The following is a 57,671-nucleotide window of genomic DNA, read 5'->3' on the forward strand; positions in this document are numbered from 1 at the left end:
TAATTAAACCTGTCAAAACATCCACAGAAGGTCTTTGAGTAGCAAGAATCATATGAATACCTGCAGCTCGAGCTTTTTGAGCAATACGTGCAATTAACTGCTCTACTTTCTTACCCACAACCATCATCATGTCAGCAAGCTCATCAATCACGACAACAATATAAGGCAAAGACTCCAACAGTGGAGCAGATTCATCCATCGAGTCAACTGGCTTCCATAAAGGATTAACGAAAGGTTGGCCATTGGCGATTCCTTCAGCGACTTTAGTGTTGAATCCAGCCAAATTCCTTACACCCATAGCCGCCATCAATTTATAACGTCGCTCCATCTCCTCAACGCACCAACGTAAGGCGCTAGCAGCTTCTTTCATATCAGTAACAACAGGAGTTAGGAGATGAGGAATGCCATCGTAAACTGATAACTCGAGCATCTTGGGATCAACCATAATCAACCGTACCTGATCTGGAGTCGCCTTAAACAAGATACTTAGAATCATTGCATTGATACCAACTGATTTCCCGGATCCTGTTGTTCCAGCTACCAATAAATGAGGCATTTTTGCTAAATCAACTACTACAGGATGACCGGCAATATCTACACCTAAAGATAAAGAAATCGGTGAATGGGCGTGTTGGTATACATCCGCCAATAAAACATCTGATAATCGAACGGTTTCTCGTGAATGATTGGGTAATTCCAATCCAACCACAGTTTTACCTGGAATTACTTCGACAACACGAACTGAGATGACAGATAGAGAGCGAGCCAGATCTTTAGCCAAAGCAGTCAACTTACTTACTTTAACACCTGCGGCCAGTTGCAACTCAAAACGTGTTACTACAGGTCCCGGGTGTACCGCAACCACTCCAGCCTGAATACCAAAATCTAATAAATGTTGCTCTACTTCTCGTGATAAATTCTCTAACTCTTGATGTGTATACCCACCCATGGGTTTACCAGGTTCTCCTTTATCCAATAAACTTAAAGAGGGCAGTTCACCTGAAGTACTAACTTTGGGTATACGAATTTCTTTCACTTCTTTAGCAGGTTTAACAATTTCCGGTTTAATAATTTCAGTTTTATTAGTTTCTGGTTTAACAATTTCAGCTTTTATTTCATTGCCAACTAAAGCAGGAGGAGTAACCATCTCTTTTTCTTTCTCTACTCTTGGTTTAAATAATTTAGGAGCAGGTTTTTCACGAGGTATTTTGGTAATTTCTTTTGACTGGGATCGCACAACTTTAGTATTAAAAAACTGCACTACTTTTTGTATTGTCTTAGAAAAGTAATTTGTAGTGGATAAGGTATAAAATCCAATGAGCTCGACGGCCTTAATCCAGGATAAGCCGGTTAACCACGTAGTCCCCACCAAAAGCATGGCCAACAGAACCAGGCTTGCTCCATGTAAATTCAGCATTTGATACCAACCACCACCCACAGCTTGTCCTATAAATCCTCCGGGACCATGAATGAAGTATAATTGCCCCATTTCCGCTTCAAGGCTTAATAAACCACACCCACCAGCAAACATAAGCATCAGACCAATAGAACGAAGCAATAAGACTCGTTTATCAAGAATTTTTAAGGTATGAACATCATGCAATAAAGCCCATGAAAGATAAGCAAAAGCGATGGGTACCAAATAGGCAAAATACCCGAATGCAAAATAAAGAGCATCAGCGATATAAGCCCCTACTTTTCCACCTGAATTGGCAACAACAGTCCCGGCACGTGAAGCATGTGAAAACCCTGGGTCACTGTTCTTATAAGACAGCAAAGACAAGAGCACAAAGAATGCACTTGTTAAAATCAATATAAAACTACCTTCGCTAAGTCGCTTTACAACATAGTTAGGTAAGTGTTTTTTAGAAAGACCAGATTTTTTTCCCGAATGTTGTTTTTCCATAGGTATTTTCATATCTTTGTTTTTGTCATAATATTCGCCATCTTAACACAAAATATCAAAATATTAAGGAAGGCAGAGAGAATGAGCTCAAGCAATCATCACCGCTTAATCATATTAGGTTCAGGACCAGCAGGTTACACTGCTGCAGTCTATGCTGCAAGAGCCAATCTTCATCCCGTTTTAATCACTGGCATGCAGCCAGGAGGTCAATTAACGACCACAACAGATGTAGATAACTGGCCTGGCGATATTGAGGGATTACAAGGCCCCGCCCTGATGGAGCGCATGCAAAAACATGCTGAACGCTTTGAAACACAAATTATTTTTGATCATATTGTTAAAGCAAATTTGACACAAGCACCTTTTATACTTCATGGTGATAGTGACACTTATACTTGCGATGCTCTTATCATTGCTACAGGAGCTTCTGCACGTTATTTGGGATTGGAATCTGAAACAGCTTATCAAGGTCGCGGAGTTTCCGCCTGTGCTACTTGCGATGGTTTTTTTTACCGCAACAAAACAGTTTGTGTTATTGGTGGAGGAAATACTGCGGTTGAAGAAGCGCTGTATTTATCTAACCTGGCCTCTTCAGTAACGTTAATACATCGACGCGACAGTCTACGTGCCGAAAAAATTCTTCAGGATAAACTCTTCGAAAAAACGCGTACTGGCAATATTAAAGTAATATGGAACTCTACCCTTGATGAAGTTGTTGGTGATGGTAAAAAAGTAACTGGTGCCTTAATTCGCAATGTACAGAATGACTCAAAGGAATTATTAAATGTAGACGGAGTATTTATTGCTATAGGTCATACACCTAATACTGATTTATTTAAAGATCAGCTTCTTATGAATAATGGTTATATTGTCATTAAATCAGGGCTGGAAGGCATGGCCACCAGTACATCCATTCCCGGGGTATTTGCCTGCGGTGATGTAGCGGACCATGTGTACCGACAAGCCATTACTTCTGCTGGTTTTGGTTGTATGGCTGCTCTTGACGTAGAACAATATCTAGATTTGAATTTTAAAAATTAGGTCTGATTAAAATCAGGTACAGTGAAGTTGGTTGATAAAATAGAACCTGCTTCACTGCCACTAAATTGAAACCTGACTTATAATACCTTTGATGCTTTATTTTGATTCAGCATTTTCAATATAATATCTTTCCCCATAGCTTCTACCATTTTCATAAATAGTGGAGGTTTATTTTCTTGTAAGCGACGCAAATCGGAATAACTCCAGGATAAGTAATCTACAGGCTCTCGTGCGTAGATCGTAGTACTGGCCTTTCCATCTCTAAAATAACTCATCTCACCAATAAAATGATATGGGCCCACCTCAATAATCGCTTCATCTACCTCAATATAAACCTGTCCTTTAGTAATCAACATTAAATTTTCTACTGGTGCCCCCTTGATTAATATTTTTTTGTTTCTAGAAGTACCTCGTTCACTTAATTTAATCAGACGAATAAAGTCACTGGTTTGCATACTTACAAAAAATAAATCTTTTATTTGTTGTAAATCATAAGGCAAAACTTTAGGCATCAAATCTCTTAACAAAATACCTATCTGTACAAAATTAATAATTAACGAAGCAATAGCCCAATATGCAACTGGGGGCACATCAGCTAATGCTCCATAAAGTAAAAATGATAAATCAGATAATATGAAGATGGTGCGGATGAAGAGCACTTTTCTGAAACAGAGGCTGAGAAGCATTAAAATATTGCCCAAACTATACAGAAAGTCCAATTGCTTCCTCCAATTCTCGCTTATAATAATTGTAGAATAAAAAAGATTTATAAGAGAAATGTTCCAGATAAATTGAGGAGTTTGAGTTGAATTATAATGAAATCCACTTCTTTCCAAATCCGGAAACTAGTGATGACCAAGGATTGTTATTTATTGGAGGTGACTTATCGCCCCAACGCATTCTCCAAGCTTATAGACAAGGAATTTTTCCGTGGTATGAGCCAGGAACACCTATTCTCTGGTGGTCTCCAAATCCAAGACTCATATTGATTCCTACAGAATTTAAATTGTCTCGAAGCTTGCAAAAATCATTAAAAAAACCCTTCAGATTTACGATGGACACCGCATTTAAACAGGTAATTACGGCATGTGCTACGTGTATTAATCGAATCAATAATACCTGGATAACTAAAGAGATGATCGCAGCCTATAGTCAGTTACACACTATGGGCTATGCTCATTCCTTTGAAATATGGTACGAAAACGAACTTGTCGGAGGCTTATATGGCCTAAGTTTAGGTCATGCCTTTTTTGGGGAATCTATGTTCCATAAAATGACAGATGCGTCGAAAATTGCATTTTACTACTTATGCAGAACAATGAATGAATGGAATTATGATTTTATTGATTGCCAAATTCCGACAACTCATTTACAAAGTTTAGGTGCCAAAATTATTGATCGAAGAGAGTTTCTTCATATGCTCTATCAGTCTTTAGAGCATCCTACAAAAAAAGGTTCATGGAACGTCACTTAAGATTTCAAATAGTAACAACAGTGTACTATTATTATCCATATAGATAGACTATTACCATTTCATCTCAATATGGCTTCAATAATTGGTAATTTATTTTATTAAAGAACTCGGAGTATTGCCCTATGGAGTCAAAACAAAATAATGAACCAGAGTCTAAAGTGCCTGTTATTTTTCGATCACTTAGTTGCAATCAATTACATGATATTTTGGAACACAATGGTGCGACAAAAAAGGAAACGAAATCTGTTTTTTTAATAAGGGATAATTCGGGAGGGTTTATAACTGTCTCATATTACTCTCAAGAACATGAAATGGTGAAGAATCTTCGATTTGGGTTAACTAATGATGGCTGGAAAACAGTACCTAAACCCCCTAAAGAACCTGCATTTACCGAGACACTCGAGGTAAAAGCAAAATATATACATGCTAAAGCACAATTTGATGAAGAAATGCAAAGCTTTATTAATACCGCAAAAACATTATTCGAACAAAATGGTACGCCTGAGCTGATTAAAGGACTCAGTTATGAATTACAAAAAAACGAGTTTAATATGCAAGGACTTATTAGGCCCAGTCGTGAACAAGCCAGCAAAGAAAGACACTATGTTGATTACGTCAGTAATGCATTCTTGATTGAGAATACCCTTAACTTAGCAATAAAATAGGCTGGAATAACTTATGTTGAGGTTAGTTGACCTCAGAGTTGGACAAAAAAGTCAATAATAGAGCGATAAATAGTTAAATTTTGCTGGCCTTTGATTGCCATTTTCTTTATTTTAGTGCAGTATACACGCTGTAAGTATATAATCACACATAATAAACTTTATAAATTTGGTACATCACTGAGAGACCTATGGCAAAAGAAGATCATATAGAAATGGCTGGTACGGTTATTGATACCTTACCCAACACCATGTTTCGTGTTGAATTAGAAAATGGACATGTTATCACTGCTCACATTTCTGGTCGTATGCGTAAGAATTACATTAGAATTTTGACTGGCGATAAAGTTAAGGTCGAATTAACTCCCTATGACTTAACTAAAGGCCGCATTATATTCCGCGATAAAAACTAAGCAACATCTTATTTAAAAATCCTTTCTGAAACACTAGCCTGAGTTACGGCAAAACGTAACTCGGGTTTTGCTTGTGTGGTGATTCGTAAAATGAACAGACTATAGTCTGGGCAAAGGCGCAAGCCATCACCCAGGATAAAGAAATTAGAAACTATAAAGCTTCAAATATTGCAGCAGCCCCCATGCCTGTACCAATGCACATGGTTACCATACCATATCGTCCTTTTGTTCTTCTTAATCCATGCAATAAAGTAGCTGTTCTTATTGCACCTGTAGCACCTAAGGGATGGCCTAAAGCAATAGCTCCTCCTAAAGGATTCACCTTGGTTCGAGGAAGATCAAGCTCTTTGATTACCGCCAAAGCTTGAGCGGCAAATGCCTCATTAAGTTCTATCCAATCCAGCTGATCTAAAGTAAGACCTGCTCGCTTTAAAGCAATAGGAATTGCCTCGATAGGACCAATTCCCATAATTTCAGGAGGAACACCGGCTACAGCATAACTTAGTAAACGCCCAATTGGTTTTAAATCATATTGATGCAACGCTTGTTCACTGGCTAAAAGTGCGATGCCTGCACCATCACTGGTCTGTGAGCTATTTCCTGCCGTAACTGTTCCTTTTACAGAAAAAACGGGCTTTAATTTAGAAATAACATCATATGAAGTATCAGCTCTTGGTCCTTCATCATCACTCACCCATTTCTTTTTAATTAGTGCTGTATCAGTTTCTAAATCAGCCTGTCGTATGGTAATTTCTACCGGACTGATTTCAGCTTTAAAGTCACCACGTTGCTGGGCTTCTACCGCTTTTTTATGACTCTCAGCAGCAAATTCATCTTGCTGCTCTCGCGAAACCTGCCAGCGCTTTGCTACATTCTCAGCTGTAATGCCCATCCCATAAGCAATGGCAACATCTTCATTATTGAAGATAACAGGATTTGCTGTGTATTTGTTTCCGCCTAGAGGCACCATAGACATACTTTCAACACCGCCCGCAAGAGCCAAATGCATATCACCACTACGTATAGCACCTGCAGCGGTAGCAATGCTTTGTACTCCAGAGGAACAAAAGCGATTGATAGTCATTGCAGGAACAGATTGAGGTAGATCAGCCAGTAATGATGCAATACGTGCCACATTCATACCTTGCTCAGCCTCTGGCATTGCACATCCGATTACAATATCCCCTATTTGTTGATGATCCACTGATGGATTGCGTTTCATTAAATCTCTGATCACATGAGCCAATAAATCATCTGGCAATGTATTTTTAAATACCCCACGTGGTGCTTTACCTACTGGAGTACGTAATGCGTCAACAATATATACATTAGTCATTTCAAATCTCCCTTAGTTACGTAATGGCTTTCCAGTCTCTAGTAAATGACTAATCCGTGCTTGGGTTAATGGTGTTGCGGCAAGAGTAATAAAGGCTTCACGCTCTAACTTAAGCATCCAATTCTCGTCTACAAACGTATTTTGATTGAGGTTACCACCGCAAAGTACAGTTGCTAACTCAGTGGCGATGAAATAATCATGCTGAGAAATAAATCCACCCTCAAGCCAATTCACCAAACCGGCTTGCAATCGCGCTTTACCTTCAATACCAGCAACTTGAAACTGTTTCTTTAAAGGGGGTTGGTAATTTTCTGCATGCATGAAATTAACTTTTGCCAATGCTACATAGAGTACTTCATCAGCATTCATGACATAGCTGTCCATATTGCGTAAATACCCCATTTGTATTGCATCAACCGCCGAACCGGCAACTTGTGCTGTAGCAATTTGTTGGTAGTAATTTTGGATTATTGTCATTAAATCGCCTTTAGGTGCCAGATGTGCCGCCCGCATTGCCATTTCCTTACATCCACCACCTGCAGGTATTACTCCAACACCAAATTCAACCAGACCTGGGTAAGCTTCAAAAGCAGCAGCCACAGCATCACAATGCATCATTAACTCACAACCGCCGCCAAGAGCACGCCCTCTTACTGCTGCAACTGTTGGAATAGAACTGTATTTCAAGCGTAAAGCGACACGTTGAAACTGGGCGATCATAGCGTCCAAAGCCTGCATTTTGTTTTCCTTAATTAAATTAAGGACACCGCGCAAATCAGCGCCCGAACAGAAATTAGTCGCATCTTTTTGATAAATAATTAACCCTCGACATTGTTTCTCTGCAATTTCTATAGCAGCTTCCAGACCATCAAGAACTGATTGTCCCACAGTATTCGCTTTGCTTTTGAAATTCACTACAGCAACATCATCTTGTAAATGCCATAAACTGACACCATCATTTTCATAAATTACGGGTGTAGGATGCGCTGATTCTTTAATGACTCGATCAGTGAAAAATTGACGCTGATAAACTGGCAATTGGCTTCGAGGTTGGTAATCATTGATTTGAGGAGAATAAGCGCCCTTTTCAGTATAAAAGGCATTGATCTCAAAAAGCCATCCAGGCAGTTGAGCCGAACTAAGAGAGGATTTTTCGTTTATAGACTGATTAATGTACTGAGTCATTATTGCCAAATCAGCTAATTGCCACGTTTCAAATGGCCCTTGTACCCAACCAAACCCCCAACGAATTGCCAAGTCAACGTCTCTGACATTATCTGCAATTGTCTCAAGATGATAGGCACAGTAGTGAAATAAATCCCTGAAGCAGGCTGCCAAGAACTGTGCTTGCTTGTTCTTGGAAGTCATTAGATTTTGCATCCGTACAGCAGGATCTGGATTACCCATAATCCCTTTTAACTCATCACTCACGACCGGTTGAGCTGGACGATATTGTGCTGATTTAATATCATATACTTCAATAATTTTGCCATTCTTTCTATAAATACCTTGACCTGTTTTCTGCCCTAAATGGCCATCCTTAATTAGATTAGTGAGCCATTCAGGTAAATTAAAACTGTGATGCCATGGATCATCTTGTAACTGTTGCTGCATTGTATGGATTACATGTTGCATAGTGTCTAGGCCAACAACATCCATGGTACGAAAAGTGGCCGATTTGGGTCTTCCTAACAAGGGACCAGTTAATGCATCCACTTCATCCAATCCCATATTCATAGCAAATGCATGGTGCAATGTAGTTAAAAGAGAAAATACACCAATGCGATTACCAATAAAATTAGGCGTATCTTTGGCGCGCACAACTCCTTTACCTAAATAACGAGTCAGCCAAGTCTCAAGCTTATCTACTAATTCCTTATTAGTTGTTTTAGCAGGAATAAGTTCCGCAAGATGCATGTAACGTGGAGGATTAAAAAAATGAACGCCACAAAAATTTTTTCTATGTGCTTCAGGTAAAACGGAACATAATGAATTAATACTCAAACCGGAGGTATTACTGACCAAAATAGAATGTTCAGTCAAAAATGGGGAAATACGCTTGTATAAATCTTCCTTCCAGTCCAAGCGCTCAGCAATTGCTTCTATAACTAAATCGCATGAGGCCAAATCAGCAAGATGTTCATCATAATTTCGCGATTGCAACAATGTTGCAGTTTGAGCTGTAGCAAGTGGCGCAGGTTTTAGCTTCCCTAAGTTGGCTATTGCTTTATCAATCAACGCATTTGCATTTCCTTCTTTAGATGCCAAATCATAGAGTAAGGTTTCTATACCAGCATTAACGCAGTGCGCTGCAATTTGCGCGCCCATAACGCCAGCCCCCAGAACTGCGACTTTTTTTATAAAAAAAGATCCCTGCATTCTTTTTTCCTCGTTAAAGTAGCCTGGGTGAAGCGAAGCATAACCCGGGTTCATGAAACATGAAAATTGCCTGGGTTATGCTTCGCTTCACCCAGGTTACACTTGCTACTTAAATCAAGCCAAATCAAACCGAATACCTTGAGCTAACGGTAATTCATTTCCCCAATTTATTGTATTGGTCTGTCGACGCATATACGCCTTCCAAGAATCAGAACCAGACTCCCGCCCACCGCCTGTTTCTTTTTCTCCACCAAATGCGCCGCCAATTTCAGCACCTGAAGTGCCAATATTAATATTGGCGATACCGCAATCACTTCCCCAGGCACTTAAAAAGTGTTCTGCATTTTTTAAATTTTGAGTAAACATGGCAGAAGACAATCCTTGTGGTACATGATTTTGTAAAGCAATCGCTTCATCGATTGTCTGAAAAGACATTACATATAAAATGGGTGCAAATGTTTCCTCTTGAACAATCTCCCAATGATTTTTTACATCACATACTAAGGTAGGTTCGACAAAGAAGCCTGGTCTATGAACTGGCTCACCACCAAAGATAATTCGACCGCCCGCTTCTTTAATGCGAGCTATTGCACGATTAAATTGATCAACAGCTTGTTTATCAATCAGTGGTCCCATTAAATTTTTCTTATCTAAAGGATCACCAATTGTGATTTGCTCATAGGCAAAACGTAAACGTTCAACAACATAATCGTATTTGGAGTGATGAATAAACAAACGTCGCGTAGAAGTACATCGTTGACCCGCTGTGCCTACTGCCCCAAAAACAATAGCCGGAATTGCTAAATGAAGATCAGCCGTCTCATCGACAATAATTGCGTTGTTACCACCTAACTCCAGAATAGTCTTGCCTAATCGAGCAGCAACCTTAGCTGCAACCTCTTTACCTACTGCAGTTGAACCAGTAAATGAAATAAGTGGTATCCGTTTGTCATTCACCATTGCCTCAACCACATCCTGACTCTCTGGAATTACTAAACTGAATATTTCGGGACAGCCATTAGCTCTTAACACATCATTGCAAATATGCTGAACAGCTACAGCACATAGAGGGGTCTTTGCTGATGGCTTCCACAATGTCACATTCCCACAGATAGCAGCCAAAAAAGCATTCCAGGACCATACTGCAACAGGAAAGTTAAATGCAGAAATAACACCAACAATACCGTATGGGTGCCACTGTTCATACATTCTATGTTGTGGACGTTCAGAATGCATGGAATTACCATATAACATCCGAGATTGGCCTACTGCGAAATCAGCTATATCAATCATTTCCTGAACTTCGCCATCCCCTTCTTGTTTGGACTTACCCATTTCTAAGGAGACTAAACTACCTAACGCATCTTTATGATCACGCAAGGCTTGACCAATCTGTCTGATGATCTCCCCTCTTTTAGGAGCAGGGACTTTTCTCCACTCATGGGCAGCATATTCAGCACGGGTCATTATCTCTTCGTAATCACTCATAGTGCACGTTGCTATCTCAGCAAGTTTTTCACTATTGGCTGGATTATAAGAGATTAACTTATGCTCATGAATTCCACTTTGCCAACCTTGCCCACTGAAGGCGCCAGGATTAACTGCATGAATTTTCAGGCGTTTTAATATATCCATTACTTATCTCCATAGTACCCCGGGTACAATAAATCACAACCCGGGAACAATATCCACAATACTTTCAAGTTATGCGTAATAGCGGCCAAAACGATTTTCCAGCACTGCTGACAAATGGAATTTTTCTTGTAAAACTAATCCCTTATATTCATTTTCTTGTCCGAGCACTAAATCAACTACTGAGCAAACACCAGAAGCAGTACTTATTTGAATTGCTGACCATTCCAGGCCACAAATTTCTTCAGGATAAATCTTCTTCACATAATTTTTTTCTGTCAGCTCACCTCGTTTCATTCCTTCAACAGAAACATAAACAATCACCAGATCTTGGTAAGTTTTAGGAATCGCATTTTCCAGAATACGTTTTAACGTAGGCCTATCTTGGTTTAATCGCAAGTCATTCATTAATAAACGCATCTTTGAGCAATGGCCAGGATAACGCATTGTTTTATAATTCATGGTTTGTACTTTACCAGCGTGCATCTCAGCCAAACTCCCCAGTCCGCCAGAGGTATTAAACGCTTCATATTCACACCCATCGATTTGAATGGTTTCTAATCCTTCTAAAGGTGCTAAGGTTACTGCTTTTCCATATTTAATCGCATAACATGGATTGCCATACTCATTAATAACTCCATCAGTGGACCAGGTTAATGAATATTGCAGTGCGTTGTTTGCATTTTGAGGAAGAGCTCCTACACGCAATTTCACATGATGACACTCTTCAAACTCTTGCATGAGGCTATTTGCAGCGATGCTGATAAATCCGGGAGCTAATCCGCATTGAGGAACAAACGCCGTTTCTGCATCAAGCGCTATCGCTTTTACTGCTTCAGTTACAGCTGTATCTTCCGTAAGATCAAAGTAATGTGCTTTGGCAGCTTTTGCAGCTTCAGCAACATAAGTATTTAAAAAATATGGAAGACTAGAAATAACCGCCACGATATCATTCTTTTCCATATACGCTTGGGTTGACTGTTTATCTTGAACATCCAAGGCTACTGTTTTAATTTTGGGTACTGCTTCCAACAGCCTTTTTACATCGGATCCACTAAAATCAATATCAACTAAATGGATCTGGTAAGAACCGCTTTCTGATAATAAACAAGCGATTAAGCTACCAATTTTCCCTGCGCCAGTAATCATTACATTATACATTTAATCCCTCTCCCATTATAAAACGCAATCATCCTACACAAAATCTTGGGAGTTGAATAGTATTCCCTAAACTATATGCATATAAAATATCAATTTTTAAGAATCGTGTTATTCCATTTTTTGATGCATAATTCTTAAAAGGACTATATTAAAAAAAATCTTGAATTAGCAAAGGGAGTTGTCATGAATGAATCAAAAAGGAAGTCTCCAAAATCCCCCCCCAAAACTGAAGATTCCTTATTATCCAAATCAGAAAAAAGTGACTATGAAGGACTAAATTTCGATAAACTATTTCACGCTACAATCAGCCAATTGTGCAACTGGTTATCACCAGGAGCGCTGATGATGTCTTTTGCGGACTGGTTAATTTATTTGCTTTTTTCACCTGCGCAACGAGTTGATTTGAACAAAAATGCACTCAAAAAACTGGGGCAGTTCTTATTATATGTTCAGCTACAAAGCCAGGATAAATGCGAACCTTGTATCGAAGTCCGCCAAACCGATCATCGTTTCCAAAATGAAGCTTGGTCTCAATTTCCATTCAATATATACAGTCAATCATTTTTATTAACTGAAGAATGGTGGGATAATGCAACAACTCAACTTCGTGGGGTTTCTAAACATCACGAAAATATTGTTAATTTTGTAACACGTCAAATTTTGGACATTTTTGCTCCGTCGAATATTCCTGGAATGAACCCAGAAATCATTGCTGCCTCAATCAATGAACAGGGCATGAATTTTATCAACGGGTGGAATAATTTTATTGATGACATCATCAGGTATCTGAATAATAAACCGCCCGCAGGCAGTGAGCAATATAAGGTAGGAACGAACTTAGCAGTAACACCTGGTAAAGTCATTTATAGAAATAATTTAATAGAGCTTATCCAATATGAACCAACAACAGCAACAGTTCATCCTGAACCGATCTTAATCATTCCAGCCTGGATCATGAAGTATTACATACTTGATCTGTCGCCTAATAATTCGATGGTGAAATTCCTGGTGGATAAAGGACATACTGTATTTATGATTTCCTGGAAAAATCCAACCTCTGAAGATAGAGACTTAGATTTTTCCGATTACGCAATACATGGAGTGATGGATGCTTTAAATGCAATTAATCAAATTATTCCGGAGGAAAAAATTCATACAGTTGGTTATTGTATCGGTGGCACTTTATTAACTATGGTTGCTGCAAAAATGGCAGCTAAAAATGACGACCGATTAAAAACAATGACTTTATTTGCAGCACAAACCGATTTTCAGGATGCTGGCGAACTGCAGTTATTTATTGACGAAAACCAACTCACCTACATTGAAGATATCATGTGGGAAAAAGGTTATTTAGAAGGTTCGCAGATGGCTGGTGCGTTTAGCATGTTAAGGTCCATAGATCTCATTTGGTCCCGTGTAGTTTATGATTATTTATTAGGTAAACGACAGAAAGTAAGTGACTTAATGGCATGGGATTATGATACTACTAGAATGCCCTACAAAATGCATAGCGAGTATTTGCGCCGTTTGTTTTTAAATAATGACTTAGTTGAAGGACGTTTTAAAATTCTTGATGAAAATATTAATCTCGCCGACATCACTGTGCCAATTTTTTCAGTAAGTACTATAAAAGATCATATAGCACCTTGGAAATCCGTTTATAAAATTCATTACTTCACAGATAGTGATATTACCTTTGTATTGACTAACGCAGGACATAACACCGGGATTATTAATGAGCCTGGCGATCCTGGACGCAGTTACCAAATGCTCACTCATAAATTAGATGATAAACATTTAGCACCCGAAGTTTGGCTAGAAAGAGCCCCGCATTTTAAAGACTCTTGGTGGCCTGCATGGGAAAAATGGCTTAAAGAGCATTCCGGTCCTAAAAAGAAACCACCTGCTCTAGGCAATCCTGAAAAGGATTTAAGGCCGATTTGTGATGCACCTGGAACTTATGTTCTGAAAAAATAATAAAGTAAATTGTAGCTTGGTTGAAGTGCAGCAGAACCCGGGAAATATACGCGAAATTAACCCGGGACTCCATTGCCATCAACCAAGTCAGGAAGTAACAAAATAATAAAATATTCCACTAATTCTTGACCTGAATAAAGGACTCAATTATCTTATCGTTTTATAATTTTTTAACAGCCATGAAGCAAACTGCTTTAGCCAATTCCATTCCAATAAACTCTTCAATTCGTCTTGGCTATGTTAAATATTTTTTTGTATTTATAGCAGGTCTGCTTGCGCCCTTTGGTTTCGCACCTTTTCATGTCCCAGGATTGACGTTGTTAAGTCTGGCGTTTCTCTATTCGAGCCTGCAAAATTGCTCGATAAAACAAGGTTTTTCTCTAGGTTTTTTTTATGGAACTGGCTATTTCGGTTTTGGAGTATCCTGGGTCATAGTCAGTATTCATGACTATGGTCAGCTCAATTATTTCTTCGCAGGGTTAGTAACTTTAATTTTCATTGCATATCTTGCACTCTTCCCTGCCCTTGTTGCTTATCTGTATAAATCACTTGAATTAAAAAATCGAAAACTACTGTCCTTAACTCTTTTCTGTGTTTTATGGTGTTTGAGTGAATATTGTCGTGCTACTTTATTTACGGGATTTCCCTGGTTACAAGTGGGTACCATCCTCATTGATACCCCCATTAAATATATCGCGCCTATTTTAGGCGTTTATGGACTAAGTTTGGTATGCATCTTTGTTTCAACATTACTCACTTTAGCTGTTTCACAAAACTCTCAAAAACGTTATCTCTATCTAATCGTTATCGTATTAATTATTATAAGTCCAATGCTGTGCAAAAATATTTCATGGTCGTATATCAAAAAAGAACCCGTTAGTATTGGCGCTATTCAAGCGAATTTATCCATGCGCGATAAATGGGATGAAGCTTTATTTTGGAATTTATTAAAGTATTATGAGAATGGAATTAATAAGCTCCTGGGAAAACAATTAATTATTTTGCCAGAGTCGGCTATACCACTTCCTGCAAGTTATTTAGATAAATATTTGCAAAAACTGAACAACAAGGCATTGAAAGCCAACAGCGCACTTATGGTAGGCATTTTACAGCCAACAGATGATAATGAAACTAATTATTACAATTCAGTAATTACACTTGGGCAAGCTAAAGGAAAAAAACTTAAGCGCCAACTGGTTCCTTTCGGAGAGTACATTCCCAAACCTCTTGTTGCAATTAATCATTGGCTGAATTTACCAGAACCCAATTTATTACCAGGAAAAAGAAAGCAGTCTCTAATTCGCATTGAAAATCATCCAATAGCGAGTCTTATTTGTTATGAGATTGCCTATCCCCATATTTTACGTGAACAAATGCCCAAAGCCCAATGGATCGTTTCAATTAGTGATAATGGATGGTTTGGACACTCATTGGCCAGTTACCAACAATTACAAATGGCTCAAATACTTTCTTTGCTTACCGGTCGATATCAAGTAGTCGTCAATAACGATGGTCTATCTTCTGTTATTGATTCAAATGGGGATATAGTAGAAAGTCTTCCTCCATTTAGCGCCGGACTACTGCAAAGTAATATATTTCCAGCAGAAGGTTTTACTCCATGGATCATTTGGCATGAGTATCCAGCTCTAATTTTTTGTTCAATTTTTCTCATTTTTATACTATTTATTCAACTTCGTCGCTTATTCCAACAATAATCTATTGCTGGCAGAGACAAGAGGAGTTATCCTTAGCGATTTAGAGTCACTTAAAAAATCGGACTATGGATAATACCTATATACCACAAGAAGTTGAGGAACAAGCTCAACAATATTGGCATAAAAAACAATCATTTAATGTTTCAGAAGATTTAAACAGAGAAAAATTTTATTGCTTATCCATGTTCCCCTACCCGAGTGGAACATTACACATGGGGCATGTTCGCAACTACACTATTGGCGACGTTATTGCTCGTTATCAACGTGCTTTAGGAAAAAATGTTCTGCAACCGATAGGATGGGATGCATTTGGTTTACCTGCTGAAAATGCAGCCATCAAAAATGGGATCCCTCCTGCTGAATGGACTAAAAAAAACATAGAGTCCATGAAAAAACAATTTTTACGTCTTGGCAATGCTTATGATTGGCGACGTGAAATTTGTACTTGCACACCTGAATATTATCGATGGGAACAATGGTTTTTTATACGCCTGTTTGAAAAAGGTTTAGTTTACAAGAAAAATGCTGTCGTCAATTGGGATCCAGTAGATCAAACCGTTTTGGCGAATGAACAAGTTGTTGATGGACGCGGTTGGCGATCTGGCGCACTTGTCGAGCGAAAAGAAATTTCACAATGGTTTATTAAAATTACAGCTTATGCTGATGAACTACTCAGCTCGCTTGATACATTGGATGAATGGCCTGCACAAGTAAAACAAATGCAGCGCAATTGGATAGGTCGCTCCACTGGGACAGAAATTCATTTTAATGTTAATAATTATCCTAAGCGCTTAAAAATCTATACTACTCGTCCTGATACGTTAATGGGTGCAACATATCTTGCAGTCGCAACGGATCACCCTATCGCCAAAGAAGCAGCAAGTACTCGTAAGGAAGTCAAAGAATTCATCGATAGCTGTCAAGGCACTAAAATGGCTGAAGCAGAACTTGCTACCATGGAAAAACGAGGTGTGGACACAGGTATGACTGCAATCCATCCCATAACCGGTGAAGAACTACCAATATGGGTAGCAAATTTTGTACTGATGCAATATGGTTCTGGCGCTGTCATGTCAGTTCCAGCACATGATCAAAGAGATTGGGAATTTGCACAAAAATATCAATTGCCTATAAAAGAAGTCATAAAGCCTACAAATGGAATAAAACATGATCTCAGCAAATCTGCCTACACTGGTGAAGGTACGTTGATTCATTCTGGTCAATTTGATGGATTAAGCTCTTCTCAGGCAGTAGAGACCATAACTGCTTTTCTTGAGGAACATGATACAGGAAAAGCAACAATCAACTATAGATTGCGTGATTGGGGTGTATCAAGACAAAGATACTGGGGTACCCCTATTCCCATGATTTTATGCGAACAATGCGGTACTGTTCCAGTTCCAGATGAAGATCTTCCAGTGGTTTTACCGGAAAATGTCACATTTACTGGTACAGGTTCACCACTTGCACAATGCCCAGAATTCGTAAATGTAAGTTGCCCCAAGTGCGGTCAAGATGCCTCTCGTGAAACAGATACTTTTGATACGTTTATTGAGTCTTCTTGGTATTATGCGCGTTTTGCTTGTAAAGGCCAGGAAAATGCCATGCTTGATGATAGGGCAAAATATTGGACTCCTGTAGATCAATATGTTGGTGGTATTGAACATGCAGTGATGCATTTACTTTATGCCCGTTTTTTCCACAAATTAATGCGAGATGAAGGCTTAGTCAATTCAGATGAACCATTCAAGGCCCTGTTAACTCAAGGTATGGTTTTAAAGGATGGTCATAAAATGTCTAAATCTGTGGGTAATGTCGTCGATCCCAACCATTTGATTGATACCTATGGTGCGGATACGGCACGTTTATTCGTTATGTTTGCCGCCCCCCCAGAACAATCGCTTGAATGGTCAGATGCTGCTGTAGAAGGTGCGCATCGTTTTCTAAAACGAATTTGGACTTTTGCCTATCAGTATCAAAATATGTTTATTGAAGTCAATGATATCATTCTAAGTGGCAATGGACATGTTAACTGGCAGCAAGCTGAAAGCCGGTTAAAGAAATCGCGCCATGTTGTGCATCAAATTCTTGCACAAGCAACTCATGATTATGATCGTAATCAATTCAATACTGTTGTTTCAGGCTGTATGAAGCTATTTAATGAACTATCCAGCTACTCCATAGAAACTGAAGATGATAAGTTCTTTATTCATTCCAGCATGAGTATACTGTTGCGATTGCTGGCTCCTATAACACCTCATATAACACATCATATATGGCAACAATTAGGTTTTGAAAAAGCAATTATTGATGCTAATTGGCCAAGAGTAGATAAAGGTGCGCTAAAAACAGATGAAGTAGATTACGTAGTTCAAGTTAATGGAAAACTGCGAGCTCAATTTACCGCTAGTGTAGATGCAGCAGAAGAAGTATTAGTTGCTACAGCAAAAGAACATGTAAAAGATTTTCTGACTGATAAAACAGTCAAAAAAGCTATCGTTGTTGCACACAGGCAATTAATTAACTTGGTTGTTAGCTAATGAGATCCAATTACTCTGAGATGTCTAATGTTCCGCACCGGCTTCACGGACAGCCAGCGGGACAGCCACAATATCAATTTGCAACGTTACGGTGCATGGTACCTTTGCTAATGCTGTTGTTGCTATCTTCTTGTGGTTTTCATCTACGCGGCATGAGTAATATACCCAATTGGCTTAATAATGTAGCCATTATTTCTGAAAATAATGACAAACAATTTGTCTCGATATTGCAATCCCGACTTGAGGGTTCCAAAATTGATGTAAATCCTGATCCCTCTCAAGCCAAGTATTGGCTTATAATTGACGAAGTGAGTTTAAATCAACAAATAATCAGTATTGGTGCAAGCACAAATCCTAGACAGTATACTATAACATTGACTGTAGCATTCGTATTGAAAGCTCGCTCAGGTCAAATTGCAGATACTCCAGAAAAAATATATGTTTCTAGAGAACTTACTCTGAATAACGACCGAATTTTAGGTTCTAAAGATGAAGAAAGTATTTTAATTGGTGAAATGAAGCAAGATGCAGTAACACAAATAATTTATCGACTGAGCCATCTACATCCCCCCACTTAGCTAAGAAGGGAGTGGCTTGAGTAAAGAAAAAAAGCTATATGTACCCATTTACATACTCAAGTTAAAATTATCATGCAAATCAAACAACAAATGCTTGCCCAGCAAATACAAAAAAAAATTGCACCGCTCTATATGATTATCGGGCAAGATATTTATTTGATGGAAGATTCTTTAGCTACCATAAAATCTGCCATTAAAAAAAATTATAATTATGATGAAAAAATTATATCCATTCAGTCAGCAGAAGATTGGAATGGAGTAAAAGAAGAGGCAAACAGTTATTCTTTATTTTCGGATATTGTATTTTTAAATATTTTTTATGATAAGAAATCAATAGATGCTACTGGAAAGAAAATTTTAACTGAATATCTCAACTCGATTAATTCGCGGTGCTTTATCACTATTAGGGCGCCGAATGTACCGGCAAAACAATTGCAATGGTTATCTTCTCACGAACATGTCGTGCTTATCATGGCTTACCCGCTTAAATCAGAAGCAGTAAAAAGCTGGATAGCCGTGCAGTTAAAGAAAAATTCCATGAATTATGATCCCCTGGTTCCCGATTTAATTGAGCAATACACTCAGGGAAATATGTTGGCCTGTTCACAGGTCATTGAAAAAATTGCCTTGTCCAGTATTCCTAATTGCAAAATTGAGACTCAACATGTACTGGAACACTTATCTGATCAATGTGACCATGATTTGTTCGAATTAGTAGATGCATGCTTGCTTGGCCAAGGTGATAAAGCAATTCAGATTTTAAGGCATGCCGCCAATAATAAAACAGAAGCAACTTTAGTCTTATGGTTACTTAGTCAAGAAATAAGATTAATCATGCAGCTGTCTTATTTAATAGAACAAAATATTGATATTCAAAGTGCTTGCAGCCAATTAAAAATTTGGCCTCAACGCATCAATCTCTATAAGGCATGTTGCAATCGACTTAATAAAACCATGTTACAACAGCTTCATAGATACTGCTGTTTGATCGATGAACGAATTAAATCGAGCAACCACCTTGCTCAGGTATGGAACTCCCTTGAAAACACGACTCTTTCACTTTGTTTAGGCAAATTGATAGGTGATACATGTATAGCATAGCTATTTTTGGTGGCACATTTGATCCAATACACAATGGCCACTTGCAAACAAGCATCAACATACAGCACTATTTTAAATTTGATTCCTATATTTTTCTTCCTTGCAAAATACCAACTATAAAACCACCATCCCTAGCTAATAATGCCCAAAGAGTAGAGATGGTAAAACTGGCAATAAAAGATGTAGCGGACTTTAAACTTGATTTGCGCGAGATAGAGCGTGATACCCCATCTTATATGGTTGAAACCTTGCAGAGTTTCAGGTTGGAGTATCCTAGTGCATCAATTACATTAATTATCGGCTATGATGCATTTCTATCATTACCTCATTGGTATCAATGGGAGAAAATCATTACGCTGGCTAATTTGTTAGTCATCAATAGGGGTGAGTTTGCTGATCAACCTACCCCTGAGATCATGCAAAAATTTTTGAAAAAACATCAAAGCAAAAGTAAAAGCGAACTCCTGAGTGCACAGGCAGGAAATGTTTATCTATTTGATGCGGGGCATTATGAAATTTCTTCTACATCTATTCGGGAAGATATAAAAAAGGGAGCTGATGTTAAAAACAAGCTCCCCTATACAATCTATGAATACATCAAGTCTCAGGAATTATATCGATAAGTTTAAAGGACTCGTTAACCGATACCGTCTGTTTTGCTTTATTAATTAGTCCAGGCAAATATCCAGAAACCCAACTTATAACAGGTAAAAGCTGATTATAAACTCTAGAACTTTGAACATATTGCTGATAAGGAATAGAAGTCATACTGAGCACGGCGAAAATAAGCGAAAGAATAAAAACACCTCGAGCAAAGCCAAAACCACCACCTAAAACTTTGTCCATAGCACCTAAACCACTTCCCCTTAAAAACAGACCTAGTATTGCATTAGCAATACCACCAGCGATTAAAACGCCAAGCACAACACCAATAAAACCAATTATTGAAAGAACTGATTGATCTTGTATATAAGGTTGCAGCCAAGGATTCAGACTGCTTGAATAATTGTACCCGGCCCAAACAGCTAAGATCCATACTCCTAGGGCAATAAACTCTTTAATGAACCCTCTTAATAAGCCGGTAATAGTGGATAAACCAATAACGATTATTAAAATTATATCAACCCATTGAAATTGCATCATTAGCTAACTCCGGTATTGACAATGAAACCATTCAATTGCATGGCACTTGCTAATTGAAGTTTTAATTTCATTACATCATTTTTAACAGGTGAGTGTCCGGCATAAACTTTATAAATCGAACCTTGACTTCCTGTTGTTTTAACGTAATTTGCCTTATATCCCTTACTACGTAATTTACTTACCAAAGCTTGAGCATTAGCCAATCGTGAAAAAGAAGCCAATTGAACAGCATAAATACTTTGTTTACGCAAAGTACCTCTATTATTTGCTTGAGCAACTGTCGTTTTTTTAGCCGTTACGACGTTTACTTTTGCAGCCTGTCTAACTGGTTTAACTGGTTTAACTGGTTTTGCTGGTTTAGATACAGTTGCTACATTTATTTGTTTTTTAACAACATTTTTAGCTGCATTACTTAAAGCTAACTCAATTGGTTTAGCTACTTCATCGACCTTTGGTGCGGACGCTGCTTTAGCAACAGAAACAGCTGCATCATCTGCTACTTGAATGGATTGAATGAAGTCTTCTTTACCAAGATCAGATCCTTTATGCTCCGCAGCAGGAGGAATTTCAACCTTCGCCACTTTTATAGTTTCAAACAGTTCCTTTTCATCAGTCATCACTACATTAGGGCTAGTTGGTTTAGGAGGTAACTGAACATTTACACTGAAATTATTTTCAAGGCGCTGACTTGATTTTTTCATCATTGCGGGCAGAAAAATTGCCCCTAATGATAAAACAACAGCCACACCAACCAAACGATGTTTTAGCTTCTCATCAATTACTAATTTCATTGAATCTCCTATTAGCCATTACATGACTCACAGTAAAAAAAGACCCATAAACAACAATTAAGTCACCAGGTTTAGCTTGTTTCAACGCTGTTTCAAAAGCCGTAAGCGGGCTATTATAACAAATTTCCACAGGAATTTCTGCATTCTTAAATAATGTGAGCAATAAATCCTCACTGGCAGCGCGTTTGTTATGCAATTGTGCCGGATACCAATGATCAATACAATCCTTTAACGGCATAATCAGCCCTAAAATATCTTTATCCTTCAATGCTGAAAATACAGCATGAACTTTTGCTTTTTTCATCGTACGTAACGTATTTGCGAGCAATTTTGCCGATTGAGGATTATGAGATACATCAAATAAAGTACTCACTGCATCTTCATGCAATTGCAAGCGAGCAGGAATAAAAACACGTTGCATAGCAATTTGAAAATGGTCATGCGTCACTGGAAAATTATGTGCCAGTAAAAGACATGCAGTAATTGCAGCAGCCGCAGATTTTAGCTGAATTGAAGGTTTTGGTAGCCCATAAATTGAAGAAAGCTTCAGTTGATTGTTGTAATGGATACTCCAGGTAAAATCTTGCTCTTGAATAGAAAACTCTTGTCCCCAAAAATAACCTGGAACAACAAGTTGTTTTGCTGTATCAGTGACTGACGTGGGTGGATGAACATCCGCGTAAATGAACGGTTTACCGGCACGAAGGATGCCCGCTTTCTCATAACCAATAGCCTCAAGCGTATTGCCCAGGTAATCCTGATGGTCAAAATCTATGGTAGTAATGATGGATACTTCTGCATCAACGATGTTAGTAGCATCTAAACGACCACCCAGCCCCACTTCAAGAATAATGATGTCCAATTTCATTTTTTTGAAATACCACAATGCTGCCAAGGTAGTCATTTCAAAATAAGTTAATATGGTTTCTCCTCGAACTTCTTCAATAATACTAAAAGCCTGGCACAAGTCCTCATCAGAAATAGGAGTTAAATTGACACGAATCCGTTCGTTAAACTGAATAAGATGTGGTGACGTATAAGCGCCTACTTTATATCCAGAGACATGATAAATTGTTTCAAGGGCAGTTACTGTGGAGCCTTTTCCATTAGTACCCCCTACAGTAATAACCGGGCAATCTGGGAGGTGCAGAGATAATTGTTTTGCAACTTCCATAATTCGTGTTAAGCCTAGCTGTATTTCATGAGTAGTTCTAGTCTCCAAGTCATGTAGCCACTCATCAACAGATCTTTTTTGAGGCACTGCATTAGATGAAGATGGCCCCATCGATATAGTGCTCAGATTCTCATGTGTCCTCGCGCATAATTCGGTTCCGTGCTCCGTGTTTCTTTGCACTTCGCTCTCTGCATCAAGTGTCGTGTGCGGTTTAATACGATGCTGCTTTGGCAACTGAATCCCCTGCACCCTTGCGCGTCAATTTAGATATCAACTCAGCAACAACTGGACGGATATCTTTTCGTTCAAGAATCATGTCAATATGGCCATGTTCTAACAAGAACTCACTCCGTTGAAATCCCTCGGGTAAGGTTTGTCTTACAGTTTGCTCAATAACTCTTGGACCAGCAAAGCCAATTAGCGCATTAGGCTCAGCAATAATCACATCACCAAGACTTGCAAAACTGGCAGAAACCCCTCCCATAGTCGGATCAGTCAAAACCACTATAAAAGGCAAACCGATTTCAGCAAATTGGGCAAGAGCAGCTGACGTCTTAGCCATTTGCATTAAGGAAAAAAGTCCTTCTTGCATACGTGCGCCACCGCTGGCAGTAAAACAAATATAAGGTCTTTGTTCTTTTGTCGCTACTTGAATTGCACGAACAAATTTCTCTCCAACAGTAGCGCCCATGGAACCACCCATAAAATTAAACTCAAAGGATCCAACGACTACAGGTTGCTGCAATAAAGTACCTTTTACAATGATCAGAGCTTCTTTCTCGCCAGTTGCCTTTTGAGCTTGTACGATTCTGTCTTTATATTTTTTGGAGTCTCTAAACTTTAAGCGATCTTGGGGCTCTAGTGATGCAGCAATTTCCTCCTGGACACCCTCATCGAGAAATTGCTTAATTCGTACTCGTGCAGATATTCTATGGTGAAAGTTACAGGATGGACAAACCATTAAATTTCGTTCTAATTCTGTACTATAAAGAACTTCATTACAACCTGAACACTTCAGCCATAAACCTTCGGGAACTCCCTTTTTTTGGGAAGAGTCGGTACTGACTCGTGAAGGCAATAGTTTTTTAAACCAACTCATAATTGGAACCTAAGATTATAAAATCATAGTATTATACACAGAAAAAAATTTTCTTAAATGCACATTGAATCGGATCGAGATTTTTCTCGAAACCCGAGATGGCACACTTTATCGAAGTTCAGCCCCCGGTTTCGCTACGCTACACCCCAGGCTAAATTCCTAACAATGCTTTTTTTCATTTTAGGCAATAGCAATGCTAAATCCAGGTTAACTCACATTAAAAAACAAATTGCGCAAAAAATACAACACTTTCATTTTAATGAAAAAATCCTCTCATTTTTTCAAAAAAAGCATGCACAAACCTAAAGTTTTTCGCAGTTCATCCGATAACTTTTATGCGTACGGTAAATTCGCCATTAAAAATGGAATTTACCAATTTACAAATGTCCCAAACCAGGGATTTAGGTCTGAGGAGACTATAACTATGGCTCAAATTATAAATACCAACGTACCGTCGCTAGTTGCTCAACGTAACTTGTCTAAATCAAGTAACGCTATGGCTACTGCGATTCAAAGATTATCATCTGGTCTAAAAATTAATAGTGCTAAAGATGATGCTGCGGGGTTAGCAATTGCAACAGGTATGACATCGCAAATTCGCGGTATGGACCAAGCTGTAAAAAATGCTAATGATGGTATTTCACTGGCACAGGTTGCTGAGGGTGCAATGCAAGAATCAACGAATCTTTTACAACGCATGAGAGAGTTGGCACTCCAATCTTCAAACGGAACCTACAGCCAAGCAAACCGTCAATCGTTACAAAATGAAGCAAATAATCTGCTAAGTGAAATGGATCATATCGCTTTAAGTACTCAATTTAATGGTCAAAGCATTTTGAATGGTGCTTATACCAATGCCTCTCTTCAAATTGGCTCAAATGCTGGTGAAACCCTTTCATTTTCCATAAACAGTATTGCATCTTCAACAATAGGTAGCATTGCTTATCAACAAGGAAGCACTGTATCTGGCAATGCTGCTTCTGATATTACTGTTGCTCTTGGTAGTAGCTCAGCAGTCAGCATTAGCTCTTCTGCAAACTATGTAGGAACTGCAACTGGTCAAGACAGCTCATCTGCATATGCCAAAGCGGCAGCGATTAATGCAGCTGGTATTCCTGGTTTAACTGTAACTGCATCAACTAGTGGTAGTGCAACAGTTGGAGCAATAGGAGGAACCGCTGGGGATACTTATAACCTAAACATTAATGGTGTTGATATATTTACCAACCAGGACGTGTCCACTGCAATGACCAATACCAACCTGATGGATGCAATTAACGCAGTAAGTAGTCAAACTGGAGTTGTAGCCTCACTAAATGGCGGTAGCATGTCTTTAACTGCGGCTGATGGACGCAATATTGCAGTAACTGAAAGCGGTACTGGTTTTACTGCAGGTACTGATGGACTCACAGTCGCAGCAGGCTCATTTGCTGCTACCCTACGTGGAAAACTTACTATGAGTGCGGCTCAAACTATTACTTTGGGTGGTACTGTGGCTGATGTCGGTTTATCAAGCACAATCAGTCTGGATACCAATGGGGTTAATAGCATCGACCTAACAACTCAATCTGGTGCAGAACAAGCTATACTAAGAATTAGTGCTGCTTTAGATAGTGTTACCAGTAACCGAGCTGCCTTAGGTGCTTTACAAAACCGACTTGATGCTACGGTAGCAAACTTGCAAAACGTGTCTGATAATATGTCTGCTGCACGCAGCCGTATTCAAGATACTGATTATGCAGCAGAAATGGCAAGTTTAACTAAGAACCAAATCCTGCAACAAGCAGGAACAGCAATGTTGGCCCAAGCTAATGCAATGCCACAATCTGTTCTTTCCTTGTTAGGATAGTTGTTAAAGGTAAAAACCGAAATGCGGCGCTTGCCGCTTTTCGGCTTATTTATATCCCAATGATTAAGGGTACCAATCAAGGGAAAGGAGTTATAAAATGACTATGGAATCGATACCTCCAGCAAATAATAAATTGCTACAAACAGATTCAGTCAGACTAAATGATAAAAACATTAAACCTGTGACCAAATGTGCCACATCAGATCTGAATCTAGATATAGATACAAAGCAAGCCATAGATCATGCCACAGGCCTTTTGCAAACTATAGTCACCGATAAAATCTCAGACAAAGTAATCCGCAAAATACCCTCCGACGAGTATTTGCATTTGCTAAACTTGCTTGATGGGATAATTAGTGGTTCTATAGACAAACATGTTTAATGCAATTTATGGATAAAACGTAATTTCAATGAAATTACGTGAACAAATAAGGGAATATTATGGGCCTATCAACTCCAGGCATTGGGTCAGGTTTGGATATTACTGCAATGGTCGAAAGCATGGTGAAAGCCGATCTCATGCCTCTTCAATTGCGACATGATAAAAAACTTAATTCCGTCACTACAGAATTGTCTGCTTTTGGGCAACTAAAAAGTGCCATGTCCAGCTTTCAAACAACACTCGATACCCTATCTCATGCCAGTGAATTTAATAAAATGAATTGCTTACTTAGCGAAACAGGATATGTTTCTGCCTCTCTTACAGGACAAGCAATTGAAGGCCTATATCAAATCAAAGTGAACCAATTGGCCCAGGCACAAAGCCTTGTAAGTAACTATGTCACTAATAACAGTTCTTCAATAGGCAGTGGTAGCATCACTATAAATTTTGGTACATACAGCAATAATAATTCAACGTTTACACAAAATACTGAGGTTTCTCCTGTAACAATTAACATCAATTCTGGAAATGACAGTCTTACTGCTGTTTGTGATGCCATCAATGCAGCAAATGCTGGGGTTACAGCATCAATTGTACAAGACAGCATAGGTTCAAGATTGACCCTCACCTCATCTCAAACAGGTGAAAAATATGCAATGCAAATTACGGGAAGTTTAACTGCTTTAAATTATGATCCCACAACAAGTAATGCCTCATTAACTCAAACTATGGCTGCTCAAAACAGTCAGGTGCAAATTAATGGCTTGCTTCTAAGTGAAAGTAATAATCAATTTAAAAATGCAATTACTGGAATTACTCTCGACTTACAACAGGCCGATCCCGCAACAACAGTCACCTTAACAGTGAAAAAGGATGTAGAACATCTAAAAGGTTTAATTAATGATTTCGTCAAAAAATATAATGATTTTATTAATTTCATCTCTAGCTTAACTGGTTTCGACATGGAAACTAGAAAAAGAGGTGTTTTGCAAGGCGACGATAAGTTGAGAGCATTAAAAACAAACTTATATAACCTAGCCACTAACCCATTAACTACTGTTGGCTCAATTAAAAGCCTTGCCGACTTAGGAATTACCAGTGATAAACACGGTTTATTAGAAATTGATCCCGAAATATTTGATGATGCGATTAATAACAATTATCAAGATATCAGCAACTTATTCGCAAAAAACATATCTGCCACCGATCCAAATATTAAAATTAATTCAGTTGATACTGAAGTTGCTGCAGGAGCATATGATGTTATTTTAAACGAATATACTCCTGGAGTGAGTATGGCTGGTAGTATTGGAGGAATTTTAGCCATCTCAACTGATGGAATAACCCTAAATGGTACTGGGGACTTCAATACATTATCGATTGATGTAATTTCTGGACTCGTTGGAAATAGAGGGCAAATTATTGTCAGTGATGGATTAGCCTCATTAATTGATGGTTATTTAGAGTCTTTGGTAGATGAAGATGGCGAAATTGCTGAAAGAATAGATCGTTTAAATACTCAAGCAGCACAATTAGACGAAATGCAAGAACGAATAAACGAACGCAGCATCACTCTTGAAAAAAGATATTATAGACAATGGAATGCCGTAGATCTCTTAATTTCACAGATGCAAAACACCAGCAATACGCTTACCCAAATTTTGTCGAATCTACCCAAATTCAAAACCAAATGATTGGAGCATTATTGATGAAAAATTCTTATCAACAAGTTATAAATCAATATAAGACCATTGAGTTAAGAACTCGTATTGATGCAGCCTCACCCCATGAATTAATTGATTTGTTATTACAAGGGGCGCGAACTCATATTGCGACAGCCCAAGGCAATATAGATCGAAGTGAAATTCAAGAGAAGGGAGAACATATTAGCAAAGCACTAAGTATTATTGAAGGTTTAAAAACCAGTTTAAATCATGAACAAGGTGGAGAAATCGCAGAGAACTTACTGCAAATATATATGCATATTGAATATTTGCTGTTAAAGGCCAATCTTAATAATGACAAAGAACTGTTAGCACAGTCCAATGCATTACTTGCGCAAGTGCATGAAGCTTGGCAAAAAGTTTCTCCCAGCTATCCAGAATCTGATGCGACAACTTCATCCTGATATTATTGGCCTAAAATCTACCGAGAAACATGTTGAAGTGAACGCCTTGAATAAACTTGCATTGTTTTCAAGGCTAAATTTTCTATATTGTCTAACGAACCCAGCTTGGTTTAATTCTTTTGATTTTTCATCAGGAGTTAATTGCTCAAAAACGTCCCGAAGGCATTGTTGCTTGTCAATTGCTCGAACTTGATAGTTATTGTTTCAAAAGAGTTTGGCTTTAACCATCAAAAATGCATATCATCATTTCATTTCGACTTTTACGATCCCAATCTTGCATCAACATCATATCATCCGCTCATATAAGTTATGCAAGCTATGGATGAATTTTGTGTTTCTTGGGTATAGTAATTTTAACTGCCGCTAGTTGATTCTAGCGGCATCGAAAAACTCTCGCAAAATGAACGACATAAAAATGTTTCCTCAATTATGTTCATCGCGCCAAACGCCATCCCAATGAGCCGGTGACGTGTTTTCTAAAATTCGACAGCGTTCAATATATACTGAAGCCAATTGATCTCCGGGGTAGGCAGGAGTAAGCGTCATAAAAGCTTTGAAACTTTCATCCCAACAACCTTTTTGATATAGGGAAAATGCTTCCGTAAATTCTACTCTGTGTTGCCTAAGGTGCTCAAGATCTTGGGCAGTGATTAGCTCATAAATTGCAATACTTTCCCGTTTACCTCGTACAGCAACCTTATCTAATAAGCGAAAAGGGAATTTTTCAGATACGTGGGTGAAGGTATCGTGGCTCACAATAATTTGAGTATAATAATTTTTATTGATTGATTCTAAGCGGCTTGCTAAATTGACTGAATCACCTAAGGCCGTATAACTAAGTCTATCTTCAGAACCTACATTACCAATAATAGCCTCACCGGTGTGAATACCAATTCTGATGTTAAATTCAGGAAACCCCTCTTTCTTATGCTTTTGATTTAATTCTTTAATTCGCTCTTGCATCACTCTGGCAGTTTCACATGCATGAAATGCGTGCTGTTCATCTTTTACAGGAGCATTCCAAATAGCCATGACTGCATCGCCAATATATTTATCAAGTGTACCTTCATGCTGAATCAATACTTCAGTCATAGACTGAAAATAATCAGATAAATAAGTCATCAGTTTTTGAGGAGAAGTTGATTCTGAAATTGTTGCAAAATTCTGGATATCAGAAAATAAAATGGTAATTATTTGATTTTGGCCGCCAACCTCGGCGATTTTTCTAGTCCGCACTAATTTTTTGACTAAAGAGCGAGGAACATAACGCTGAAAAGAGGTTAAACTTGAGCGTAACGTAGATAACGCCCTATCCAAATAGCTCACTTCTTTAATCATGGTTTTTAGCAACGGCCTTGGACTAAGATTGAACATTCTGATTTTTTTTGCTTCTTCAGCTAATTGAATGATAGGAGTCGATATTCGCTGTGAGATGATACGTACTAACATTACTCCACTAAATAAAACGAAGAGAGTTAATAGGATATAGCCTTTACTTAAATCTTTAAGCGGTGCAATCGCATCATGTTCAGGGGTGATAATGATAATATGCCAAGGTCCAGCCCCTGATTTATTGAATATCGGTTGGTATGAATAAAAATATCTTTGGTGTTCGTACACATAAGAGTTTCTTATTGGACGGAAATTATTAGCTCTTAGTAAATCAAATGGAATTTCAAGCCTTTTAATCAAATCAGGATCTAATTTTTTTCCCCGAATGTCCTCGTGACGTCGGGGATCACGAAAAGCGATGATATTTGAATTATTATTAATGACATAAATCATTGTGTTTTTCGTCAATTCCAGTTCGTTGATAAATTGTTGCAGCCCATTGATTGTTAGAGCAATTGCAACAACGCCCTTTAGCTTCTTATTTTTATCGTATATTGGAGCAGCAACAGTGACACCAGGCTTTTTACCGAACAGATAAAATTTATATGCGTTGGTCCATATAGGTTTTCCATTTTGTACAACTTCCTGGTACCAAGGACGACTTCTTGGATCATAGCGACCAGAAATCGATTCTTTTTTAACTATTTTCCCTTGTTTATCCAACTCATAATGAATATTAACAAAAGGGGGTTTAGAATTGACTATGTGGATTAATTGAAGTCCTATTTTTCCTTCTCTATTTATATTAAAAAAATCACCATTTGCTGCACCATAATGAATCATAAACATTTCGGGGTTGTATCGGATTGTTTCAAAAAGGAATTGCCCGAATAATTTCTGATTATCTGGGTCAATAATATCATTACCAATCGCATCCCGTATTTCGATTAAACTATGGTTTAAGGGGTCTAAATAGACATGAAATCGTTCTTTAACAAGCAACGATGTTTTTGCAATTAAATCTTTTGCACTATTGTTGAGAACTTTATTGAACGCGAGATAATTAATACCAATGATAGTAAAGCCCACCAGACTTAACAAAAAGATGAATAAGACAATAATACTAGTCCGTATGCTAATTTTAAAATTACTAGCCATAATTTTTTCAACATGTTAATCAGAAAATTAGGAAGTATCTCTATGATTACAGGCTATCATATATATTGATTTTTATGTTGCTTCCCTGTAAAAGCGAGCTCTAATCGTATTTAATCTAAATTTTTTTAATTGTTTAGCCCATTAATCATCTCGTCACTCAGACAAAGGCATTAGCTCTTTTTTAATTAGTGTATTTAGCACAGTAACCTAGGCAAACCATACTCATGAGTTATGAAAACTCAGGTTATAGATGCATAACAAAACGACTCTTTAACCAAGCAATAAGTTATAAAATAATATATTAATTAAGCTGATAATATAGAACATATATAATTTTAAAGTTATTTTTTAAAATGTCGCTATAGAGAGTACAACAGCTTAAATTGAGATCATTTATGAAACTTATGATATCAATGATAGTCTCTATTTTTTTATTAACAGTGAGTCAGCTTACTCTCGCCTATACGCGATATGGTGAAACGTTATGTAATTCACCAGATTATTTTTGTATGAAAGTTAAAAATGGCGAAAGTTGGGATAAGTTGTTTCCTAATGCTGAAGAACGAGACATGGTGCGACGAATTAATCGCATGAACGTCTCATTACGCCCAGGAATGACTATTGCAGTCCCCAAAAATATCGATCGCTTGACAATCTATGATGTTTCACCCTTTCCAAGATATATTGACTCCGAAGGAGAAAAGACAATTTATGTAAGTCAGAAAAAATTAGCATGGGCTGCATATGATCAAGACGGTGAACTACTCTGGTGGGGGCCTATTTCATCAGGAATAGGAAAATGTACCGGTGTTATTGGGGGTTGTAGCACACCAACGGGTTCTTTTCGTATAATTCGCAAACAAGATATAGATTGTGTTTCCACTGTATTCCCTAGACGAGCAGATGGTAACGATGGTGGCGCTCTGATGCCTTATTGCATGCATTTTTTCAGAGGCTATGCACTGCATGGCAGCTATGAAGTCCCCGGATACAGAGCAAGTCACGGTTGTGTCAGGATGTTTATTGAGGATGCCCGCTGGCTTAATGAAGAATTTATTGACTTGCCGGGTGATGGCATGAAAGGTACTCGCGTAGTCATAGATCCTGCTGATTACTCAAATGAACAATAGACAATTAATATACAATCTGTTAATATTTTATATGGTGAAATTTATACGTTTGTGTGATAACGTTGGCCGTTGATTTTGCGATTTAAAAAAACTGCATTACAAGTGATGTAGGGTTTTAGCAACATAACCCTATGGAGCATTTCCCAGTTTTATTCAAAATACATACTTCGCATACTCACAAAGTGAAATTTTAGAGTGCGCTAAAGTCAGGAAGAAGGCGCGTGTCGAGAAGACTAAATACGAGCATCTTTTTGCGATTGAAAAATGCCACAGATGACTGGGCAGGATAATACTAAGTCCTTACTTGAAGACTGAAGTAGTTTATAAATAATCAATTCCATATAGATGAGTTTGGAGAGTTATAAAAGCATGACATATTACAATACACAGTCCGAATCAGTAGCTAATTTCAGGATGCAATCAATAATGCCTTGGATGGTATGGGGCTTGGGTTGTTTATTTTATTTTTATGAATGCCTTTTACAAGTGTCCCCCAGTGTTATGAGTAACGAGCTAATGAGGGATTTCTCAGTTACTAGCCAAACATTAGGAATTCTATCTGGTATCTATTTCTATTCTTATGCAGTAATGCAATTACCTGGTGGCGTGTTAATGGACTATTTTGGCCCGCAACGATTGTTAACTCTAGCCACCGTTGTTTGCGCTGTGAGTACCATCGCATTTGGAATGACCGATAACTTTTTTATGGCCTGCGTAGCTCGATTGATGATAGGCTTTGGTTCGGCTTTTGCCGCTGTAGGGACTATGAAACTCGCTGCAAATTGGTTTCCAGCACAACGTTTTGCCTTCCTTACTGGTCTCATGGTTACGTTGGGAATGTTAGGAGCCATTGGTGGTGAAGCACCTTTAGCATTACTAATTGATAACTTTGGCTGGCGTAACAGCATGCTCATTATGGGAACCACCGGTCTTGTTCTTGCAGTCCTGCTTGTTGTTATTGCTAAAGATACTCCTGAAGATCAGGAAATACCTCATCATTCAGTTGAAGAGGACCGCATAATACCCAGTTTATTAACACTAATAAAAAACAAACAACTTTGGTTAGTCGCTTGCTATGGTGGTCTAATGTATATGGCAACCCCTGTTTTTTGTGGGCTGTGGGGTGTTCCTTTCCTGATGACCAAAATGGCGATCACCAAGACAACCGCTGCTAATTATATTTCTTTAGTTTTCATCGGTTGGGCAATTGCCAGCCCCTTATGGGGAATGTTTTCAAACCGTATTGGTCTACGCAAACCACCTATGTACATAGGATGTGTTGGGGCACTTATCTGTTCCACGATTTTTATTTTTGCTCCCATTAGTAACGAAATATATATGGAAATTTTATTGTTTGCATTCGGAATCTTTTCCGCAGGCTTTTTACCTGCATTTACTGTAGCTAAAGAATTATGCAATAAAAAATCTGTCGCTACAGGTTTAAGTTTTATGAACATGATGAATATGATAGGCATTGCATTAGCACAACCACTTATTGGTTTCATACTTGACAGAATGTGGAAAGGAGAGCTGAATGGAAATGTTCGAGTATATCCATTAGCAGCTTACCATACTGGACTTGCTATTATTCCAATAGGAATGCTTATTGCCTTAATTATTTTACCAAAAATTAAAGAAACTTATTGCCAAAGTGTACATTAATGAAATAATACGACACTTCCTGGGATATAGTCGCCTGGGTGCAGAAAAGCGGAACCCGGGTTCCCCTGTTACCCTCACTCGGACTAAACATTTTTAAAGTAGATTTGGATATGGCTAAAAAATTATACATCAAAACCAACGGCTGCCAGATGAATGAGTACGATTCAACTAAAATGGCAGAAGTTTTGTTGCAATCGCATGGCTTAGTCAAAACGGAAAACGTTGAAGAAGCAGATGTAATATTGCTCAATACATGCTCTATTCGTGAAAAAGCACAAGAGAAAGTTTTTTCTCAGTTAGGCCAATGGCGTGAATATAAAGCCAAAAACCCTCATGTAGTAATTGGCGTTGGTGGCTGCGTTGCCAGTCAAGAAGGCGAAGACATCATTAAAAGAGCCCCTTTTGTCGATATCGTTTTTGGCCCACAAACATTACACCGGCTTCCTGCATTGCTCAATGAACGAGCGGAAAAGAAGAAACCGGTAGTTGATATCAGTTTTCCAGAAATTGAAAAATTTGACCATCTACCAGCACCAAGAGCAGAAGGCCCAACAGCATTTGTCTCAATTATGGAAGGTTGCAGCAAATACTGTAGCTTCTGTGTTGTACCCTATACTCGTGGCACAGAAATCAGTCGTCCTTTTGATGATGTGCTTGCTGAATGTTATCAATTAGCAGCTCAAGGCGTTAGAGAAATCAATTTATTAGGGCAAAATGTTAACGATTATCGTGGTGTAATGGAAAATGGGGATATCGCTGACCTGGCGCTTTTAATTCATTATCTTGCGGCCATAGAAGGAATAGGTAGAATTCGTTTTACAACATCACATCCTTTAGCATTCTCAGATAATTTAATTAATGCCTATGCCGAAGTCCCTGAATTGGCAAATCATCTACATCTACCGGTACAAAGTGGTTCAGACCGCATATTAGGCTTAATGAAACGAGGTTATACTGCTTTAGAATTTAAATCCAAGATCAGAAAATTGCGTAAAGTACGCCCCGATATTCGTTTATCTACGGATATTATTGTTGGTTTTCCAGGAGAAACAGACAAGGATTTCCAAGACACGATGGATTTAGTTCATGAAATAGGTTTCGATACCTCATTTAGTTTCATTTACAGTCCAAGACCAGGTACCCCTGCTGCAAATTTACCCGATGACACCCCTATCGAAGTGAAAAAGCAAAGATTACAAGTATTACAAAACAGACTGCTATTACAAGCTTCTCGTTACAGTCAGTCGATGACTGGAAGTATCCAGAAAATATTAGTTACTGGCCACGCGAAAAAAGACTCTCAACAGCTTTCTGGTCGTACCGAATGCAATCGAGTGGTGAACTTTGACGGTCCAGCGCATTTAATAGGACAATTTGTTGATGTTCAAATCAGTGAGGCATTGCCTAACTCATTACGAGGTCGTCTCATCGAAGTTGAGACTGAAACGATTTAATGATAGAACATATTCATAAAAAATTAACTGTTCCACGCGAGTATCACAATCAACGAATTGACAGTGTGCTCGCGCATTTACTTCCCGACTATTCTCGTTCGCAAATCAGTAATTGGATCAAAAATGGCACAATAATACTCAATCAAAAGCCATGTAAACCCAAAGACAAAGTTTTAGATGGAGATTTGATTGAAATTAATGTTGATTTCACTTTAACAGAGCAGGATTTCAATCATTGTGCCCCTGAAGAAATTCCTTTAAACATTGTTTATGAGGACGAAGATATTTTAGTACTCAATAAACCTGAAAATATGGTGGTTCATCCTGGAGCTGGAAATAAAGAGCATACATTGGTTAATGCGTTGCTGCATCATGCACCATCCTTACACCATTTACCCAGAGCAGGCATTATTCATCGTTTAGATAAAGATACAACAGGTTTATTAGTCGTAGCAAAAACGCTACCTGCGCACACCTCGTTAATACGACAAATGCAAGCTCGCGAAATTCAGCGTCATTATGTAACTTTAGTACAGGGCCATATTATTTCGGGTGGGACCATTGATACTGGCTTTGGACGGCATCCAAGAAATCGATTAAAAATGGCCGTTCAAGAGCAAGGACGGCAAGCAATAACCCATTACTCCGTAAAGAAACAATATCAGGATTTTACTTTACTAGATGTCAATCTAATGACCGGGCGAACTCATCAAATAAGAGTCCATCTAGCCTACATACATCACCCTGTAGTTGGTGATCCTTTGTATGGCGGACGTATGAGATTCCCGGCTCATGCTAGCGAACAGTTACGTACTTTACTCCAAAATTTTAAAAGACAAGCACTGCATGCCACTACCCTCTCATTTTATCATCCAAAAACAGAAAATGAGTTGACGTTTAAAGCCCCTATGCCTGATGATTTTAACCTTCTTCTTAACACATTGGACGCGCATTATGAAGACTAACTTAGCTAATTGGCCGGCGCCAAAAAATGTTACGGCCTTGAGTACAACACGTTTATCGGGATATAGCCAGGCTCCTTATGACAGCAATAATATGGGATTGGGTGTGGGAGATAATGAGCAACATGTACTAAAAAACCGGCAACAACTTGTAGAAATGTTGCATCTTCCCGGCGAGCCTCAATGGTTATCTCAAACTCATAGTACTCATTGTGTTATTGCAGAAGAAGACTCAAACAGAAATGCAGATGCCTCCATAACTCGCTCCGCGAAACACCCTCTAGTGATTCTTACTGCTGATTGTCTACCTATCATGCTTTGTAATCTACAAGGCACCGAGATTGCAGCAATTCATGCAGGCTGGAAAGGGCTAGCCCAGGGTATTATTGAAAATACACTTGCTAAAATGATGAGCCCCACATCCGATGTATTGGCGTGGATAGGCCCATCAATTTGTCAAAATTGTTATGAAGTAGGCGAAGAAATATACCAAACTTTTACCAATAAGTACCCTTTAAGTACGCACGCTTTTAGGCCCGTTAATGGAAAATGGCTAGCTAATTTGCCGCTAATCGCTGAAATTGTTCTAAACTCCAAGGGCATTAAAACAGTTTATCAGTCTGGATTATGTACTTTTGAGTTAAAAAATGAGTTGTATTCCTATCGAAGAACGTCACAAACAGGTAGAATAGCTACCTTAATCTGGTTTAATGATCAACCTCAGGACTAATAATATGATTAAACATATCAAATTCATTATAAGCACCCTGCTTCTTTTTACAGCCTCATTTACCTATGCGGCCAACGAAGCAGCTACCGCTCCCATACCGAGTTTAGCCCCAGTCTTAAAAAACATCATGCCTGCAATTGTGAATGTAGCAGTACAAGGTTATTTACCTGCTAGTGCGACTTCCCCCGGTTCTGCTGGCAATGATGAAGAAGCGCAAAACAGCAGACAACCGAATCAAACAGCTCCTGAAAAAGGACGTAAATTTGAAAGTATAGGCTCTGGTGTTATCGTAGATGCTCAAAACGGGATCATTATTACCAACGATCATGTAATTCGCAACGCGAATCTTGTCACCATTACATTACAAGATGGACGACGTTTAAAAGCCAAGCTGATTGGCAGCGATAGTGAAACAGACTTAGCTATATTAAAAATTAGCGCTACAAACTTAAAATCATTGCCTATTGGTGATTCAGATCAATTACAAGTAGGTGATTTTGTAGTTGCTATTGGTAATCCTTTCGGTTTAAACAGTTTTGGTAACAGTCAATCAGCTACTTTTGGAATTGTTAGTGCATTAAAACGCAGTGACTTAAATATTGAGGGAGTAGAAAACTTTATCCAGACTGATGCAGCAATTAATCCGGGTAACTCGGGCGGTGCATTGGTTAATACAAAAGGAGAATTGATTGGAATTAATACTGCAATTCTTTCTCCCTATGGTGGTAATGTTGGAATCGGTTTTGCTATACCCATTAATATGGCAAAAGATGTAGCACAACAAATTATTAAATTCGGCTCAATTCATCGGGGCTTAATGGGGATATTTGTTCAACATTTAACACCTGAACTTGCCCATTCTCTAGGATATCCCGAGGATTTCCAAGGTGCATTGGTATCACAAGTTAATCCAAATTCACCTGCAGAACGGGCTGGATTAAAAGCCGGTGATATTATTACCCAAATTAACAATACAAAAATCACGCAAGCGACTCAGGTAAAAACAACCATCAGTCTCTTACGTGTTGGTTCAAATGTTAAAATGGTTGTTCAACGTGATGGCAAGACAATTTCCCTGGATGCAGTTGTTACTGACATTAAATCACATGAACAAAAACTCCAATCAGAAAATCCTTTCCTTTATGGACTGGCATTAAGAAACTTTGAGCAAGAAACACCACCTCATGGAAACGTCATTGGTGTACAAGTCGTTGGCGCTTCAGAAACTAGTGCTGGATGGCGTGCTGGTTTAAGACCTGGAGACATTATTATCTCTGCAAATAAAGCACCGGTCAAAGACGTTAAGTCATTACAACAAATTGCTCAACAGAAAAAGCAAGAATTGTTAGTTCAAATATTACGTGGGCCTGGCGCCATGTATTTATTGATCATCTAACGTCTCAAAAGAATTAGTCCTGGGTGAAGCATGGCAGTACTCAGGACTCAATTCTAACGCCATACAAAATTCGAAATATTAAAGCTTATACGCTTCAAATTTAATACTCTGCCCAGCTTTATCAAAAGATATCCTAAATCAGGATAATTTTATATTTGCTTCCTGTAATAATATAAATAATATATTGGTGTTCGCATGATGGGTATAGACAACATGGAACTTACCACTTAATACTCTATTTTTACAATTTTTGATAAGCTTTAATATTAAATTAATATAATTTCTATATAATTAAATTAATTCATTGATTTCACAAGTGAACCATATCGAACAATGATTAACAATTCTGAGCTAGAAATTATCATATGCTTTATGTATGTTAATGCTGATTTTTTTGCGGCCCCTTTTTTAAATCGTGATAAGTTTTCTTCTTGGGTTGGTCAAAAGGAAGATGTAATAAAATTTTCAACACAATTACATGAGGCACTAGAAACCAGCAAGCCTATTAGTATCAATAATATTGATTTGTTGAAAGCATTTCGAGTAGCTATAGTTGGAGCATCTGTATTAAAAACAGGTGAATTTAGTAAAAGAAATTGTCTGTTAACCGGCTATTCTACCCCCCTACTTAGAGTTTTAATGGCTATTCCTCGTTTGGCTTCTACCATAAAAAGCCATATGAATAGCAACTTGTTTGATAACTGGTATAACACCCAATCTCCGAAGATAAATAATAAAAGAAATAGACGTTTAGAAAAATTAGATTTATTAACTAAAAAGCTAGATCATGACTTTGAACTTTATCAAGCAAAAAAACTAAAGAAGATACATCTTATTTCGCCAGTGGGAGTCTCTATTAGTCACAAATTTAATGGTAATGCCGTCAGCAATTATAAAGACGGCGCTCAAAAACCTACAGAAATAATAATAGAAGATGGTGGTGATAGTGATCTATCTGAGTTGAGGTTACTCGTTGATAAATTCAATCTTGCCCAGAGTGTAAGAGAAACTTTAAGAAATCCAAAGGTAAATCCAATAACTAGACTTAAGCAGTTTTCCGATATAATTCAAGATAAAAATTTTATTGCTACATTTACTGAGGATAACGATTCTGACGGAATGAGATTATTAAAAACAGTCGCTTATGCTTTAACAACACTGGTGTTTGGGCTAGGGCTTTATCTATCATATAAAAATAAAGGTACTTGCAAATTCTGGACATCAGGTGAAGAAGAGTTATTAGAATCCACAAATGAAAAATTTGACATGGAAATCATACGTATAAGTAATCCAAAAGTTTGGGGGAAATAAGCTGGATTCGCTGATTCAATTCATAAATCATTATAAATAAACCCCAAGTAATACAAAATAAATAACCTCGATTTTCCACTTTAACTTTATAAAATACCTGTGTTAAAAATCATATTCTTAATATAAAACATCTTTTATAATAAAAAATTAAAAAAAATAGGCCAACAGACTTGACAACTTCCCCTTAAAAAGACAAAATCACGCGTCTTGTGGCTATGTAGCTCAGCCGGTTAGAGCGCGGCACTCATAATGCTGAGGTCGGTGGTTCGAGTCCACCCATAGCCACCATTAAATCAATAAGTTACGATTCGAGCCCAAATAAGAACTTCAGGAGTACAGCGAATGAAGTTTCCTTTAAATACCACAAAATACACGCAGTCACACTTATCCTAAAATGACTTACATCAATCAATCAAAGTCCTTTGTCTTTAAAGCATTGAATGAAAGTGACCTTATACTTTTATATCATTGGTTCCAAGAACCAACCATCAAACAATGGTATGCTCGAGGTCAATCCTGGTCATTTGATGACATCAAACAAAAATATCTCCCCAGAATTTTAGGCAAAGATAATGTACCGAGTTTTATTATCTATATTGATGCTCTTCCACTTGGCTTTATTCAGTATTATTGTTTAAACGATTATCTGCCAGAAGGTATCTGGCATAAGAACCATCGCATGTTTCAAGATTACCATTCCAATAAAATAGCAGGAATCGATCTCTTTATTGCTCCCAGTAATCAACGTGGAAAAGGATTAGGTAAACAAATTTTAGATTTGTTCATAACAGAGCTTCCTAACAGCATTTGCGCTATTCTTGTTGATCCAGAAATTCATAACCACCAAGCCATTCGTTGTTATGAAAAAGCGGGATTTAAACGTACCGATTACAGTGAAGACAAAGCTTATTTAATTCTACTTAAACACCTAGACTAAATAGTTAAGTGATATAACAGTAAAAGATCAAAAACTTCATCCCGACGTCGTGCAAAAAGCGATACTATTTCTACAGCAACTGCTGTAGAAATAAGTTTTCTTCAGATGTCAGCATCACAGCTAAACCATTTTTGACCAAGCTCTTCACGCGTGCCCCATCTATAAGGAACCTTGGTGAGTAAGTTCACAATTTTAAATTTATATAGATACTTTAAATTGAATTTTTGATATGTTTGATAGATAGCCTCTCTGTAACCCAAAGGTTATACATTCTTTAAATTCCATTTCAAATAGGAGAATAGAATTCAATGGAACGGTTAAAATCCTATTTTCTTAAAGATACCACTCTGAAAACTGAAATCATTGCGGGGATCACCACTTTTCTAACCATGGTATATATCGCGTTCATTAATCCAAGCATACTTCATGATGCCGGAATGGAACAGGGAGCAGTATTTACAGCTACCTGTCTTATTACCGCCTTTGCCTGTTTTTTTGCAGGATTATTTGCTAACACTCCCATCGGCATTGCACCAGGTATGGCATTAAATATCTTCTTTTCTTACACGGTAGTGCAAGGTATGGGAATATCTTGGGAACACGCTTTAGCCATTGTTTTTCTTTCAGGTGTTTTGTTCTTTTTAATGTCGCTTACCAGCTTGAGACGCCTATTAATCGAGGCTATTCCTCATAATTTACAAATCGCTATTTTAATAGGAATCAGCTTGTTAATTGCATTAATTACCTTGCAAAACAATCAAATTATTATTGAGGATCAGCATAATTTAATGCGCCTAGGAGAAATTAGTCGACCAGAAAGCGGTTTGTTCTTCTTAGGTTTTTTACTCATACTGATTTTAGATTATTTTCAAATTCCTGGTGCAATTATTCTTGGAATTCTCAGTATTTCAATCTTGAGCTTATTGTTTGGTTTATCTACCTGGCAAGGATTAATTTCCATGCCCCCTTCCATAGGGTCCACTTTTTTAAAGCTCGATTTTTCTGGCTTAAATACCGTTCTCGCCTTAAAAGCCACATTTACCTTTTTTTTAATTGCTGTGTTTGATGCAACAGGGACATTGATCGGTTTATTAAACCCTTCCATATTTAAACAGCAAAAAAATTATTCCAAACGCCTTAGCAACTGTTTAACTGTTGATGCAGCCGCCTCTGCTGTAGCAGGATTATTAGGCTCCGCAAGTACCTCCCCCTACATTGAGTCTGCAGCTGGAATTGAAGCAGGTGGACGTGGCGGACTAACAGCTATAGTCATCGCAATCGGATTTCTTCTCATGTTATTTTTCTCACCTTTGGCAAGAATGATTCCTAACTTTGCAGTAGGTCCTGCTCTTTTGTATGTGGCTTGTTGTATGATGAAACATCTCACTGATATGAAATTGCATGATGTAAGTGAAACAGCTCCTTGTATGGTAACCATCATGATGATTCCTTTTACTGCTTCTATTGCTGATGGAATTGGCGGAGGTATTATTCTCTATACTTTATTAAAATTATTAACTCGACAAAAAATTAATTTTTTACTCTTTATATTAAGTATTGTTTTTGTAATATTTTTCCTGGTAAGTTAAACCAAGGTTCAATTACTTAACTTCATTATTTGTAAAATTAACTGCAAGGATATTTTGGCATGCCTATCAAATGCTCCGTATTTATTGCCACAACTGTGGATGGATTCATCGCTCGAGAAGATGGCTGCATTGATTGGCTCATAAGCTTCAACACCCTTGTGCCTTCAGGTGAGGATGGCGGCTATAAATCATTTATATCAACAGTTGATGGGTTGGTTATGGGAAGAAATTCTTATGAACAGGTGCTATCATTTGATGAATGGCCATATGGAGATCTTCCAGTAGTGGTCATGACCAGCAAAGCACTAATTATTCCCGAACACTTGCAAAAATGCGTCTCTTTATCTGCAGAAACACCTTCCACCCTTGTTCAACGCCTGGCAAAAAAGGGAATGAAACACCTTTACATTGATGGGGGGATTACCATTCAAAGATTTATTACGGAACAACTCATCGATGAATTAACAATTACATTGATTCCTATTTTACTTGGTTCTGGGCGTTCATTATTTGGCCCACTAAAACAGGACATCGATCTGGAACTTTTGGATACAAAGAATATTGGCTATGGTATTGTACAATTGAAATATCGCATCATGCCCCCAAAAGCTCATTCAACTTAGGACTGTTGACGGTAAAACTGTATTGCTGTGGAGAAGTTGCTTGACTGACGCCTCCGCATAAGTTCAACTAATCTGTTGTATCTAATCACCTTAAACCCATTTGCCTGGAGATTATGATTATCATGACAAAATTTTTTGATAAAAAAACTAAAACTTTATTTATTACCGGAGGAAAAACAGCTGTAACTGATTTATCAGACAATCCTTTAATGCAATTACCTGATTCTGAAGAAATGCTTCCATCCCTCCAACTGCGCAGACAAAATGCGATGGCAGGAAGATTTTTTGAAAGACATTATATAAGCACATCAGGAGAAGAGTTTCACGGCAATTTTGATTTAAAAGATCAAAGTAATGCGGATCTTGAAGAAGTACATGATACGATTTATTGTCCTTAGCCTCAAGACAAAAAATCTGAGTGAGCCTTCTGCATAATAAAACGAATAAAAGTAGAAGGTGATTCCCTGTCCCTCTCTAGTTAAAGATTTTGAAAAATCATATACATTTACAAAACCATCTGATTATAATACGTAAAGATGATATTTAAAATATACAACTATTCGCCTTATCATCTCTGTAATGAACTAATAATTAAAATCCAATTCTTTTATTTAGTAAGGATAAAATAATATGAAGAGAACAGGACATCAACAAAACACTCACCACCACACGCATTCATCAACTACCCAGCCACAAACCGTCGTAGTTGTTACAACTCCAGTGCCAAGTGTAACCCCTTATGGTTTCTTTAACCCCCATTCACATCACCATGCACATAATCCATACCAACAAATGCCTCATTTACATCAGCAGCCACACGCTCATCATCATGGCCACGATGAACATACACATACGCATACACATCCCTAGAAAGGATAACCCGGATTATCATCATGCAATCCGGGTGCAAATCCCACAATGGTCCTCGAATACAAATACACTTCACTAATTTTGTCTAAATTGTGGAGTAACGTGTGTACTTTGTAATACTTCTTTCCCTTGCGATGGTTTCTCAGCCCCAAAGAATGTAAGGTTTAAAGGATTTGTTTTTACATAATATTCAGTAGATTGACTTTCTTCCTTTTGTACAGCTACATCTTGAGAAAAATTATCTAACATAGGCTCACTTACTTGATCGTTAAGCTTTTCTAATTCAATAATATTGTCCGATGATAACAAGGAAGCCAAGCTCATTAACTTCAATCCATCAACCGGTTCATCCTCTGCTACGGATGAAACATTAGTTTCAAGATGCTCGTCCTGTGATGCAGCTTGTTCCTTAGTTTGTATGGATTGTGGAAGCTCAAATACCGTCTCCTCCGAAAATTGTCCAGCATGTGTGAGCTCTTCTGAGCTAAAAAGAACACTATCCTCATCATCTGAATCTTCAAGTACAAGAGGTTCAACTATTTTATGTAATGCCTCACCTTTGGTAAATCCAACAATGGATATGCGATGCCAACTTGAATCAGTGATACCATTAGAAGAAATTAATTTCGTGTTGCAGTGAAAATATCTATCAAAATCCCATAACAATACGTCTCCTTCTTTTAAATCAAAATATAGCCCTTCAAAATAAGTTTGGGAGTCATTTGGTATGACACCTCTCACTCCAGGAAAAAATGTATAGGCACCTTCATACGTTCTTTGCAGATCATTCTGCTGACCATTCTTAGAAGGATAGATGACAAACAGTGGATTTAAGCAATGAATGGGAAACTTATTACTGTCTATATGAGCATTAGTTTGTTTATCATAATTTGCTTCGGCGGCCAAAAGATAACTCGATCCTTGTATAGTAAAATAAGATGTATAGTCCATGATTCGACGACGCGTTGCATATTCAACTGGAGCACTTTCTGCATAGATCTTTTCGATAGTATTAAAAAGAGGCGCTAATCCCACTTCTATTCCAAATTTTTCTTCAGAAAATTGGGTAGGTCTAATTCTGCCCATTTTTTTCCCGAGCACACCAAATGGAGCTGAACGAATACTTATGTGAAAATCTTCTTTATTTTGCCTTTTCTTAGCTTTTTCTTCTGAAGATACAGCCCCCATTCTACTTAATTGCTTTGGTGTTACTGAAGAGAGTTCTTTACGTAATTTATCAGTTATCATCTCAGGCTGAATTGCACCAACACGATATACACCAATTAGTTTTCCTTTAGCATCATAAAAATTAGTATCTTGAGTAATTTTCATCGAATTGGGAAAAGGTTCATCAAAGGTATCATTTCTTGCAATTTTTTTAACAGGATTATCATGCAATACTATAGTAGCAATCATAGCCCCATCAGATATTCTATCTTTAGGTCTCTCCACAGGAAGCTCAATCTGACGCATAGGTGTTTGCATAATAAGGTTCGTAAACGGCTTCCTGCGTATAATTAGAGGGTAACTAGAATTGATGGCCGATTTTAAAATTTTTAATTCTTTTTTTTCTAAATCCACTCCCCATTTATTCACATGATAAATTAGGATTTCAGCGAGCTGTTCTGCTGATTTACGTTGTAAATAAATGCTATACATCAAATGATGTTGGTATAAATAAATTAAATTCTGAGCAGCTAATGAAGGAGCCGTCTTTATATGGGGAATAATTTCTTTAGAAATAAATTCACTCCTTGATAATTCATTTTGGTAGCGAGCTGATCTTTTAAGACTATGGTCGCTTTTTTTTGCAGTAAACGGAAAACTGATATGATGGCTATAGATAAATTTATTTCTAAGTCCATCTGGAAATTGAGGTTTTATTTCTTTACTTAAATCTGATCTTTGCCCTATAGAAGATATGTGCCGCATTGATAGCAGACTATTATAGCGCTCATTTTTTTGTATCATTTCACGCTGTACTTTTTGATACTCTTCAAGATCACCTTTAGCCATTTGCTCAATATATTCAATTAAAAAAGGTGAAACTAATTTTCGTTCTATTTTACCTGGCTTTGACATGCCTGTATTCGTGGTCAGAGCCTGAATGGTTTCTTTTTCTTTTCCTTTTTCTTCACGAGTATCTGCTGTCTCTAAATGAGGATGTGCCACTTTATGTCTTTTTGTTAAAGGAGAAGCAGCTCCTTCCTCAATAGTGGGTTGTTGAATAATGGGCTTACCATTTCCAACATCGGTACTTAAATCAATTAATTCGGGGTGCTTTCTTTTTATAGCCAGGGTAGTACTATGCTGAAACTGGTTTAACGGTGTTATTGCTGGTATTGTTACCCTATATGGATCTGGGCCACTAAAACCAGACGTTGGCATTGCAGGTCGAATCTGGATTAACGGTTTTATTGCTGAGGTTGTTACCTTATATGGATCTGGGCCACTAAAAGCGGATGTTGGCATTACCGGCTGAATCGGGTTTGACGGTGTTATTACCGGCGTTGTTACCCTATATGCACCCGGGCCACTAAAAGTAGACGTTGGCATTGTAGGTATAAACTGGCTTGACGCTGGTATTGCTGGAGTTGCCGCCATATATGTACCTGGACCACTAAAAGTGGACGTTGGCATTGCGTCCATCCCGGTAATATCACTTCCCATAGAAAGTACTTTCTGACACTCTTCAAGACAATACGCAATAAATCCCGGATCTGCTGTTGCTTTGATATCATCTAGTATGGAATAAAATTTTCCCTGAATGGCACGAAAGAGATTGAAATCCGGACCATACTTCATTGTGGGTACATCAATTTTTTGTTGCATGTTTAATCTCCTTTGTTGTTTAAAATAATCGACAATGCTTTAACGGGGCCGAAGTATCCTCAAAACAGATAAAAAAGTCGAACTAATTTTGCACTAGATAATATAAAATAAAAAATGGACTAATCCCGGGATAGCATTCTCGGCTACCATCAGTAAATGCAGTTATAGCTGTAGGCGGGAATCAGCAAAACGTTGGTTTAGAAAAGTAAATTTATAACCCAAAAAAATAAGATATATAAAGGACCTACGTGACAAAAATCAACAAATTCTAGATTTTTTTATCAATTAAGATAATCTTGAAGCATAATTTGAAAATGCTGCAAAATACATTCAGATACTCACCAAAAAAGCTATGGTAAGTTTATAAATTTAGTTATTATGTTATTTACTTAGGATTTTACGATTTTTCGATGCGCTCGATAGTAATTATAATTTTAATATTTATTTGCTCAGCATTAACTTATGCAAACGAAATTAATATTTCCACGACCACTAAGAATGGGAATACTACTTTTTATCTGCAAGCTGGTGCATTTAATTTAGAAAAAGACGCAAAGCAACGTCAGAAAGAATTGTCGGCGCTTGTCAGTGAACCTGTTGAAATTAAGAATCTATCAGATAAAAAACTTTATCTGATACAAATTGGACCAATTAGTGATTACCTCACCGCACGAGATTTGCAGAATAAGCTATCCCAGAAAATTAGTTCAAAGAAAAGTGAACAAAGTGAAAATCAACATCCTTACGTAACACAACCGACTCCATCTGAGAGCCAAATCCCCCCAAAAGAAACACCACCTCTGGGCGGCAAACTATGGAACTTGAGAAACGCTGATGTTAGGGCTGTTATTGCGGAAGTGTCTCGAGTTACTGGGAAAAATTTTGTCATTGATCCCCGAGTGCAAGGGAAAATATCGATCGTATCGTCAACGCCTATGAACAATAATGAGCTTTATCAAGTGTTCCTCTCAGTCTTACAAGTCTCAGGCTACGCCGCGATACCTAGTGGTGCGATCATTAAAATTATTCCAAATATCGATGCGAAAACACAATCGCCCGATCTTTTAAACGGAATAAAACATCCACCTAGAGGTGATGACATGATGGTGGCAGTAGTTCCTGTTCATTATGTTCCATCAGAGCAATTAGTTCCCGTTTTGCGACCATTAATGCCACAATGGAGTAGCATCTCTGCTTATGCGCCCTCAAATATGCTTATTTTATCTGGAAGAGCAAACAACATTCGCAGTCTTGCAGACATCATCAAACAAGTAGATAACTCATCTGCCAATGGCATTGATATAGTTCATTTAAGACATTCATTAGCGATGGATATTGCTGCTACTTTGAAAGATCTTGTTAAAACTCAACCCAGTATGGGAGGAGCGCGAACTCAACTAACTATAGCTGCTGATGACCGCTCCAATTCGCTGCTAGTCAGCGGCTCCAAAACAGACAGAATTCGCCTTAGAATGTTGATTTTAAAATTAGATAGAGAGAGTTCCGAGGGGGTTAACTCCAACACACAAGTGGTGTATCTAAATTATCTCAGAGCCGAAGACTTGGTACCCATCCTCGCCGGTATTGCCCAGGCAAATTTCAGTGGCAATGTTGGTACAACAATTGGGACCATTACTCGCCCTATTCTGGATAGTACAAATCCTGCTTCCAATCTTGCCAACAACTCAAATATGCAAGGCTCCACTAGCAGTTCCAGTTCTCCTTATTCAACAGGATCAGGCAGTGGTGGCAGTTCATTAACTGCTTCAGGAGCTACTGCAAATACTTCAACTACCACAACGCAAAATGAAGGAACAACGAAACCCACAGTACAAATTATTGCTGAACCCAATACAAACTCGATCATTCTTAATGCACCAGCATCTGTAATCCGTACTTTGAAAAGAGTAATTTCACAGCTGGATATTAAACCGGCCCAATTACTCATCGAAGCGTTAGTCGCAGAAATTAATCAATCGGATATTAATGACTTGGGTATTGAGTGGGGAAGTGATCAACAAACAGGAAAACCTGAAAGTTTTACGCCAGGATTTGCTATAATTAATAGCAGTACAAAACTTGATGATTTTCAAGCTCAGATATATGCTTTAGCAAGAGAGAATAAAGCTAATATTTTATCAACACCTTCAGTTGTTGTTCTTGATAACCGCCAAGCTAAAATATTGGTAGGTAAACAGGTTTCGATAGCATCCACTACTCAACCTGCAAATGCCGGAGGTACAACAAATAATGGGGTCCCATTTACTACATTTGATCGTGTTAACGTTGCATTACATCTCTATGTCAGACCGCAAATAACACGCGGTAATGGAATCCAGCTGCAAATCGATCAAGGAAATGACACATTGGATCCACCGGTTGTTTCTCCAAACACCGCTACCCCAACTTTTAGAATCAGTAGTATCGTTACATCGGTTCATGTTGAGAGTGGTGATGTAGTTGTATTGGGAGGTTTGACTCAAGATAGCCTGGGTAATGAAAATAACCGCTTGCCAGTTCTCGGAGATATACCGGGAGTGGGTCGGTTATTCAAACGAAATATAAATTCTCGTGAAAAACGTGTACTGATGGTCTTTATTAAACCCATTATTTTGCGTAATGAACGAGATAACATGCATATGACGAGTGAAAAATATAATAATGTACGTCAATTCGAACTGGATTGGTTGAAATCGCAAGATGCATTTGTACAAAGCAATAACGCAACGGTATTACCTGCTCTGAAACGAGCTGAGTTACCCAAACCGTTTAATCGTCCACCTTTGTTAGTAACGAAATAGACCATGGAAAACGAAGAGAGATCACTGAAAATCCCATACAGTTTTGCCAAAAACCATGGGATTGTCGTGGCCAATGAAATGAGCGATAACCAGGCGCTTGTTTATTACCTACCAAATACTTCATTGCAATCTCTTGCTGAAATAAAACGTTTATTACAATGTGAATTTACTTTAAAACAAGTTGATGAATCGGCCTTTCAGCAACATCTAGCCCATGTATACCAATCTAAATCATCGATATTGGAAGCCGCCGGAGGCATGGAAGAAGATATGGATCTTTCACTACTGGCTAGCCAATTGCCAGTAAGTGAAGATTTGTTGGAAAATCAAGATGATGCACCCATAATTCGTTTATTGAATGCCTTGTTTACTCAAGCAATAAAACAAAAAGCTTCTGATATTCATATCGAAACATATGAGGATCGAGTACTTGTACGTAATCGGATTGACGGTGTATTACATGAGGTATTAGAAATTCAGCGGGCCATAGCTCCTTTAGTAATTTCCAGAGTCAAAGTAATGGCCAAACTCGATATTGCAGAAAAGCGTATTCCTCAGGATGGTCGTATTTCTCTACGTATTGGTGGACACAATATTGATGTCCGGGTTTCAACCCTTCCGTCTAATCATGGTGAACGCGTGGTGTTGAGGATTTTAGACAAACAAGCGGCTCAATTGGATTTAAACCTATTAGGCATGCCTGAACCAACAGTAAAAAGCATGCGAAAAATGATTGCTGAGCCGCATGGCATTATTCTAGTTACCGGGCCCACAGGCTCAGGAAAAACCACTTCCTTATACGCTATGTTGACCGAATTAAATCAAGTCACACGTAATATTCTAACCATTGAAGATCCCATAGAATATGATCTTGAAGGGATTGGACAAACACAAGTTAATACAAAAGTACAAATGACCTTTGCTAAAGGTTTAAGAGCAATTCTCAGGCAGGATCCGGATGTAGTCATGATAGGAGAAATTCGTGATTTGGAAACTGCAGAAATTGCAGTTCAAGCCAGTCTTACAGGACACTTGGTATTATCCACCTTACATACTAATAGCGCACTGGGTGCCCTAACTCGTTTGCGTGATATGGGCGTTGAATCCTTTCTTTTATCCTCAAGCATCGTAGGACTTATCGCGCAAAGGCTGGTTAGAAGATTATGCCCTAAATGCAAAACCCCCCATCAATTAAGAGACGATGAAAAAGAACTTATGGGGCTTACGGTAGACTCTGATACCTCAAAAGTTTTTGAGCCCAAAGGCTGTGACTTTTGCAATCACTTGGGCTACAAGGGAAGAACTGGTATTTACGAACTGATTACCGTCGATGAAGTGCTGAGAGGAATGATTCATCGACATGAAAATTTACAAACAATGGAAAATTATTTACGCCCCACTACCCCCAGTATTCGTGATGATGGATTTAAACGAGTACTTGCTGGTGATACTTCACTGGCTGAAATTCTTCGAGTAACAACCCAGAGTTAATCGTTTAGAAGAATATTTGATTCATAAAATCAATGCAGAGTAAATCAATAGAAATAGAAATAGAACAGTGTTAATTTTAATTTAATCTTTTTCCTGTATAATTTGATTACTTTTTACACAATCTTATTGTGTTTAAAATAATCTTTAAAGCATTGATTACAGTAGGAGAATAAGCCATGTCATCTGGGAAGCAACGAAAATATTTTCACCAAAAAACTCAAGAAGCTATTCGTGATTTGAAACAAGTAAGTACTATTTATAGGTTTCAGGATCCTTTTTTTAAACAGCCTCTTACAATAGCTATACCTAAAGTTGACAAGGTTGATTCCGTTGATACTTGGTTAAATAATGTAAGTAATATTCTTAAGACCATACAGTATCTTTTTAAAGCTTCCGCGTTAAGTACACTTGAAGATCATACACAAATTTCCGATTATTTTCCTATTCATGGATTTTGTCTCGATGTAATGGCAGCAATAATTTATAAAGTAGCAGACTTTATAACGATAAAAGAAGACGATAAAGAAATGGAAATGAGCACCATGACTGCATAGCTCTTAGAACAGCATATTGTGGACATTCTAGCTCGGAATCAAACTTACAAACTCCAATGATAGGAGTTAAGTAATAGGTAAGCTAGTATCTAATGGCTTAAGGAACCGAGCTAGAAAATTCTTATTCTTGCTAAAAAATTTGTTTTCTATTGATCAATAGGAAATTCTATGAAAATCAAATGTTAATGGTTACTATATAAGAGCTTCGATGCCAAGCGAAACTGCTTATGATAATATGGAATGAATTTTTTTTTAATGATTAAAATGTGTTGCCAAATAAAAAGGGAGTGTTATGCGGCTTTGGGTCAAGGGTTTTACTTGTTTTAGTATATATTCATTAGTATCCTGTACTATTTCACTTCCTCAACAAAGCCAAATTAAAAATATAAAACCCGTTCCAAGCATGGAGCGCTCCATTAAAAAAAGTTTTCAAAAAAAAGAGGTTTTTTCTGAAGGCAAATGGCCAAACAAACAATGGTGGTTAACTTATAACTCTTCTGAACTTAGCGTCTTAGTTACAGAAGCTTTAGCAAATAATCCCTCAATTCATGAAATCAAAAATCGTATTGAAGTTGCTAAGCAACAAGCCATTGTTACACGCTCGCTATTAGCTCCTTTAGTTTTTTTTAATGCACATGAAAATCGACAATATGTAAGCGAAAACGGTTTATATCGCGCATTCAATCACACATTCCCTTTAAACGCCAGACTCCTGGATCTTTCTCTTTCGTTTACTTATGAGTTTGATTTTTGGGGAAAAAACCGTAATCTTTTTTATGCAGCTTTAGGAGAAGCAAAAGTTCGAGAAGCGGAAACCGCAGAAGTGGAATTAATTACAAGTACTGCAATGGCTCAAGCCTTTTTTGCATATAAAACTAATCTGGTCAGAAAAAAATTATATACGCAGTTAATTGAAGTGCGGCAAAAAATTGCAAATTTGCAAAACATATTGGTACAGAAAGGACTTTCTTCAAAACTGCCAGCACTTGAAACCTCAGAAAAATTACTCGAATCCCAAAAATTACTTTCAAGTATTACCGATGAATTAACAGCCGATAAACATTTGATTAATACTTTAGCAGGACGTGGGCCAGATACTCCATTGCTAATAAAATCCAATCTTCCCCCATTGCCTAAAACTCTAAATATTCCCAGAATACTGCCATTGGATTTCTTAGCTCGAAGACCCGATCTTATGGCGCAAATTTGGCGAGCCAAAGCACTAGCCTATAAAACAGGAGCCGCAATGGCTGAATATTATCCTGACATCAATCTAGCTGGCCTAATTGGTCTGGAAAGCACAAGTTGGAGGAAATTTTTAGACTTATCGAGTGGGACTGCGGCAATTAGACCCGCCTTGCAATTACCTATTTTCACCGCAGGAGCCATAAGAGCGAATATCAATGCAACTAAAGCACAATTTGATGCAGCAATAGAGGCATACAATAATTTACTCTTATTCAGTACTCAAGAAGTTCTTGATGTATTAGCTTTCGCTCAGGATGTGTATCAGCAAAAAGCAGAACAAAAGCAAGTAGTGGAGTATGCAAAACAACGATATCAATTAAGCTATTTGCGCCAACAAAAAGGCTTGGATAGTTTATTTAATCTTTATTTTTTACAAGAAGAAGTCATTCAAAAAGAACTTGTAGATATTACTCTACTTTATAACCAATACTTAGCCTCTATAAAATTAACCAGAGCGTTAGGAGGCGGTTACTATCAAAAAACGATACCGTTGGTGAAAAACTCATGAAAGAACGATCCGCCTCTTTTTATTTTACCGTCATTCTTATTACTCTTTTCATTTTCTTTTTTTTGTATTGGTTTTTTGTTTGGAGAAACCAAGTTTATACCAATGATGCCTATGTACAAGGGAATCAGGTCTATATAAAGTCCTTACGTCCTGGATTCGTAATAGGTATCTATACCGACGATAGTTTTCTAGTAAAAAAGGGACAACTCATCGTTTCACTAAATGAAACGGACTCGCGTATTACCCTGGAAAAAGCCAAGAAGAAACTTGCAAGTACAGTACGCGATGTATGTCAGGCATTTCATGATGTATTTATCCTGGCGGCAGAGATCGAAGTAAAGAAAGCACAACTTCTAAAAGCACGACAAAACTTGAAACATCGCTATGACGTAATTGATGTCAAAGGAGTGTCTTTAGAAGATTATCAAAATGCACAAGATGATCTAAAGGCTTCAATTGCCTCATTGAAAAGCACTGAAAACAACTATCAAAAAATGCTCGCTTTTGTACAAGGCACATCCATAATCGAACATCCTTGGGTACAAGCAGCAGCGCAGGAAGTACGTGACGCCTGGGTACAATTATATCGATGTAAAATTTATGCGCCTGTGGATGGACTTGTAGCACAAAGAACAATTCAGGTAGGTATGTGGCTTTCACCTAAAGAACCACTTATGTCAATTATTCCTCTGGATCAAATATGGGTAAATGCTAATTACAAGGAAACTCAGCTTAAAAAAATGCGTATTGGGCAGAGCGTTAAGATTACTTCAGATCTTTATGGTTCTGATGTAGTATTTCACGGTAAAATCGTTGGTTTACCAGGCGGAGCCGGAAATGTTTTTTCCCTATTACCCCCCGAAAATCTTTCAGGTAACTGGATTAAAATTGTTCAAAGATTGCCCGTTCGAGTAGCTCTAGAACCGGATGAATTAAAAAAACATCCTCTGCGAATAGGTCTTTCTTTAGAAGTAACTACCGATCTATCGGATCAAAGCGGACCTTTAGTGCCCACTTCGAATACAGGCTCCCCCCATTATGTTACTGATATTTATCAAAAAGAAGAAAAAGGTGATGAACAACTTATTGCAGATATTATTAATAATAATTTAGATCCTAATCTTCAGAAGTACGCCAATACGCCACTTACTCTGAATAAAATTGCTTTAAATGGAATGAGTAAACAATGATCCTCTATATTTTACTCTTATCACTTGCTGCAGTGATCTTCAATCTCACCTTACCTATAATGGCAGGTTTATATATTGTAAGTGATTTGGGTGGAAGTCCCTATATGACTTCATATACAGTCAGTTTTTTTTGTATTGGAAATCTTTTAAGTGTGCCTTTGGGAAAACCTGATGTAACGCGATTAAGCCCTATTCAACTTTTTGTGGTTTGTCTCAGCCTTACTGCCTTATGTTCGTGGGGATGTGCTACTGCCAGTGATTTCTTTATATTTATCTTGTTCAGATTTTTAGAAGGCTTTGCTTCAGGACCAATGTTTCTTCTTATTACATGTTCGCTTATTCCGTTGCTCTCACCTAATAAAGATAAAGTCTATATTGTTTCTTTGGTATTGATTTGTCTTTCAATAATTCCCGTAATCGGTGCTTCATATGGAGCTTGGATAGCTTACGACTACCATTGGCGATTCCTTTTTTTCTCTAATATACCTTTATGTATCTTTTTAATTTTTTTTGTCGGCTACGGATATAGAAAATATCATGAGCCCATACAAAAAATATATTTTGATAAACTTGGATATTTGTACTATTGCATCAGCATGATTTTTATTGGAACAGCCTTAACTACCGGTCAAGAGTTAGATTGGTTTCGTTCTTCTTTAATTACCTTTTTGCTTATTTCGGGTGTAATAAGTCTTGTTTTTTTTATTTTACGTAGTTGGTCAGCTCAACATCCTGTCATTGATTTGAAATTACTTAAAAATTTCTATTTTTCATTTGCGATGATTTATATCGCATTATTTTTCGCACTCTATTTTGGCATGGTGATCTTATTGTCTTTATGGCTAAAACTTTATGTTAACTACACTCCTGATTGGATTGCCCTCATCATCGGAACAATGGCGTTTTGTGGATGGATTCCAGTACTCATTAATAAAAGGAAATATGAACCATTTTATCCATTGTTCATTGCCTTGCTTTTTTTTGCGATTTCCTGTTTCTATACAGCCTACTTTAATGTGGATATTAATTTTAATCGGATTGCATTTTCACGAGGTTTAGCCGGAATAGGCCTCGCACTATTTTTATCCCCTCTTTTTCACCTTTCAGTATACACATTTCCTGAAACAAAACTTGCCGAATGCATTTGCTTTTTTCATGTTTCGCGCTTGCTTGGCAGTGCATTAGGAGTGTCTTTGTTCCTTATTTTATGGCATAGGCGAGAAGTATTTTTTCATCTTCGATTAGGAAGTAGTTTGACTGCATTTTCCCCAGAAACGCAACGGTTTCTAGCTCAGGCAAAATTATTACATCTTCAGGGAAAACAAGCTTCGGCGCAATTAAACTTCTATCTTACGCGACAAGCTACTGCTTTAGCTCTCGATGATTGCTTTTATCTTATGGGTTGGATGGCTCTTTTATTATTGTTTTTTTTAATCATTATTTTTCTATTCCGTAATACAAAAAATTCACCAGAGAACGATAAGAGTCCGCTATTAGACAATAGTATTTTAGAACAACGATCTTAAAACTAGATTTACCTACCCGTTTCTGCCCATTTTCAACAAACGTCAATTAATCAGTCTTAATTCTTCTGTAAAAAATGGACCACTCATAAGTTTTTCTGGCCATTTAAAAAGCATTACGGTAAGAATATTACGATGTTCACCAAATATAAAATCTACGGATCTAGACCGAGTAGGAATCATCTGATGTTGTATGTTATATGCTATTTCTAAATGATCCCTTATTTTTTTAATTGCTGGAGAATCATTTTTATTTAATAACAACAAACAGACCCCTACTTCAGCAATAACATCATTTTCAGTTCGCTCCATTATTTGTTGTATGTTGCGCTCGAAATATTCACTTATCCAACGAAAAGCATCGTCATTAACTGAATTCTGATAATAATGGCTCGCTGCAGTAACAAAGTGAGTCATTCCATAAATTTTTGCTTCATAGTCTAATTCTGATAGTTGACTATCCATATTATCTGGAAAAGTTTGCTGAAATAGTTTGGTATAGGATTTTCTTAAATCAACAATGTTTAAATCATGTAAATAATAAACGTAATTAACTAATTGAGCCCCATAAATTTTAATGTTTTCCTCATTTAAGATAAATTCCTCCAACCGAGCGATTTGAGTTTTTAATACGTCAATAACGATATTAGTTTGCGGAAACAGGGACGTATTTTCCAAATGATAGGAAAAAATTTTATTGGTTATCTCCAATAAATAAAGATAAAAAAATAAATCACCATATTGTGATATTTTTTTGATACGTAACTTGTATTTTTGCATGGGATTTTGGTTAGCATCTAATAACAAATTATTTGATTTTTTAAGGATGAGCTCAGGTTGATCGAAACTTGAGAAAAGATAGTGATATTTATTACTCAAAAAGAAAACATAATCAATGATCGAATTCAAATGTTCTTTATCGCCAGTGATTCGGTACATTCTTATTGAAAAGTGCTCTTGTTTCGCTATAGGCAATTTATGTAGATTTGCTTTATAGTTATCTAAGACCGAATCAGCTATTTCTGAATGACAAACAGCAGAAAAAAAGAATATCAAAAAAATTAAATGTTTCACAGCCATACTATACAAAATTGGATCTTGAACTGGTTATTAAAAATAATCGGGGTGATTATAAAGTAAACATGAGTTAATTGAAAACGACATTTAGACCTATTACCAATAAGAAAGTGTTTATCGCAGAAACATAGAGATATTTTTTACCGCAATTCGCCCATAAAAAATCGGAGTGCATCAATAATAATTCACTTTAAAAATAAAGTCATTTTGGAAAACTATTTAACCCACAATCAACAAACTAAGTTAGGATGAATAGAATGAGCACTTATTAAGGAAAATAAGCGCCCGAGTTTCGTTGCACAAAACTCGGGCTACAACCTAGAACTAGATTAAGTATTGTCCTATTCGACCCTACGCCAAGTCGTTCCATTTACTCCATCTTCTAACTCGATTCCACGACTTAATAAGTCTGCTCTTATCTGGTCAGCGCGCTGCCAATTTCGATCGGCACGTGCTTGAAGTCGTTCTGCTATTAATTGCTCGATTTCAACCTTATCCTCTTCAGCAAATCCTGATTGCAAGAAAGAAGCTGGATCTGTCTGCAATAATCCCATAATACCTGCTAAATACTTCAGTGTAGCAACTAGAATCGGTGAGTTATTCTTATTTACTTCATGGCTAAGCTGAAACAAAACAGATAATGCAACTGGCGTATTAAAATCATCATTCATTGCCTGGTTAAATTCATTAATCCAATGATTATCCATCTCCCCATCTGCAATATTATGATTGTCTTTTATGGTTTGATATAAACGAGTTAATGCTTTTTTTGCATTAGACAAATTCTCTTCAGAATAATTCAATGAACTACG

At 37.6% G+C, this 57,671-nt stretch carries 46 protein-coding genes and 1 tRNA gene (2 of these 47 running past the window's edge); 33 read left to right on the forward strand and 14 right to left on the reverse strand.

Going from position 1 to position 57,671, the window contains the following annotated elements; translation table 11 throughout:
• Positions 1–1,906: the 5' portion of a DNA translocase FtsK gene (locus BW930_RS00355; RefSeq protein ID WP_058467975.1), read on the reverse strand. The gene continues 494 nt to the left of window position 1, outside the view; 1,906 of the gene's 2,400 nt are visible here — the first part of the coding sequence; it begins with the start codon at positions 1,904–1,906; the stop codon falls past the left edge of the window.
• A gap of 81 nt (positions 1,907–1,987) precedes the next feature.
• Between BW930_RS00355 and trxB the strand changes: the two genes are divergently transcribed.
• Entirely contained in the window at positions 1,988–2,947 is a 960-nt protein-coding gene (gene trxB, locus BW930_RS00360) for a thioredoxin-disulfide reductase (RefSeq protein WP_058467974.1), read from the forward strand.
• Positions 2,948–3,024: 77 nt separating this feature from the next.
• On the opposite strand, the gene BW930_RS00365 is transcribed toward trxB, so the two are convergent.
• Positions 3,025–3,537 (reverse strand): Crp/Fnr family transcriptional regulator, encoded by a 513-nt coding sequence (locus tag BW930_RS00365; protein WP_238587857.1) that lies wholly within the window; start codon positions 3,535–3,537, stop codon positions 3,025–3,027.
• Positions 3,538–3,752: 215 nt separating this feature from the next.
• On the opposite strand from BW930_RS00365, the gene aat reads away from it, so the two are divergent.
• The 3 genes from aat to infA all read left to right on the forward strand — a co-directional run bounded on the left by aat (position 3,753) and on the right by infA (position 5,496).
• The gene (gene aat, locus BW930_RS00370) at positions 3,753–4,421 is read left to right on the forward strand and encodes a leucyl/phenylalanyl-tRNA--protein transferase (protein WP_058467972.1); all 669 of its coding nucleotides are present in this window, start codon (positions 3,753–3,755) and stop codon (positions 4,419–4,421) included.
• A gap of 122 nt (positions 4,422–4,543) precedes the next feature.
• A complete protein-coding gene (locus BW930_RS00375; RefSeq protein WP_058467971.1) occupies positions 4,544–5,086 on the forward strand; it encodes a hypothetical protein in 543 nt (180 codons plus the stop codon).
• A 188-nt stretch (positions 5,087–5,274) separates the two neighbouring features.
• The gene (gene infA, locus BW930_RS00380; protein WP_019233117.1) at positions 5,275–5,496 is read left to right on the forward strand and encodes a translation initiation factor IF-1; all 222 of its coding nucleotides are present in this window, start codon (positions 5,275–5,277) and stop codon (positions 5,494–5,496) included.
• Positions 5,497–5,647: 151 nt separating this feature from the next.
• Here infA and BW930_RS00385 read toward each other — a convergent pair whose 3' ends face one another.
• The 4 genes from BW930_RS00385 to BW930_RS00400 form a co-directional block, all read right to left on the reverse strand.
• Positions 5,648–6,832 (reverse strand): acetyl-CoA C-acyltransferase, encoded by a 1,185-nt coding sequence (locus tag BW930_RS00385; RefSeq protein ID WP_058467970.1) that lies wholly within the window; start codon positions 6,830–6,832, stop codon positions 5,648–5,650.
• Positions 6,833–6,844: 12 nt separating this feature from the next.
• Positions 6,845–9,211 carry a 3-hydroxyacyl-CoA dehydrogenase/enoyl-CoA hydratase family protein gene (locus tag BW930_RS00390; protein WP_058467969.1) on the reverse strand — a complete coding sequence of 789 codons (2,367 nt, stop codon included), beginning with the start codon at positions 9,209–9,211 and terminating at the stop codon, positions 6,845–6,847.
• Positions 9,212–9,325: 114 nt separating this feature from the next.
• On the reverse strand, positions 9,326–10,846 hold the full coding sequence (amaB, locus tag BW930_RS00395) for an L-piperidine-6-carboxylate dehydrogenase (protein WP_058467968.1): 1,521 nt from the start codon (positions 10,844–10,846) through the stop codon (positions 9,326–9,328).
• Positions 10,847–10,915: 69 nt separating this feature from the next.
• Positions 10,916–12,004, reverse strand: a complete 1,089-nt coding sequence (locus BW930_RS00400) for a saccharopine dehydrogenase family protein (protein ID WP_058467967.1) — start codon at positions 12,002–12,004, stop codon at positions 10,916–10,918.
• Positions 12,005–12,187: 183 nt separating this feature from the next.
• On the opposite strand from BW930_RS00400, the gene BW930_RS00405 reads away from it, so the two are divergent.
• The 6 genes from BW930_RS00405 to nadD all read left to right on the forward strand — a co-directional run bounded on the left by BW930_RS00405 (position 12,188) and on the right by nadD (position 20,538).
• Entirely contained in the window at positions 12,188–13,981 is a 1,794-nt protein-coding gene (locus BW930_RS00405) for a PHA/PHB synthase family protein (RefSeq protein ID WP_058467966.1), read from the forward strand.
• Positions 13,982–14,160: 179 nt separating this feature from the next.
• Complete coding sequence (gene lnt, locus BW930_RS00410; protein WP_058467965.1) at positions 14,161–15,696, forward strand: apolipoprotein N-acyltransferase; 1,536 nt, start codon at positions 14,161–14,163, stop codon at positions 15,694–15,696.
• A gap of 65 nt (positions 15,697–15,761) precedes the next feature.
• On the forward strand, positions 15,762–18,236 hold the full coding sequence (leuS, locus tag BW930_RS00415) for a leucine--tRNA ligase (protein ID WP_058467964.1): 2,475 nt from the start codon (positions 15,762–15,764) through the stop codon (positions 18,234–18,236).
• Positions 18,236–18,814, forward strand: coding sequence for an LPS-assembly lipoprotein LptE (locus tag BW930_RS00420; protein ID WP_058467963.1), 579 nt, complete (start codon positions 18,236–18,238; stop codon positions 18,812–18,814). The genes leuS and BW930_RS00420 overlap by 1 nt, the downstream gene beginning before the upstream one ends.
• A 72-nt stretch (positions 18,815–18,886) precedes the next feature.
• The gene (gene holA / locus BW930_RS00425; RefSeq protein ID WP_058467962.1) at positions 18,887–19,915 is read left to right on the forward strand and encodes a DNA polymerase III subunit delta; all 1,029 of its coding nucleotides are present in this window, start codon (positions 18,887–18,889) and stop codon (positions 19,913–19,915) included.
• Complete coding sequence (nadD, locus tag BW930_RS00430; protein WP_058467961.1) at positions 19,903–20,538, forward strand: nicotinate-nucleotide adenylyltransferase; 636 nt, start codon at positions 19,903–19,905, stop codon at positions 20,536–20,538. The genes holA and nadD overlap by 13 nt, the downstream gene beginning before the upstream one ends.
• On the opposite strand, the gene BW930_RS00435 is transcribed toward nadD, so the two are convergent.
• The 4 genes from BW930_RS00435 to accD form a co-directional block, all read right to left on the reverse strand.
• On the reverse strand, positions 20,513–21,055 hold the full coding sequence (locus BW930_RS00435) for a CvpA family protein (RefSeq protein ID WP_058468055.1): 543 nt from the start codon (positions 21,053–21,055) through the stop codon (positions 20,513–20,515). The genes nadD and BW930_RS00435 overlap by 26 nt on opposite strands.
• Before the next feature lie 2 nt (positions 21,056–21,057).
• Positions 21,058–21,849, reverse strand: coding sequence for an SPOR domain-containing protein (locus BW930_RS00440; RefSeq protein ID WP_058467960.1), 792 nt, complete (start codon positions 21,847–21,849; stop codon positions 21,058–21,060).
• Entirely contained in the window at positions 21,833–23,134 is a 1,302-nt protein-coding gene (gene folC, locus BW930_RS00445) for a bifunctional tetrahydrofolate synthase/dihydrofolate synthase (RefSeq protein WP_172461614.1), read from the reverse strand. Before folC ends, BW930_RS00440 begins: the two co-directional genes overlap by 17 nt.
• 100 nt (positions 23,135–23,234) lie before the next feature.
• A complete protein-coding gene (gene accD / locus BW930_RS00450; protein ID WP_058467959.1) occupies positions 23,235–24,122 on the reverse strand; it encodes an acetyl-CoA carboxylase, carboxyltransferase subunit beta in 888 nt (295 codons plus the stop codon).
• Between the two features lie 424 nt (positions 24,123–24,546).
• Between accD and BW930_RS00455 the strand changes: the two genes are divergently transcribed.
• The 4 genes from BW930_RS00455 to fliS all read left to right on the forward strand — a co-directional run bounded on the left by BW930_RS00455 (position 24,547) and on the right by fliS (position 28,481).
• A complete protein-coding gene (locus BW930_RS00455) occupies positions 24,547–25,971 on the forward strand; it encodes a flagellin N-terminal helical domain-containing protein (protein WP_058467958.1) in 1,425 nt (474 codons plus the stop codon).
• Between the two features lie 97 nt (positions 25,972–26,068).
• Complete coding sequence (locus BW930_RS00460) at positions 26,069–26,353, forward strand: flagellar protein FlaG (RefSeq protein WP_058467957.1); 285 nt, start codon at positions 26,069–26,071, stop codon at positions 26,351–26,353.
• 59 nt (positions 26,354–26,412) lie between these two features.
• Complete coding sequence (fliD, locus tag BW930_RS00465) at positions 26,413–28,047, forward strand: flagellar filament capping protein FliD (protein WP_058467956.1); 1,635 nt, start codon at positions 26,413–26,415, stop codon at positions 28,045–28,047.
• A gap of 14 nt (positions 28,048–28,061) precedes the next feature.
• Positions 28,062–28,481: a flagellar export chaperone FliS gene (fliS, locus tag BW930_RS00470; RefSeq protein WP_058467955.1), complete on the forward strand. Its 420-nt coding sequence runs from the start codon at positions 28,062–28,064 to the stop codon at positions 28,479–28,481.
• A 423-nt stretch (positions 28,482–28,904) separates the two neighbouring features.
• Here fliS and BW930_RS00475 read toward each other — a convergent pair whose 3' ends face one another.
• Positions 28,905–30,971, reverse strand: coding sequence for an adenylate/guanylate cyclase domain-containing protein (locus BW930_RS00475; RefSeq protein WP_058467954.1), 2,067 nt, complete (start codon positions 30,969–30,971; stop codon positions 28,905–28,907).
• Positions 30,972–31,375: 404 nt separating this feature from the next.
• On the opposite strand from BW930_RS00475, the gene BW930_RS00480 reads away from it, so the two are divergent.
• The 13 genes from BW930_RS00480 (at position 31,376) to BW930_RS16890 (ending at position 43,635) form a co-directional block, all read left to right on the forward strand.
• Positions 31,376–32,101, forward strand: a complete 726-nt coding sequence (locus BW930_RS00480; protein WP_165481611.1) for a L,D-transpeptidase — start codon at positions 31,376–31,378, stop codon at positions 32,099–32,101.
• A 369-nt stretch (positions 32,102–32,470) separates the two neighbouring features.
• Complete coding sequence (locus BW930_RS00485; RefSeq protein WP_058467953.1) at positions 32,471–33,763, forward strand: MFS transporter; 1,293 nt, start codon at positions 32,471–32,473, stop codon at positions 33,761–33,763.
• Between the two features lie 110 nt (positions 33,764–33,873).
• Positions 33,874–35,217, forward strand: coding sequence for a tRNA (N6-isopentenyl adenosine(37)-C2)-methylthiotransferase MiaB (gene miaB / locus BW930_RS00490; protein WP_058468052.1), 1,344 nt, complete (start codon positions 33,874–33,876; stop codon positions 35,215–35,217).
• Positions 35,217–36,182, forward strand: coding sequence for a 23S rRNA pseudouridine(1911/1915/1917) synthase RluD (gene rluD, locus BW930_RS00495; RefSeq protein WP_058467952.1), 966 nt, complete (start codon positions 35,217–35,219; stop codon positions 36,180–36,182). The genes miaB and rluD overlap by 1 nt, the downstream gene beginning before the upstream one ends.
• A complete protein-coding gene (gene pgeF, locus BW930_RS00500) occupies positions 36,172–36,909 on the forward strand; it encodes a peptidoglycan editing factor PgeF (RefSeq protein ID WP_058467951.1) in 738 nt (245 codons plus the stop codon). The genes rluD and pgeF overlap by 11 nt, the downstream gene beginning before the upstream one ends.
• A gap of 4 nt (positions 36,910–36,913) precedes the next feature.
• Positions 36,914–38,305, forward strand: coding sequence for a Do family serine endopeptidase (locus BW930_RS00505; RefSeq protein ID WP_058467950.1), 1,392 nt, complete (start codon positions 36,914–36,916; stop codon positions 38,303–38,305).
• Between the two features lie 333 nt (positions 38,306–38,638).
• Positions 38,639–39,616 (forward strand): hypothetical protein, encoded by a 978-nt coding sequence (locus BW930_RS00510; RefSeq protein ID WP_058467949.1) that lies wholly within the window; start codon positions 38,639–38,641, stop codon positions 39,614–39,616.
• A 211-nt stretch (positions 39,617–39,827) separates the two neighbouring features.
• A tRNA-Met gene (locus BW930_RS00515) sits at positions 39,828–39,904 on the forward strand.
• 106 nt (positions 39,905–40,010) lie between these two features.
• Positions 40,011–40,553, forward strand: coding sequence for a GNAT family N-acetyltransferase (locus BW930_RS00520; protein ID WP_172461579.1), 543 nt, complete (start codon positions 40,011–40,013; stop codon positions 40,551–40,553).
• A 308-nt stretch (positions 40,554–40,861) separates the two neighbouring features.
• On the forward strand, positions 40,862–42,142 hold the full coding sequence (locus BW930_RS00525) for an NCS2 family permease (protein WP_058467948.1): 1,281 nt from the start codon (positions 40,862–40,864) through the stop codon (positions 42,140–42,142).
• 59 nt (positions 42,143–42,201) lie between these two features.
• Positions 42,202–42,765 carry a dihydrofolate reductase family protein gene (locus BW930_RS00530; RefSeq protein WP_058467947.1) on the forward strand — a complete coding sequence of 188 codons (564 nt, stop codon included), beginning with the start codon at positions 42,202–42,204 and terminating at the stop codon, positions 42,763–42,765.
• A gap of 122 nt (positions 42,766–42,887) precedes the next feature.
• A complete protein-coding gene (locus BW930_RS00535) occupies positions 42,888–43,163 on the forward strand; it encodes a hypothetical protein (RefSeq protein WP_058468050.1) in 276 nt (91 codons plus the stop codon).
• A 232-nt stretch (positions 43,164–43,395) separates the two neighbouring features.
• Positions 43,396–43,635 (forward strand): hypothetical protein, encoded by a 240-nt coding sequence (locus BW930_RS16890; protein WP_131756829.1) that lies wholly within the window; start codon positions 43,396–43,398, stop codon positions 43,633–43,635.
• Positions 43,636–43,710: 75 nt separating this feature from the next.
• On the opposite strand, the gene BW930_RS00540 is transcribed toward BW930_RS16890, so the two are convergent.
• Positions 43,711–46,467, reverse strand: a complete 2,757-nt coding sequence (locus BW930_RS00540) for a hypothetical protein (protein ID WP_058467946.1) — start codon at positions 46,465–46,467, stop codon at positions 43,711–43,713.
• 410 nt (positions 46,468–46,877) lie between these two features.
• On the opposite strand from BW930_RS00540, the gene lspD reads away from it, so the two are divergent.
• The 6 genes from lspD (at position 46,878) to BW930_RS00570 (ending at position 55,785) form a co-directional block, all read left to right on the forward strand.
• A complete protein-coding gene (gene lspD / locus BW930_RS00545; RefSeq protein ID WP_058467945.1) occupies positions 46,878–49,268 on the forward strand; it encodes a GspD family T2SS secretin variant LspD in 2,391 nt (796 codons plus the stop codon).
• A gap of 3 nt (positions 49,269–49,271) precedes the next feature.
• On the forward strand, positions 49,272–50,759 hold the full coding sequence (lspE, locus tag BW930_RS00550) for a GspE family T2SS ATPase variant LspE (RefSeq protein ID WP_058467944.1): 1,488 nt from the start codon (positions 49,272–49,274) through the stop codon (positions 50,757–50,759).
• Positions 50,760–50,935: 176 nt separating this feature from the next.
• On the forward strand, positions 50,936–51,313 hold the full coding sequence (locus BW930_RS00555) for a hypothetical protein (RefSeq protein WP_058467943.1): 378 nt from the start codon (positions 50,936–50,938) through the stop codon (positions 51,311–51,313).
• 292 nt (positions 51,314–51,605) lie between these two features.
• A complete protein-coding gene (locus BW930_RS00560) occupies positions 51,606–53,069 on the forward strand; it encodes an efflux transporter outer membrane subunit (protein ID WP_058467942.1) in 1,464 nt (487 codons plus the stop codon).
• A complete protein-coding gene (locus tag BW930_RS00565) occupies positions 53,066–54,259 on the forward strand; it encodes an HlyD/EmrA/EmrK family protein (RefSeq protein WP_058467941.1) in 1,194 nt (397 codons plus the stop codon). Before BW930_RS00560 ends, BW930_RS00565 begins: the two co-directional genes overlap by 4 nt.
• Positions 54,256–55,785, forward strand: a complete 1,530-nt coding sequence (locus BW930_RS00570; RefSeq protein WP_058467940.1) for an MFS transporter — start codon at positions 54,256–54,258, stop codon at positions 55,783–55,785. Before BW930_RS00565 ends, BW930_RS00570 begins: the two co-directional genes overlap by 4 nt.
• Before the next feature lie 42 nt (positions 55,786–55,827).
• On the opposite strand, the gene BW930_RS00575 is transcribed toward BW930_RS00570, so the two are convergent.
• Entirely contained in the window at positions 55,828–56,856 is a 1,029-nt protein-coding gene (locus BW930_RS00575) for a DUF3541 domain-containing protein (protein ID WP_162262999.1), read from the reverse strand.
• Positions 56,857–57,200: 344 nt separating this feature from the next.
• Positions 57,201–57,671: the 3' end of a cysteine--tRNA ligase gene (cysS, locus tag BW930_RS00580; RefSeq protein ID WP_058467938.1), read on the reverse strand. 894 nt of this gene lie beyond the right edge of the window; 471 of the gene's 1,365 nt are visible here — the last part of the coding sequence; the start codon falls outside the window, past its right edge — the gene reads right to left on this strand; the stop codon is at positions 57,201–57,203.

It is taken from the genome of Fluoribacter gormanii (assembly GCF_900156395.1).
Lineage (GTDB): Bacteria > Pseudomonadota > Gammaproteobacteria > Legionellales > Legionellaceae > Legionella > Legionella gormanii.

Excerpts from the sequence above, each read along its gene's own strand:
- trxB (WP_058467974.1), top strand. The coding sequence starts at position 1,988 with ATGAGCTCAAGCAATCATCACCGCTTAATCATATTAGGTTCAGGACCA.
- BW930_RS00375 (WP_058467971.1), top strand. The coding sequence starts at position 4,544 with ATGGAGTCAAAACAAAATAATGAACCAGAGTCTAAAGTGCCTGTTATT.
- infA (WP_019233117.1), top strand. The coding sequence starts at position 5,275 with ATGGCAAAAGAAGATCATATAGAAATGGCTGGTACGGTTATTGATACC.
- BW930_RS00385 (WP_058467970.1), bottom strand. The coding sequence starts at position 6,832 with ATGACTAATGTATATATTGTTGACGCATTACGTACTCCAGTAGGTAAA.
- BW930_RS00390 (WP_058467969.1), bottom strand. The coding sequence starts at position 9,211 with ATGCAGGGATCTTTTTTTATAAAAAAAGTCGCAGTTCTGGGGGCTGGC.
- amaB (WP_058467968.1), bottom strand. The coding sequence starts at position 10,846 with ATGGATATATTAAAACGCCTGAAAATTCATGCAGTTAATCCTGGCGCC.
- BW930_RS00400 (WP_058467967.1), bottom strand. The coding sequence starts at position 12,004 with ATGTATAATGTAATGATTACTGGCGCAGGGAAAATTGGTAGCTTAATC.
- BW930_RS00405 (WP_058467966.1), top strand. The coding sequence starts at position 12,188 with ATGAATGAATCAAAAAGGAAGTCTCCAAAATCCCCCCCCAAAACTGAA.
- lnt (WP_058467965.1), top strand. The coding sequence starts at position 14,161 with ATGAAGCAAACTGCTTTAGCCAATTCCATTCCAATAAACTCTTCAATT.
- leuS (WP_058467964.1), top strand. The coding sequence starts at position 15,762 with ATGGATAATACCTATATACCACAAGAAGTTGAGGAACAAGCTCAACAA.
- BW930_RS00420 (WP_058467963.1), top strand. The coding sequence starts at position 18,236 with ATGAGATCCAATTACTCTGAGATGTCTAATGTTCCGCACCGGCTTCAC.
- holA (WP_058467962.1), top strand. The coding sequence starts at position 18,887 with ATGCAAATCAAACAACAAATGCTTGCCCAGCAAATACAAAAAAAAATT.
- nadD (WP_058467961.1), top strand. The coding sequence starts at position 19,903 with ATGTATAGCATAGCTATTTTTGGTGGCACATTTGATCCAATACACAAT.
- BW930_RS00435 (WP_058468055.1), bottom strand. The coding sequence starts at position 21,055 with ATGCAATTTCAATGGGTTGATATAATTTTAATAATCGTTATTGGTTTA.
- BW930_RS00440 (WP_058467960.1), bottom strand. The coding sequence starts at position 21,849 with ATGAAATTAGTAATTGATGAGAAGCTAAAACATCGTTTGGTTGGTGTG.
- folC (WP_172461614.1), bottom strand. The coding sequence starts at position 23,134 with ATGGGGCCATCTTCATCTAATGCAGTGCCTCAAAAAAGATCTGTTGAT.
- accD (WP_058467959.1), bottom strand. The coding sequence starts at position 24,122 with ATGAGTTGGTTTAAAAAACTATTGCCTTCACGAGTCAGTACCGACTCT.
- BW930_RS00455 (WP_058467958.1), top strand. The coding sequence starts at position 24,547 with ATGGCTCAAATTATAAATACCAACGTACCGTCGCTAGTTGCTCAACGT.
- BW930_RS00460 (WP_058467957.1), top strand. The coding sequence starts at position 26,069 with ATGACTATGGAATCGATACCTCCAGCAAATAATAAATTGCTACAAACA.
- fliD (WP_058467956.1), top strand. The coding sequence starts at position 26,413 with ATGGGCCTATCAACTCCAGGCATTGGGTCAGGTTTGGATATTACTGCA.
- fliS (WP_058467955.1), top strand. The coding sequence starts at position 28,062 with ATGAAAAATTCTTATCAACAAGTTATAAATCAATATAAGACCATTGAG.
- BW930_RS00475 (WP_058467954.1), bottom strand. The coding sequence starts at position 30,971 with ATGGCTAGTAATTTTAAAATTAGCATACGGACTAGTATTATTGTCTTA.
- BW930_RS00480 (WP_165481611.1), top strand. The coding sequence starts at position 31,376 with ATGATATCAATGATAGTCTCTATTTTTTTATTAACAGTGAGTCAGCTT.
- BW930_RS00485 (WP_058467953.1), top strand. The coding sequence starts at position 32,471 with ATGACATATTACAATACACAGTCCGAATCAGTAGCTAATTTCAGGATG.
- miaB (WP_058468052.1), top strand. The coding sequence starts at position 33,874 with ATGGCTAAAAAATTATACATCAAAACCAACGGCTGCCAGATGAATGAG.
- rluD (WP_058467952.1), top strand. The coding sequence starts at position 35,217 with ATGATAGAACATATTCATAAAAAATTAACTGTTCCACGCGAGTATCAC.
- pgeF (WP_058467951.1), top strand. The coding sequence starts at position 36,172 with ATGAAGACTAACTTAGCTAATTGGCCGGCGCCAAAAAATGTTACGGCC.
- BW930_RS00505 (WP_058467950.1), top strand. The coding sequence starts at position 36,914 with ATGATTAAACATATCAAATTCATTATAAGCACCCTGCTTCTTTTTACA.
- BW930_RS00510 (WP_058467949.1), top strand. The coding sequence starts at position 38,639 with ATGATTAACAATTCTGAGCTAGAAATTATCATATGCTTTATGTATGTT.
- BW930_RS00520 (WP_172461579.1), top strand. The coding sequence starts at position 40,011 with ATGACTTACATCAATCAATCAAAGTCCTTTGTCTTTAAAGCATTGAAT.
- BW930_RS00525 (WP_058467948.1), top strand. The coding sequence starts at position 40,862 with ATGGAACGGTTAAAATCCTATTTTCTTAAAGATACCACTCTGAAAACT.
- BW930_RS00530 (WP_058467947.1), top strand. The coding sequence starts at position 42,202 with ATGCCTATCAAATGCTCCGTATTTATTGCCACAACTGTGGATGGATTC.
- BW930_RS00535 (WP_058468050.1), top strand. The coding sequence starts at position 42,888 with ATGACAAAATTTTTTGATAAAAAAACTAAAACTTTATTTATTACCGGA.
- BW930_RS16890 (WP_131756829.1), top strand. The coding sequence starts at position 43,396 with ATGAAGAGAACAGGACATCAACAAAACACTCACCACCACACGCATTCA.
- BW930_RS00540 (WP_058467946.1), bottom strand. The coding sequence starts at position 46,467 with ATGCAACAAAAAATTGATGTACCCACAATGAAGTATGGTCCGGATTTC.
- lspD (WP_058467945.1), top strand. The coding sequence starts at position 46,878 with ATGCGCTCGATAGTAATTATAATTTTAATATTTATTTGCTCAGCATTA.
- lspE (WP_058467944.1), top strand. The coding sequence starts at position 49,272 with ATGGAAAACGAAGAGAGATCACTGAAAATCCCATACAGTTTTGCCAAA.
- BW930_RS00555 (WP_058467943.1), top strand. The coding sequence starts at position 50,936 with ATGTCATCTGGGAAGCAACGAAAATATTTTCACCAAAAAACTCAAGAA.
- BW930_RS00560 (WP_058467942.1), top strand. The coding sequence starts at position 51,606 with ATGCGGCTTTGGGTCAAGGGTTTTACTTGTTTTAGTATATATTCATTA.
- BW930_RS00565 (WP_058467941.1), top strand. The coding sequence starts at position 53,066 with ATGAAAGAACGATCCGCCTCTTTTTATTTTACCGTCATTCTTATTACT.
- BW930_RS00570 (WP_058467940.1), top strand. The coding sequence starts at position 54,256 with ATGATCCTCTATATTTTACTCTTATCACTTGCTGCAGTGATCTTCAAT.